Source organism: Modestobacter lacusdianchii (genome assembly GCF_054177765.1).
Map to the genome: position 1 here is coordinate 1 of NZ_JBJJTJ010000018.1, position 57,493 is coordinate 57,493.

At 73.7% G+C, this 57,493-nt stretch carries 50 protein-coding genes, 2 tRNA genes, 1 pseudogene and 1 riboswitch (1 of these 54 cut by a window edge); of the genes and pseudogenes, 26 read left to right on the forward strand and 27 right to left on the reverse strand.

Translation table 11 applies throughout. The features are described from left to right. Positions 1-203: 203 nt before the first annotated feature. The gene (locus tag ACJTNH_RS13675) at positions 204-563 is read right to left on the reverse strand and encodes a DoxX family protein (protein WP_458176537.1); all 360 of its coding nucleotides are present in this window, start codon (positions 561-563) and stop codon (positions 204-206) included. Positions 564-588: 25 nt separating this feature from the next. On the opposite strand from ACJTNH_RS13675, the gene ACJTNH_RS13680 reads away from it, so the two are divergent. Together ACJTNH_RS13680 and ACJTNH_RS13685 are read left to right on the forward strand one after the other, a co-directional pair. After that, on the forward strand, positions 589-1,344 hold the full coding sequence (locus ACJTNH_RS13680; RefSeq protein ID WP_458176539.1) for a sulfite exporter TauE/SafE family protein: 756 nt from the start codon (positions 589-591) through the stop codon (positions 1,342-1,344). Between the two features lie 12 nt (positions 1,345-1,356). After that, entirely contained in the window at positions 1,357-2,595 is a 1,239-nt protein-coding gene (locus ACJTNH_RS13685) for an SLC13 family permease (protein WP_458176541.1), read from the forward strand. Between the two features lie 63 nt (positions 2,596-2,658). On the opposite strand, the gene nadA is transcribed toward ACJTNH_RS13685, so the two are convergent. The 6 genes from nadA to ACJTNH_RS13715 form a co-directional block, all read right to left on the reverse strand. Continuing rightward, on the reverse strand, positions 2,659-3,684 hold the full coding sequence (gene nadA / locus ACJTNH_RS13690) for a quinolinate synthase NadA (RefSeq protein WP_458176543.1): 1,026 nt from the start codon (positions 3,682-3,684) through the stop codon (positions 2,659-2,661). Between the two features lie 95 nt (positions 3,685-3,779). Continuing rightward, positions 3,780-4,874 (reverse strand): bifunctional RNase H/acid phosphatase, encoded by a 1,095-nt coding sequence (locus ACJTNH_RS13695; protein ID WP_458176545.1) that lies wholly within the window; start codon positions 4,872-4,874, stop codon positions 3,780-3,782. Continuing rightward, positions 4,871-5,611 (reverse strand): zinc ribbon domain-containing protein, encoded by a 741-nt coding sequence (locus ACJTNH_RS13700; protein ID WP_458176547.1) that lies wholly within the window; start codon positions 5,609-5,611, stop codon positions 4,871-4,873. The genes ACJTNH_RS13695 and ACJTNH_RS13700 overlap by 4 nt, the downstream gene beginning before the upstream one ends. 165 nt (positions 5,612-5,776) lie before the next feature. After that, a complete protein-coding gene (locus ACJTNH_RS13705) occupies positions 5,777-7,009 on the reverse strand; it encodes a Nif3-like dinuclear metal center hexameric protein (protein ID WP_458176548.1) in 1,233 nt (410 codons plus the stop codon). Positions 7,010-7,188: 179 nt separating this feature from the next. Then, positions 7,189-8,331, reverse strand: a complete 1,143-nt coding sequence (locus tag ACJTNH_RS13710) for an L-dopachrome tautomerase-related protein (RefSeq protein ID WP_458176550.1) — start codon at positions 8,329-8,331, stop codon at positions 7,189-7,191. A gap of 30 nt (positions 8,332-8,361) precedes the next feature. Next, entirely contained in the window at positions 8,362-8,862 is a 501-nt protein-coding gene (locus ACJTNH_RS13715) for a GNAT family N-acetyltransferase (RefSeq protein WP_458176552.1), read from the reverse strand. Between the two features lie 205 nt (positions 8,863-9,067). Here ACJTNH_RS13715 and ACJTNH_RS13720 point away from each other — a divergent pair, with 205 nt between their 5' ends. Beyond that, the gene (locus ACJTNH_RS13720) at positions 9,068-9,505 is read left to right on the forward strand and encodes a hypothetical protein (RefSeq protein ID WP_458176554.1); all 438 of its coding nucleotides are present in this window, start codon (positions 9,068-9,070) and stop codon (positions 9,503-9,505) included. A gap of 149 nt (positions 9,506-9,654) precedes the next feature. Here ACJTNH_RS13720 and ACJTNH_RS13725 read toward each other — a convergent pair whose 3' ends face one another. Further along, entirely contained in the window at positions 9,655-13,410 is a 3,756-nt protein-coding gene (locus ACJTNH_RS13725) for an ABC transporter ATP-binding protein (RefSeq protein ID WP_458176556.1), read from the reverse strand. Between the two features lie 105 nt (positions 13,411-13,515). Between ACJTNH_RS13725 and ACJTNH_RS13730 the strand changes: the two genes are divergently transcribed. Further along, positions 13,516-15,474, forward strand: coding sequence for an FUSC family protein (locus ACJTNH_RS13730; protein WP_458176558.1), 1,959 nt, complete (start codon positions 13,516-13,518; stop codon positions 15,472-15,474). Positions 15,475-15,758: 284 nt separating this feature from the next. After that, on the forward strand, positions 15,759-16,442 hold the full coding sequence (locus tag ACJTNH_RS13735) for a slipin family protein (protein ID WP_458176559.1): 684 nt from the start codon (positions 15,759-15,761) through the stop codon (positions 16,440-16,442). A 57-nt stretch (positions 16,443-16,499) separates the two neighbouring features. On the opposite strand, the gene ACJTNH_RS13740 is transcribed toward ACJTNH_RS13735, so the two are convergent. From ACJTNH_RS13740 to ACJTNH_RS13755, 4 genes are all read right to left on the reverse strand, one after another. Further along, on the reverse strand, positions 16,500-19,109 hold the full coding sequence (locus tag ACJTNH_RS13740; RefSeq protein ID WP_458176561.1) for a putative bifunctional diguanylate cyclase/phosphodiesterase: 2,610 nt from the start codon (positions 19,107-19,109) through the stop codon (positions 16,500-16,502). A gap of 159 nt (positions 19,110-19,268) precedes the next feature. Further along, positions 19,269-19,340, reverse strand: a tRNA-Val gene (locus ACJTNH_RS13745). A 34-nt stretch (positions 19,341-19,374) separates the two neighbouring features. Further along, positions 19,375-19,842 carry a peroxiredoxin gene (locus ACJTNH_RS13750; protein ID WP_458176563.1) on the reverse strand — a complete coding sequence of 156 codons (468 nt, stop codon included), beginning with the start codon at positions 19,840-19,842 and terminating at the stop codon, positions 19,375-19,377. A gap of 109 nt (positions 19,843-19,951) precedes the next feature. Then, a complete protein-coding gene (locus tag ACJTNH_RS13755; protein ID WP_458176564.1) occupies positions 19,952-20,377 on the reverse strand; it encodes a DUF3052 domain-containing protein in 426 nt (141 codons plus the stop codon). Between the two features lie 370 nt (positions 20,378-20,747). Between ACJTNH_RS13755 and aceE the strand changes: the two genes are divergently transcribed. Together aceE and ACJTNH_RS13765 are read left to right on the forward strand one after the other, a co-directional pair. Continuing rightward, positions 20,748-23,552 (forward strand): pyruvate dehydrogenase (acetyl-transferring), homodimeric type, encoded by a 2,805-nt coding sequence (gene aceE, locus ACJTNH_RS13760; RefSeq protein ID WP_458176566.1) that lies wholly within the window; start codon positions 20,748-20,750, stop codon positions 23,550-23,552. A gap of 228 nt (positions 23,553-23,780) precedes the next feature. Continuing rightward, positions 23,781-24,791, forward strand: coding sequence for a type IV toxin-antitoxin system AbiEi family antitoxin domain-containing protein (locus tag ACJTNH_RS13765; RefSeq protein ID WP_458176568.1), 1,011 nt, complete (start codon positions 23,781-23,783; stop codon positions 24,789-24,791). A gap of 98 nt (positions 24,792-24,889) precedes the next feature. Here ACJTNH_RS13765 and ACJTNH_RS13770 read toward each other — a convergent pair whose 3' ends face one another. From ACJTNH_RS13770 to ACJTNH_RS13780, 3 genes are read right to left on the reverse strand one after another with little or no spacing between them, the layout of a single operon-like run. Continuing rightward, positions 24,890-26,104 carry a M20 metallopeptidase family protein gene (locus ACJTNH_RS13770; RefSeq protein ID WP_458176570.1) on the reverse strand — a complete coding sequence of 405 codons (1,215 nt, stop codon included), beginning with the start codon at positions 26,102-26,104 and terminating at the stop codon, positions 24,890-24,892. A 39-nt stretch (positions 26,105-26,143) separates the two neighbouring features. Next, positions 26,144-26,665 carry a pirin family protein gene (locus ACJTNH_RS13775; protein WP_458176572.1) on the reverse strand — a complete coding sequence of 174 codons (522 nt, stop codon included), beginning with the start codon at positions 26,663-26,665 and terminating at the stop codon, positions 26,144-26,146. Continuing rightward, on the reverse strand, positions 26,662-27,351 hold the full coding sequence (locus ACJTNH_RS13780; RefSeq protein WP_458176573.1) for a phosphatase PAP2 family protein: 690 nt from the start codon (positions 27,349-27,351) through the stop codon (positions 26,662-26,664). Before ACJTNH_RS13780 ends, ACJTNH_RS13775 begins: the two co-directional genes overlap by 4 nt. Positions 27,352-27,396: 45 nt before the next feature. On the opposite strand from ACJTNH_RS13780, the gene ACJTNH_RS13785 reads away from it, so the two are divergent. From ACJTNH_RS13785 to ACJTNH_RS13810, 6 genes are all read left to right on the forward strand, one after another. Continuing rightward, positions 27,397-28,587 carry a PucR family transcriptional regulator gene (locus tag ACJTNH_RS13785; protein WP_458176574.1) on the forward strand — a complete coding sequence of 397 codons (1,191 nt, stop codon included), beginning with the start codon at positions 27,397-27,399 and terminating at the stop codon, positions 28,585-28,587. 139 nt (positions 28,588-28,726) lie between these two features. Next, positions 28,727-29,929, forward strand: coding sequence for an acyltransferase domain-containing protein (locus tag ACJTNH_RS13790; RefSeq protein ID WP_458176575.1), 1,203 nt, complete (start codon positions 28,727-28,729; stop codon positions 29,927-29,929). Next, the gene (locus ACJTNH_RS13795) at positions 29,926-30,894 is read left to right on the forward strand and encodes a beta-ketoacyl-ACP synthase III (RefSeq protein ID WP_458176576.1); all 969 of its coding nucleotides are present in this window, start codon (positions 29,926-29,928) and stop codon (positions 30,892-30,894) included. The genes ACJTNH_RS13790 and ACJTNH_RS13795 overlap by 4 nt, the downstream gene beginning before the upstream one ends. 90 nt (positions 30,895-30,984) lie before the next feature. Then, entirely contained in the window at positions 30,985-31,230 is a 246-nt protein-coding gene (locus ACJTNH_RS13800) for an acyl carrier protein (RefSeq protein ID WP_222193333.1), read from the forward strand. A 113-nt stretch (positions 31,231-31,343) separates the two neighbouring features. Then, positions 31,344-32,585 (forward strand): beta-ketoacyl-[acyl-carrier-protein] synthase family protein, encoded by a 1,242-nt coding sequence (locus ACJTNH_RS13805; protein ID WP_458176577.1) that lies wholly within the window; start codon positions 31,344-31,346, stop codon positions 32,583-32,585. 92 nt (positions 32,586-32,677) lie between these two features. After that, a complete protein-coding gene (locus ACJTNH_RS13810) occupies positions 32,678-34,093 on the forward strand; it encodes an acyl-CoA carboxylase subunit beta (protein ID WP_458176578.1) in 1,416 nt (471 codons plus the stop codon). A 145-nt stretch (positions 34,094-34,238) separates the two neighbouring features. On the opposite strand, the gene ACJTNH_RS13815 is transcribed toward ACJTNH_RS13810, so the two are convergent. Next, positions 34,239-34,739 (reverse strand): DUF3145 domain-containing protein, encoded by a 501-nt coding sequence (locus ACJTNH_RS13815; protein ID WP_458176579.1) that lies wholly within the window; start codon positions 34,737-34,739, stop codon positions 34,239-34,241. Between the two features lie 293 nt (positions 34,740-35,032). Here ACJTNH_RS13815 and ACJTNH_RS13820 point away from each other — a divergent pair, with 293 nt between their 5' ends. Next, positions 35,033-36,493 (forward strand): arylsulfotransferase family protein, encoded by a 1,461-nt coding sequence (locus tag ACJTNH_RS13820; protein ID WP_458176580.1) that lies wholly within the window; start codon positions 35,033-35,035, stop codon positions 36,491-36,493. 25 nt (positions 36,494-36,518) lie between these two features. Beyond that, positions 36,519-36,592 (forward strand) — tRNA-Ile (locus ACJTNH_RS13825). Positions 36,593-36,672: 80 nt separating this feature from the next. On the opposite strand, the gene ACJTNH_RS13830 is transcribed toward ACJTNH_RS13825, so the two are convergent. From ACJTNH_RS13830 to ACJTNH_RS13845, 4 genes and pseudogenes are all read right to left on the reverse strand, one after another. Continuing rightward, positions 36,673-37,770 (reverse strand): tyrosine-type recombinase/integrase, encoded by a 1,098-nt coding sequence (locus ACJTNH_RS13830; RefSeq protein ID WP_116452320.1) that lies wholly within the window; start codon positions 37,768-37,770, stop codon positions 36,673-36,675. A gap of 85 nt (positions 37,771-37,855) precedes the next feature. After that, positions 37,856-38,068 carry a helix-turn-helix transcriptional regulator gene (locus ACJTNH_RS13835; RefSeq protein WP_116452319.1) on the reverse strand — a complete coding sequence of 71 codons (213 nt, stop codon included), beginning with the start codon at positions 38,066-38,068 and terminating at the stop codon, positions 37,856-37,858. Between the two features lie 216 nt (positions 38,069-38,284). Further along, positions 38,285-40,969 (reverse strand): annotated as a pseudogene (mobF, locus tag ACJTNH_RS13840) (MobF family relaxase); the annotation flags it as partial. Between the two features lie 774 nt (positions 40,970-41,743). Next, entirely contained in the window at positions 41,744-42,724 is a 981-nt protein-coding gene (locus ACJTNH_RS13845; RefSeq protein WP_116452317.1) for a LysR family transcriptional regulator, read from the reverse strand. Positions 42,725-42,838: 114 nt separating this feature from the next. Between ACJTNH_RS13845 and ACJTNH_RS13850 the strand changes: the two genes are divergently transcribed. Beyond that, a complete protein-coding gene (locus ACJTNH_RS13850; RefSeq protein ID WP_458176581.1) occupies positions 42,839-43,927 on the forward strand; it encodes a YeiH family protein in 1,089 nt (362 codons plus the stop codon). A 100-nt stretch (positions 43,928-44,027) separates the two neighbouring features. On the opposite strand, the gene ACJTNH_RS13855 is transcribed toward ACJTNH_RS13850, so the two are convergent. Next, positions 44,028-44,921, reverse strand: a complete 894-nt coding sequence (locus tag ACJTNH_RS13855; protein ID WP_458176583.1) for a hypothetical protein — start codon at positions 44,919-44,921, stop codon at positions 44,028-44,030. Between the two features lie 113 nt (positions 44,922-45,034). After that, complete coding sequence (locus tag ACJTNH_RS13860; protein WP_164704601.1) at positions 45,035-45,628, reverse strand: hypothetical protein; 594 nt, start codon at positions 45,626-45,628, stop codon at positions 45,035-45,037. A 101-nt stretch (positions 45,629-45,729) separates the two neighbouring features. Between ACJTNH_RS13860 and ACJTNH_RS13865 the strand changes: the two genes are divergently transcribed. The 5 genes from ACJTNH_RS13865 (at position 45,730) to ACJTNH_RS13885 (ending at position 49,671) form a co-directional block, all read left to right on the forward strand. After that, positions 45,730-46,149 (forward strand): hypothetical protein, encoded by a 420-nt coding sequence (locus ACJTNH_RS13865; RefSeq protein ID WP_164704600.1) that lies wholly within the window; start codon positions 45,730-45,732, stop codon positions 46,147-46,149. Between the two features lie 599 nt (positions 46,150-46,748). Then, positions 46,749-47,138, forward strand: coding sequence for a hypothetical protein (locus ACJTNH_RS13870; protein WP_164704599.1), 390 nt, complete (start codon positions 46,749-46,751; stop codon positions 47,136-47,138). A gap of 923 nt (positions 47,139-48,061) precedes the next feature. Next, entirely contained in the window at positions 48,062-48,664 is a 603-nt protein-coding gene (locus ACJTNH_RS13875) for a hypothetical protein (RefSeq protein ID WP_458176586.1), read from the forward strand. Between the two features lie 115 nt (positions 48,665-48,779). Then, positions 48,780-49,259, forward strand: a complete 480-nt coding sequence (locus ACJTNH_RS13880) for a DUF2505 domain-containing protein (RefSeq protein ID WP_458176588.1) — start codon at positions 48,780-48,782, stop codon at positions 49,257-49,259. A gap of 31 nt (positions 49,260-49,290) precedes the next feature. Then, on the forward strand, positions 49,291-49,671 hold the full coding sequence (locus tag ACJTNH_RS13885; protein ID WP_458176590.1) for a hypothetical protein: 381 nt from the start codon (positions 49,291-49,293) through the stop codon (positions 49,669-49,671). Between the two features lies 1 nt (position 49,672). On the opposite strand, the gene ACJTNH_RS13890 is transcribed toward ACJTNH_RS13885, so the two are convergent. After that, positions 49,673-50,122, reverse strand: a complete 450-nt coding sequence (locus ACJTNH_RS13890) for a DUF5313 family protein (protein ID WP_458176592.1) — start codon at positions 50,120-50,122, stop codon at positions 49,673-49,675. A 131-nt stretch (positions 50,123-50,253) separates the two neighbouring features. Here ACJTNH_RS13890 and ACJTNH_RS13895 point away from each other — a divergent pair, with 131 nt between their 5' ends. Then, on the forward strand, positions 50,254-50,715 hold the full coding sequence (locus tag ACJTNH_RS13895) for a GAF domain-containing protein (RefSeq protein WP_458176594.1): 462 nt from the start codon (positions 50,254-50,256) through the stop codon (positions 50,713-50,715). Positions 50,716-50,721: 6 nt separating this feature from the next. Here the strand turns inward: ACJTNH_RS13895 and ACJTNH_RS13900 are convergent, their stop codons facing one another. After that, positions 50,722-51,750 carry an ion channel gene (locus ACJTNH_RS13900; RefSeq protein WP_458176596.1) on the reverse strand — a complete coding sequence of 343 codons (1,029 nt, stop codon included), beginning with the start codon at positions 51,748-51,750 and terminating at the stop codon, positions 50,722-50,724. 250 nt (positions 51,751-52,000) lie between these two features. On the opposite strand from ACJTNH_RS13900, the gene ACJTNH_RS13905 reads away from it, so the two are divergent. The 3 genes from ACJTNH_RS13905 to ACJTNH_RS13915 are packed head-to-tail and all read left to right on the forward strand — an operon-like array spanning position 52,001 to position 54,781. Further along, positions 52,001-52,969, forward strand: coding sequence for a hypothetical protein (locus ACJTNH_RS13905; RefSeq protein WP_458176598.1), 969 nt, complete (start codon positions 52,001-52,003; stop codon positions 52,967-52,969). A 34-nt stretch (positions 52,970-53,003) separates the two neighbouring features. Then, complete coding sequence (locus tag ACJTNH_RS13910) at positions 53,004-53,513, forward strand: mycothiol transferase (RefSeq protein WP_458176600.1); 510 nt, start codon at positions 53,004-53,006, stop codon at positions 53,511-53,513. Positions 53,514-53,554: 41 nt separating this feature from the next. Then, positions 53,555-54,781, forward strand: coding sequence for an acyl-CoA dehydrogenase family protein (locus tag ACJTNH_RS13915; protein WP_458176602.1), 1,227 nt, complete (start codon positions 53,555-53,557; stop codon positions 54,779-54,781). On the opposite strand, the gene ACJTNH_RS13920 is transcribed toward ACJTNH_RS13915, so the two are convergent. Both ACJTNH_RS13920 and ACJTNH_RS13925 read right to left on the reverse strand, forming a co-directional pair. Next, positions 54,778-55,032: a hypothetical protein gene (locus ACJTNH_RS13920; RefSeq protein WP_458176604.1), complete on the reverse strand. Its 255-nt coding sequence runs from the start codon at positions 55,030-55,032 to the stop codon at positions 54,778-54,780. The genes ACJTNH_RS13915 and ACJTNH_RS13920 overlap by 4 nt on opposite strands. Positions 55,033-55,091: 59 nt before the next feature. Further along, entirely contained in the window at positions 55,092-55,406 is a 315-nt protein-coding gene (locus tag ACJTNH_RS13925) for a DMT family transporter (protein ID WP_458176606.1), read from the reverse strand. A gap of 10 nt (positions 55,407-55,416) precedes the next feature. Then, positions 55,417-55,479, reverse strand: a riboswitch (guanidine-III (ykkC-III) riboswitch). Between the two features lie 171 nt (positions 55,480-55,650). On the opposite strand from ACJTNH_RS13925, the gene ACJTNH_RS13930 reads away from it, so the two are divergent. Beyond that, positions 55,651-57,261: a glycoside hydrolase family 13 protein gene (locus ACJTNH_RS13930; RefSeq protein WP_458176608.1), complete on the forward strand. Its 1,611-nt coding sequence runs from the start codon at positions 55,651-55,653 to the stop codon at positions 57,259-57,261. 9 nt (positions 57,262-57,270) lie between these two features. Here ACJTNH_RS13930 and ACJTNH_RS13935 read toward each other — a convergent pair whose 3' ends face one another. Beyond that, positions 57,271-57,493, reverse strand: partial view of a VOC family protein gene (locus ACJTNH_RS13935; RefSeq protein WP_458176610.1) — the end only. 239 nt of this gene lie beyond the right edge of the window; only the last 223 of its 462 coding nucleotides appear in the window; its start codon lies beyond the right edge, outside the window — the gene reads right to left on this strand; the stop codon is at positions 57,271-57,273.

Consider the following 57,493-nt stretch of genomic DNA (forward strand, 5'->3'; position numbering starts at 1 on the left):
AGCAGCCGCCGATGTCGACGCGCCCTCCCAGACCACCGCCCGCCAGAACGCCCGCTCCTTCTCCCGCGTGACCGCCACCAGCACACCCCTCCATCAGGGTGTTGCAAGCACCGCCTGAACTCGAGTCCCCTGATCAACGACTGTCCTACTGCACCAACGCTGGTGCAGCAGGACAGTGGCTGATCAGGTCACCTGATCACTGCTCAGCGGGCGCGGGCGACGCGGAGAGCGGCCTGCAGCATCGGCACCTGGAACGGGATCCGGGCCACCGCGACCGCCAGCTTGCCCGGCTGGTGGCGGAACACCCGCAGCGTCTGCGCGTGCGCCGGGAGGACGCCGAGCAGCAGACCCACCGCCGCCCACCCCCCGGCCCGCCGGGTGGCCGGCACGGCCAGCAGCCCGGCCGTCACCAGCTCGACCACGCCGCTGCCCAGCACCCACGGCCGCGCCGGGCCCAGCTCCGGCGGGATCATCCAGTCGTATGCCTGCGGGCGGACCAGGTGGAACACCCCGGTACCGGTCATCCCGGCGGCCATGACCAGTGCGCGCGCGTCCCTCGGCATGCCCGACACCGTAGGCTCGGCGGCCGTGTCCGTTGCCGACCTCCTCATCGCCGCCGGGGTCGCCCTCCTGGCCGGCGGGATCAACTCCATCGCCGGCGGCGGGTCGCTGATCCTCTTCCCCGTCCTGGTCGGCCTCGGCCTGGGCACCGTCGCCGCGAACGTCACCAACTCGATCGCCCAGTGGCCCGGGTACGTCGGCGGCGTCCTCGGCTTCCGCAAGGAGTACGCCGGCCAGCGTGGCCGGATGACCCGTTTCGCGATCGTCGCGGTGCTCGGTGGGACGGCGGGGTCGGTGCTGCTGCTCACCACCCCGTCGGAGGCGTTCGACACCGTCGTCCCGGTGCTGGTGCTGCTGGCCAGCCTGCTGCTGGCCGCACAGCCGCTGGTGACCACCCGGCTCAAGCGCCGGGAGGAGGCCGGCCGCCCCGGCGACCCGGCCTGGCTCTACGTCGCCCTGTTCCTGGCGACCGTCTACGGCGGCTACTTCGGCGGCGCGCTGGGCGTCATCCTGGTCGGCGTCCTGGGCCTGGGGCTGGGCCGGCTGAAGCTGGCCAACGCGATGAAGAGCGCGATCTCCCTGGTCACCGCATCGGTGACGGTGGTCGTCTTCGGCATCTGGGGCCCGGTCGCCTGGGAGTACGTCGCGGTCTGCGCCCCGGCCAGCCTGCTCGGTGGGTTCCTCGGCGCCAAGGTCGCCACCCGCATCCCCAGCACCCCGCTGCGCGCGCTGATCGTCGTCTTCGGCGTCGCGGTCTCGGTCTACCTGTTCTTCCGCGGCTGACCGGACCGGTGGGTGTCCGATCCACTCGCGCTGCTGCTGGCCGCCGGTCTGCTGGGCGCCACCCTGGCGGCCGCCGCCGCTGACTCCCGCCGGCTGCCACCGGCGCTGATCGCGGTGCCCGGCGCGCTCCTGCTCACCGGGCTGGGCGCCGTGGGCTGGTCCGACGCCGGCACCGCTCTGCGGGAGGTCGCCCCGACGGTGGTGTTCCTCGCCGTGGTCCTGCTGCTCGCCGACCTCGCCGACCGGGAGGGGCTGTTCGCCTGGTCGGCCGCGGTGACCGCCCGCCGCGCCGGCCGCTCGGCCACCGGACTGCTGGGCCGGGTCTTCCTGCTGGCCAGCGCGGTGACGGCGGTGCTGAGCCTGGACGCCACGGTGGTGCTGCTGACCCCGGTCGTGGTCGGCCTGGCTCGGCACCTGCGGGTGCCGGTCGCCCCGCACGGGCTCGCCGTCGGGCACCTGGCCAACTCGGCGTCGCTGCTGCTGCCGGTGTCGAACCTGACCAACCTACTGGCCGTCGCGGTGACCGGCCTGTCGTTCCTGCACTTCGCCGGGCTGATGCTGCTCCCCCAGCTGGTCACCGTCGCCCTGGAGTACCTGGTGCTGCGCCGGCTCTTCCGCGCCGACCTGCAGCACCCGGTCAGCGCGCCGACCCCGGAGCTGCCGGGCACGCCGACCCTGGCCCTGGTGGTGGTCGGCAGCACCGTGGCCGGGTTCGCCCTCGCCTCGCTCGTGGGCCTGCCGCCCGTCTGGCCGGCCGTCGCGGGGGTCGTCGTCCTGGCCGGGCGGCAGGTGGCCGCCGGCCGGACCCGGCCGGGCGCCCTGCTGCGCGCGGCCAACCTGCCCTTCGCGCTGTTCGTGGCCGGCCTGGCGGTGCTCGTGCTGGTGCTGCAGCAGCACGGCCTGGAGGCCCTGCTCGGCGACCTGCTGCCCGCCGGCGACGGCATCCTGGCCCTGCTCGCCGTGGTCGGGATCTCCGCGGTGCTGGCCAACCTGGTGAACAACCTGCCGGCCACGCTCGCGCTGCTGCCGGCGGCCGCGGTCGGCGGGGTGCCCACCGTGCTGGCCGTGCTGATCGGGGTCAACCTGGGCCCCAACCTCACCTACGCCGGGTCACTGGCCAACCTGCTGTGGCGCCGGGCGCTGGGCGTGGAGGCCCCCGGCGCGGTGCGGTTCAGCGCCGTCGGCCTGGCCACGGTGCCGCTCACCCTCGTCGGCGCGACCGCCGCCCTCTGGCTCGCCCTCCAGCTCTGACGGCCCCGTCGCAGGGACCCATGGCGTGCGGAGCGCGTCATGGGGGGCGACGGGGTCCTTCTGCTACTCGCCGCCGCGGCCGGGCTCGCCGATGGCGATCATCGCCTCGACCGCCCGGCGGGCGCGGGCGGCCACGTCGGCGTCCACGTCGATCGCGCCCTCGCCGGTGCGCAGCGTGTGCAGCAGCTTCGCCGGGGTGATCATCTTCATGTAGCGGCAGGCCGCCCGGTCGTTCATCGGGATGAACCGGGTGCCGGTGTTCAGCGCCCGCAGCTGGTGCAGGATGCCCACCTCGGTGGCGACCAGCACCTGCGCCGCGCTGGTCGACGCCGCGGCCTCGGCCATGCCCCCGGTCGACAGCACCCGGGTGCGCTCGGCCGGCAGGTCACCGTGGCTGACCAGGTCCAGCACCGAGGTGGTGCAGCCGCACTCGGGGTGGACCAAGATGTCGGCGTCCGGGTGGGCGGCGACCTGCGACCGGACGTCGGCCGGGCTGATCCCGGCGTGCACGTGGCACTCCCCGGCCCAGATCGAGATGTTCTGCCGACCGGTGACCCGCTTCACGTGCGCGCCCAGGAACTGGTCGGGGCAGAACAGCACCTCACGGTCGGCCGGGATGGAGCGGATCACGTCGGCGGCGTTGGACGACGTGCAGCAGATGTCGGTCTCGGCCTTCACCGCCGCGGTGGTGTTCACGTAGCTGACCACGACGGCACCGGGGTGCTCGGCCTTCCACTCGCGCAGCTGCTCGGCGGTGATGCTGTCGGCCAGCGAGCAGCCGGCCGCGTGGTCGGGCAGCAGCACGGTCTTGCCCGGGGAGAGGATCTTCGCCGTCTCGGCCATGAAGTGGACGCCGCAGAACACGATCTCGCGGGCGTCGGTCTCCGCGGCCACCCGGGACAGGTACAGCGAGTCGCCGGTGTGGTGGGCGACGTCCTGGATCTCGGGGACCTGGTAGTTGTGCGCCAGGACCACGGCACCACGCTCGTCGGCCAGCCGGCGGACCTCGGCGGCCCAGACCTCGTACTCGGCGGCGCTCATCGTGCGCTCGTCCCCGACGAGGGTGGCTGGTGCGGTGGTGGCGGTCATGCGGGCGCTCCTGGCTGGCTGGTCACCTGTCGGACACAGTGTCCACGCCCTCGGGCCGGTGCCGGCGGGCGCGACCTGCGGGTGGGGCGGCTGGGTCAGCCGAGGTGGCTGGTGTCGTTGACCAGCCGCACGGTGGCGCGGCCGTCGGAGGACCAGGTCACCGTGGACAGCGAGGCCGCCTCCAGGAACACCCGGTGCACCACGTCGTCGCCCACCCCGAGACCGGCGGCCAGCAGCAGCTTGATCGGCATCATGTGGCTGACCAGCAGCACCGTCCTGCCGGCGTGCCGCTCCAGGATGCGTGCCCGGGCACGGGCCACCCGGGCGGAGACGTCGGCGATCGACTCGCCACCGGGTGGGCGGACGTCGGTGGCCCCGGACCAGCGCCGGAACGCCAGCGGGCTCTTCTGCTGGGCCTCGGCGGCGGTCAACCCCTCCCAGGCGCCGAAGTCCAGCTCGCGCAGGTCGGTGTCGACCTCCACCGGGACGCCGAGCACCGCGGCCGCGGCCTCGGCGGTCTGCCGGGTGCGCTGCAGCGGCGAGCTGACGATCACGTCGATGCCCCGGCCGGCCAGGTGCTGGGCCGCGGCCTCCGCGTCGGCCCGGCCGAGCTCGGACAGCGGCAGGTCGCTGCTGCCGCTGAACCGGCGCTCGGGGGTGTGCTCGGTGCGCCCGTGCCGCAGCAGGTGCGTCAGCGTGGTGACGACGGGGGCGGGCTCGGTGGCCGGCTGGACGTCGTCCTCGACGACGACCGGCTCGGCGGCCAGGTCGCGGCGCACCGGCTTGCCGTCCATCGCGCTGTTGGCCAGGGCGTCGGCAGCGCTGTTCTGCGCGCGGGGCACCCAGGTGTAACGCACCGAGCCGAGCTGGCGGGCGATGTCCCGGGCCTGCACGGCGAGCTTCTGCATGTCCGGGTGCTTGATCTTCCAGCGACCCGACATCTGCTCCACGACGAGCTTGGAGTCCATCCGCACCTCGACGCTCGCGGTGGGGTCGAGGTCGAGCACCGCCTGCAGCCCGGCGACCAGCCCGCCGTACTCGGCGACGTTGTTCGTGGCCCGGCCGACCGACTCGGCGCGCTCGGCGAGCACCCGGCCGGTCTCGGCGTCGCGGACGAGAGCGCCGTAGCCGGCCGGCCCCGGGTTGCCCCGCGACCCGCCGTCGGCCTCGACGATGACGCGCCGGGTCACAGCCCGGACTCGGCGGTGCGGACCAGCACCCGGCCGCAGTTCTCGCAGCGCAGCACGGTGTGCGGGTCGGCGTTGCGGTAGGAGGCCAGCTCCGTGCCGTAGAACTCGATCCGGCAGCCCTGGCAGCGGCGGGCCTTGAGCTCGGCCGCACCGGTGCTGCCGGTCTGCGCCGCGACCCGGTCGTAGACCTTGAGCAGGTCGGCGGGGATGGTGGCGGCGACCTCGTCGCGCGTGGCCTGGTGCGCCGCGGTGGCCTCGGCGATCTGCGCCAGCGCCTCGTCCCGCGCCTGCTCGGCCTGCTCCTGCTGGGCCTGCGCCCCGGCCAGCCCGCCCTGCGCGGTGGCCAGGGCGGCGTCGGCGGCCTCGCGGCGCTCCATCAGCTCGAGCACCTGGTCCTCCAGGTCGCCCTGACGCCGGTTCAGCGACTCCAGCTCGTGCTGCAGGCCGGTGATCTCCTTCGGGGTGGCCCCGCCGGAGTCGATCCGCGACTGGTCACGTGCGGCGCGCTGCCGCACGGTGTCGACGTCGGCCTCCAGCCGCTTCTGCTCGCGGTCGAGGTCGCGCACCTCGGTCTCGGCCCGGACGACGTCGTCGGCCAGGGCCCGCTGCGCCTCCACGGCGGCCTCGACGGCGGCGAGCTCGGGGAGGGTGCGCCTGCGGTGGGCGAGTTGCGCGAGGGCGACGTCCTCCGCAGCGAGGGTCAGCAGTCTCTGCTGGACGAAGTGATCAGCCTGCACGCCGACAAGGTACCGGGCCCGTCCTCGCTCGTCGGCCCCCGTGCAGGGTCCCGCCGCGAGCCTGCGAGTGGTGGGGGGCACGGGGGTCCTTCGACTACCCGCGCGCACCGGCCGCCGAGACACACCGGGCCCGGACCGCGCTGAGCGACCGGGCCCGGGACCGGCTCACTCGGCCGGGTGCAGCCGGGTGGCCTCGGTGCTGGTGCCGCCGGAGCCCCCGGCCTGCCAGGTCCACGGGTCGGTGGGCCGAGCGGAGACGGTCACCTCGACCCGCCCACCGAGGTCGCGGTGCAGCAGTTCGGCCGCGCAGGCCAGCCAGGGGTGCTCGGAGGCGAAGTGCGCCACGTCGCACAGCGCCGGGCCGGGCCCCTCCATGGCCTCGGACACCGTGTGGTGCTTCAGGTCGCTGGTCAGGAAGACGTCGGCGCCGGCCGACGTCGCCGCCGCGAGCAGGGAGCTGCCGCTGCCGCCGCAGACGGCGACGGTGCGCACGACCCGCTCGGGGTCACCGGCGATCCGCACGCCACCGGGTGTGGTGGGCAGCGTCGTGGCCACCCGCTCGGCGAACTCGCGCAGGGTCACCGGCCGGGCCAGCTCACCCACCCGGCCCAGCCCCGCCCGGCTGGGCGTGGCCGAGTTCTCGAAGAAGGCGTAGCCCGGGTCCTCGTAGGGGTGCAGGTCGCGCAGGGCACGCAGCACGCCTGCGCGGCGGGCGCGCGGGACGACCATCTCCAGGCGCACCTCGGGCACCCGCTCGACGTGCCCCTCGCGGCCGATCGTGGGGTGCGCCTCCTCCCCCGGGATGAACGTGCCGGTGCCGGTGGTCTGCCACACGCAGCGGGTGTAGTCGCCGATCACGCCCGCGCCGGCCGCGGAGAGCGCGTCGACGAGCTCGTCGGTGACCCCCACCGGGACGAAGACGACGAGGGTGTCGGTGTCCGGCGCCGGCACGGACTCCAGCGGCCGGGTGTCGACCAGGTCGAGCGCGGCCGCGAGCGCGTCGTTCACCCCGTGGTCGGCGGCCCGGTCGGCGTTGGTGTGCGCGACGAAGTGGGCCATGCCCGCGCGGACCATCCGGTGCACCAGCCGGCCCTTGGGGTCGCTGGCCGGGACGCCGTGCACCGGCGTGAGCAGGAGGGGGTGGTGGGTGACGAGGAGGTCGACCCCGGCGGCGATCGCCTCGTCGACCACCTCGGCGGTCGGGTCGACGGCGAACACCACCGACCGGACGGGCTCCTCGGGGTCACCGCAGACCAGGCCGACGGCGTCCCAGTCCTCGGCCAGCGCCGGGTCGTAACGCGACTCCAGCGCGGCGATCACCTCGCCGAGGGCGACGCCCGGGAGCGGCAGCTCCCGGACCTGCGCCGTCGTCGTCTCGTCGGACACCGGGAGAGCCACGAGATCGGACTGTAGGTCAGCCCGCCGGAACCGGCCCGTTGTGCGCGACACGATCGACGTGGGATCGGCAGGAAGTCCCTCGGAAGGGTGGTGGCTCACCGTGGTCACGTCCCGTTCTTCGTGTCCGGAGCCCGCTCCGGATGGGTCGGCCCGCGGGTCGGCGGGCGCCGTTCCCGTGGTCAACGGGCCAGCCGCACGGGGCCGGCGCCGATGGGGGTGCGCACGAGCAGGTAGGGGTACCGGCGTCCGTCGATGCCTCCGGAGTACCGGGCCTGCCTGTGCAGCTGGTTGGCGGTGACGTAGAGGTGCCCGTCGGCGGCGACGGACATGGTGTCCGGCCAGAGCAGCCGCGGGTCGTGCAGCACCGTCTCGATCGTGCCGTCGGGGCGGCGGCGCAGCACGGCGTTCTGCTCGCCGGCGGTGGCGTAGAGGTTGCCGGCGTCATCGGTCTCCAGCCCGTCGCCGGCGCTGCCCTTGTCGCCCTCGTCCACGACGGTGGCCGCGACCGCGGCGTCGTCCAGGCTGCGGTCGAGGAGGGCGTCGGTGGCCACGCTGTACCAGTGCCGGGCGGCCAGCGGGCAGTACCAGAGCCGCGCGCCGTCGGCGGAGATGGCGATGCCGTCGGCGCCCATCGCCACCGGCTGCGGCTCGGCGTCGGGCTCGGGCTGCTCGAGGAAGGGCCGGCCCTCCACCATCAGGAGCAGCTCGGGCGGGGTGGCGGCCTTGGTGCTGGGGTGGTCGCGCAGCCGCCGCCAGGACTCCCCGGTGGCCAGGTCGACCACGATGATCGCGTTCTCGCCGGAGTCGGCCGAGTCGGTGATGTAGGCGACCCCGGCCTCACCGCGCCGCAGGTCGAAGCGGACGTCGTTGAGGTAGGTCGTCTCCAGCGCGACCTCCCGCGGGAAGACGATGGTCTGCACCACGGTGTCGGTGCTCAGGTCGACGCAGACCAGCTTGGGGCCGCCGACCTGCGTGGGCTGGAACAGCGGGGACCCGGTGTCGAGCACCCAGAGCCGGTCGGCGGGGTCGACCACGATGCTCTGCACGCTGACGAACGCCTCGCGGTCGTCGTCCGAGCTCGGGTCGTTCCACGCCTGGTCGGGGAAGGCGACGACCTGGCCGTCGCGGATCTCGGCGACGGTGAACTGGACGTCGTCGCCCCACTTGGGGAAGTTCACGAAGACCCGGCCGGTGTGCGACACCGAGACGCCGGTGGGCATCGGGCCCTCGGTGAAGGCGTGCACCACCTCCAGCTCGCCGAGCGGGCGGTCGGCCTGGAGCTCGCCGGCGACGTTCGGGGTCACGGTGCGCATCTCGGTCATGCACCACCGGTGCCCACTGCGGGCGTGGCGCTAACCGGTGGTGAGCGACCGCACCATCGCCACCCGGCGTCCGTGCCGGTCCAGGCCCAGCTCCTCCTCCCGCCGGCGCAGCGCCCGCAGGCCCGGCGTGAGCTCGCCGGTCTCCCGCCACCCGTGCCGGGCGTAGAACGGCGCGTTCCACGGCACGTCGGCGTAGGTGAGCAGGGTGACCCGGTCGGCGCTGTGCTCCGCCGCGGCCTGCACGGTGGCCGCGAGCAGCGCGGCACCCAGACCACGCCGGCCGTGCGCCGGGTCGACGGACAGCTGCTCCAGGTGCACCGCGCCGTCGAGCAGCTCCAGGACGGCGAAGCCGCGCACCGGCCGGCCGGTCACCAGCACCCGCCAGGCGTGCGCACGGTCAGCTGCCGGCGCGGGCGCCGGCAGGTCGGTGATCCCCAGCGGCACGAACAGCTGATCAGCGGCCGCCTCGACAGCCGGCAGCTCCGCCAGGTCGTCGCCGTCCGCCTGCCGTACCCGCTCGGGCTCGCCCACGTCGTGACGGTGGCACGCTGCCCCGCCGGCGCGCGAGCGACATGTCGACACGTCGACCGGGCCGGCCGGCGGCCGACCCGGTGGTGGCGTCCACCGGCCTCCACCGACCGGCGACCGGTCCCGTGCTCGACCGGCAGCCCTCCATCAGGTGAACGGTCGCGCGGCCCCCTGGCCAGGTGGCGTCCCGGCTGTCACCGTCCAGCCCATGAGCGCCCCGGCACTCGACCCCACCCGGACCGCACCCCGCCCGGCCGGCGGCCGGACGGTCGCCCTGCTCGCCGCCCTGGCCGCACTGGCGATGGCGCCCTACCTGGCCGGGGTGCTGGTGCCCTACCACGTCAACGACCTCTACGACCTGCCGTTGGCCGAGCTGACCAGCGGGGCGCACGACCCGAAGGACCTCTGGCCGCACGGCACCCTCGGCGGCCTCGTCCAGCTCGGGGGCCTCTTCTCCCTGGTCCTGACGCCGACCGGCCTGGTGGCCGTGCTGGTCGGCGCGCTGCGCGGTCTCGCCTTCAGAGCTCACCGCGGCACTCCCGCGGTGACGGCCGGGCTGGCGCTGGTGGCCCTGGCCTGCCTCGCCGGGGTGGCGCTGGCCTTCTCCCCGCTGGGCAGCGCACTGACCGCCTGGCGGCTGGACTGATGACCGGGCCGCGCTGCCCACCGACCCGCGTCGGCTCGGCCCCGGCGCCGCGGTGGGGCTGGTCCTGGTCGCCGCCGGCAGCGCGGCGACCCTGAGGTGGTTCCTGTCGCCGCTGGGCAGCGCGCTCACCCGCTGGCTGCTGGACTGACTCAGTCCATCAGCGGGTCGGCGTCCTCGTGGGCGGTGTAGGCCGCCCACAACGTGGCGTAGGCGCCGCCGGCGGCCAGCAGCTCGGTGTGCGTGCCGACCTCGACCACCCGCCCGCCGTCGAGCACGGCGACCCGGTCGGCGCGGGCGGCGGTGGTGAGCCGGTGGGCGACGACCAGCGTGGTCCGCCGCCGGGCGACGGCGTCGGCCGCGCGGGTCACCGCCGCCTCGGTGGCCAGGTCGAGGGAGGCGGTGGCCTCGTCCAGGAGCAGGACGTCGGGGTCGACCAGCTCGGCGCGGGCCAGCGCCAGCAGCTGCCGCTGCCCGGCCGACAGCGACCGGCCGCGCTCCCCCACCCTGGTCCGGTAGCCCTGCGGGAGGCCGGCGACCATCTCGTGCGCGCCCACGGCCCGGGCCGCGGCCTCGACCTCGGCGTCCGAGGCGTCGGGCCGGCCGTAGGCGATCGCGTCGCGCACCGTGCCGGCGAACAGGAACGCCTCCTGCGGGACGACGCCCAGCCGGGCCCGGTACTGCAGCAGGTCCAGCGAGCGCAGGTCCGCGCCGTCGACGCACACCGCACCGGACGTCGGGTCGTAGAACCGGGCCACCAGCTTGATCACCGTGGACTTCCCGGCGCCGGTCTCCCCGACCAGCGCGAGGGTCTCCCCCGGCGCGACGGTCAGCGAGACGCCGCGCAGCGCCGGCGCCGGTGCGCCCCGGTAGGTGAACGTGACGTCGGCCAGCCGCACCTCGCCGCGCAGCCGGCCCACCGGCGCCGGATCGGCCGCGGCCGGGGTGGACGTCGGGGTGCGCAGCAGGTCGCGCAGCCGGCGCAGCCCCACCGCGGCCTGCTGGTAGCTGTCGAACACCTGCGACAACTGCTGGACGGGTGCGAAGAACGTGGAGACGTACAGCACGAAGGCCAGCAGCACGCCGGCGGTGATGTCCCCGTCGGCCAGCCGGGCGGCGCCCACCGCGAGCACCGCGGCCGCGGCCACCTCGGAGAGGAACTCCACGAACGGGAAGTAGGTGGCGATGTAGCGCTGCGCCCGCAGCCGGACGTCCCGGTAGGCGCGCGCGTACTCGCGGAACACCTCGGTGGAGCGCTCGCTGCGGTCGAACACCTGGGTGGTGCGCAGCCCGGCGACGTCCTCCTGCAGCCGGGCGTTGACCGCGCTCACCCGCTCGCGGGCCTCGGTGTAGGCCGGCACCGAGCGGGCGCGGAACCACACGGTGGCCACCGCCAGCACCGGCAGCGAGGCGACCAGCACCAGCGCCAGCTCGACGTCGTAGACGACGACCACCACCAGCACCCCGGCCAGGGTCAGCACGCTGATCACCGCCGTGGTCAGCCCGGTCTGCAGGAACGCCGACAGCGCATCGACGTCGGTGGTCATCCGGGTCATGATCCGGCCGCCGAGCTCGCGCTCGTAGTGGTCCAGGCCCAGGCGCTGGAGCTGGGCGAAGGTCTTCACCCGCAGCGTGTAGAGCAGCCGCTCGCCGGTGCGGCCGGTCAGCCAGGCCGCGCCGCGGGCGACGACCAGGTCGGCCAGCACGACGGCGAGGGCGATCCCGGCGACGCCGAGCAGCAGCGACGTCGAGCCGACCGCGATCCCGTCGTCGACGCCCTCGCGCACCAGGACCGGGATGGCCAGCTGCGCGCCGGTGTCCAGCGCGACCAGCACCAGCGCGCCCGCCAGCGCCCAGCGGAAGGGCCGGACCAGCCCCCACAGCGAGAACTGCCGGTCGGCGGCGCGCGCCCGCTCGGCCGGCACGTCGGGTTCGTCCACCGTCGGGGGCAGCCGGTCGACCAGCGCCCGCAGTGCCGGGGTGGGTGCGGCGGCGGCCAGCGCGGAGCCACGCCCGCCGATCGAGGCGGCCGCCGGCCGTGCCGGGCCGCCGGGGTCGTCGGCCGGCTCGGCGTCCGGCCAGGCCGCCTGGGTCGTGCCTCCGGCCGGCGGCGCGTCGTCGGCGGCGGGCGCCGCACCCTCGCCGGACAGCAGCAGCCGGAACAGCGGGGAGCGGGCCTCCAGCTCGGCGGCGGTGCCGACGTCGACCACCCGGCCGCCGTCGAGCACGGCGACCCGGTCGGCCAGGGCCAGCGTCGACCGGCGGTGCGCCACCAGCAGCGTCGTCCGGCCCCGGACGGCGGTGCGCAGCGCGGCGTGGATGCGCGCCTCGACCGCGGCGTCGACGGCGGAGGTGGCGTCGTCGAGCACCAGCACCCGGGGGTCGGTGAGCAGCGCCCGGGCCAGCGCGACGCGCTGCCGCTGCCCGCCGGAGAGGGTGAGCCCCTGCTCGCCGACGACGGTGTCGTAGCCCTCGGGCAGCTCGGCGATGAAGCCGTCGGCCTGCGCGGCGCGAGCCGCCGCGCGCACCTCGGCGTCGCTCGCGTCCGGGCGGCCGAAGGCGATGTTGGCGCGCACCGTGTCGGAGAACAGGAAGCTGTCCTCGAAGACCACGCCGAGCGCCGAGCGCAGCGAGCCCAGGTCCAGGTCGCGGACGTCGACGCCCCCGACCCGCACCGCGCCGGCGGAGACGTCGTAGAACCGCGGCAGCAGGCTGACCACGCTGGACTTGCCCGACCCGGAGGTGCCCACCAGCGCCAGGGTCTCCCCCGGCTGGACCCGCAGCGACACCCCGGACAGCACCGGCCGGTCGGCGGAGTGGCCGAAGGTGACCTCGTCCAGCTCGACGGTCAGCGGACCGTCGGGCAGCGGCTCGGTGCCCGAGACCAGCGTCGGGCGGGCGTCGACGATCTCCAGCACCCGCTCCACCCCGGCCCGGGCCTGCTGGCCGATGGTCAGGACGGCGGCCAGCTGGCGCACCGGTGACACCAGCGCGGCCAGGTAGGTGGCGAAGGCCAGGAACGTGCCCAGGGTGATCGACCCGCGCAGCGCCAGCCAGCCGCCCAGCGCGAGCACCCCGACCTGGCCCAGCGCCGGCACGGCCTGCAGCAGCGGGTTGTAGCGGGCGGTGAACCGGACGACGCGCATCCGGGCGCCGAAGAGCCGCCGGGCGTCGTCGTCGATGCGCTGCAGCTCGCGGTCCTCCTGGCCGAAGCCCTTGACCACCCGCACGCCGGTGACCGCGGCCTCCACGTCGCCGGCGACCACCCCGGCCTGCTGCTGGGCCGCCCAGTTCGCCGGGAAGAGGTCCCGGCGGGAGCGCAGCGCCAGCCACCACAGCGCCGGGCCCACGGCCAGCGCCACCACGGTGAGCAGCGGGGACAGCCAGGCCATCACGCCCAGGGAGACGACGAACAGCAGCGCGTTGCCGGTCAGGTTGGGCAGGAAGGCCAGCAGTCCCTGGACCAGGGTGATGTCGCTGATCGACCGGCTCACGGTCTGACCGGTCGACAGCCGGTCCTGTGCCGGGCCGTCCAGCCGGGACAGCGCCGTGGCCACGTCGTTGCGCAGGTCGACCTGCACGTCCAGGGACAGCCGCCCGGCCAGGTAGCGCCGGACGAAGCCGGCGGCGAACCGCAGCACCCCGGCCAGCACCAGCGCGACCACGAACGGGGTGACGTCGACCGGCGTGCCGGCCTCGGCGCCGGCGACGACCCGGTCGACCACCTCGCGGGTGAGCAGCGGCACCCCGGCGGCGATCACCGAGCCGACCAGCGCAGCGGCGAACGCGCCGACCAGGTCGCGGCGGTGCCGCAGGCAGTAGCCGACCAGCCGGCGGAACCAGCCGCCCTCGGGCACCGGCTCGACCGGCACCGACCGCCGGTCCGGCGCCTGGACGGTGACGGTCACCGCCGTCCCGCCGGCCCGGGCGGGACGACGAGGGGGCGCGGCACGCCGTCCAGTGTGCGACGCCCGGCCCGGCCGCGCCCTGCCCGGGGTGGGAGGCTCCGGTCCGTGGCGGAGCGGGGGTTGCGGGCACCGGCCTGGCTGGAGGAGCTGGTGCGCACCAGCCCGGCCGGGGTGCCCTGGCGCGACGTCCTTCGGTTCGCCCTGGTGATCCCCGCGCCGCTTGCCCTCGCCCTGGCGGTCGGCGGCACGGCGGGCTCGGCGCTGGGCGCCGGCGTGTTCGCCACCATGGGGTCGCTGGCGGCCACCCTCGCCCCGCAGTCGGGGCCGTTGCGCGTGCGGCTGCGCCGGGTCGCCGCCGCCTCCCTGCTGGGCGGCACCGGCCTGCTCGTCGGGCACGCGCTCACCGGCGGCGGCTGGCAGCCGGTGCTGCTGCTGGCGGCGGTGTCGGCGGTCGCGGCGCTGCTCAGCTCGATCAGCGGGGCGTTCTCCCTCGGCGCGCTGCAGCTGCTGGTCTACACCGCCATCTCCTCCGGGCTGGTCACCCCGCTGTCGCCGGTGGTCGAGCTGGGCTTCTTCCTGGCCGGCGCCGCTTGGGGCACCCTCGCCGTGCTGGTGCAGGCCCGCACCGAGCCGGTCGACCCGGACCGGGCCGCGGTCGGCGCGGTGTTCCGCCGGGTCGCCGAGCTGCTCGAGGCGATCGGCGGCGACCGCACCGAGGAGGCCCGCCGGGAGCTCACCCTGGCGCTGAACGCCGGGTACGACCGGGTCATCCACGCTCGCAGCCGCTCGGCCGGCCGCAGCCGCGAGCTCGCCGAGCTCGCGGGGGTGCTCAACGCCGCCGCCCCGCTGATCGAGGCGGCGGTGGCCAGTGCCCGCGGCGGCGTGACGCCGGACTCCCGGGACATCGGCGCCGCGCACGCGCTGGCCACCGCCGTCACCGAGCGACGTCCCCTGCTCGGCGAGCGGCCACCGCCGGTGGAGGACGGGCCGGCCCCCCGCCGCGCGGTGCGGCACGGCCTGCGACTGGTGTGGAACGTGGTCGGCGACCCGGAGGAACGGGCCTCGGCGGCGGTGGTGCGCGCCGAGCTGGACTGGCGGCTGCGCTGGCACGACCTGCTGGACCGCACGGTGGGCAACGCCGACTCCCGCGCCTTCGTCGTCCGGCTGACGCTGTGCACGACGGTGGCCGAGGTGGCCCGGCAGCTGCTGCCCATCGAGCGGCCCTACTGGGTGCTGCTGACCGTGGCGATCATCCTCAAGCCCGACTACGGGTCGGTGTTCACCCGGGCCGTGCAGCGCGGGGCGGGCACGCTGCTCGGCGTCCTGATCGGGTCGCTGCTGCTGACCTTCCTGCACCGGGACGCCTGGGTGCTGCTGCCGATGGCGCTGGCTGCCGGAGCGCTGCCGTGGGCCCGCAGCGGCAACTTCGGCCTCTTCTCGGTCTTCCAGACGCCGTTCATCATCCTGCTGCTGGACCTGGCCACCCCCAGCGGCGCGGAGCTGGTCGGCGCCCGGCTGGTCGACACCCTGATCGGCTGCGCCATCGTGCTGGTGTTCGGCTACCTGCTGTGGCCGCAGACCTGGCGGGCCCCGCTGGACGACGCCCTGCGCGCCGCCACCCTGGCCCTGGACCGGTTCGTCGACGCCGCGTTCACCGCCGGCCCGGAGGCCACCCGCCGGGCCCGGCGGGGCAGCTACCGGGCGCTGACCGAGGTGCAGACCCAGCTGCAGCGCCGGCTCGCCGAGCCACCCCCGATCAGCACCCGCGCCGCCGCCTGGTGGCCGGTGATCGTGCAGCTGGAGCGGACGTCGGACGCGGTCACCGAGGCGGTCATCGCCATCCGCGCGGGCGAGCCGGTGCCCGACCCCGCGCAGGTCGCGGTGCTGCGCAAGGCGGTCCGAGAGCTGGAGCAGGACCTGCGCGAGCACCGGCAGCCCGACGACGCGGAGATCCACGCCGAGGGGGTGCTCGCCCCGGTCGCCCGGGAGGTCGACGCCGCGCGCCGCCTGGTCCGGGAGACCACCCCGGGGCGGCGCTCCGGCGTCCGCGGCGCCGACGACTGAAACTCGCTGGTCAGACCCCCGGGGCGGCGCCTACGGTCCTCCCTGCCCGGGGTCAGCAGCCGGACGGCATCGCCGTCGCAGGTCCTGCGGATCGGCCCCGGGCGTGCCATGTCAGGGCAGACGTCTGCGGAACGTCCGGGGTTCGACTCCCCAGGCCGTCCGGCGCGCGGTCATCCCGGCGCGGTCGGCCTGCGGCGCCTCGGCGTCCCCCGTCCGTGCCCGACCGCGCGCCGGCCGGTCGCCCGGGGCAGGCAGCCGAGCGAGCAGTGGAGGGAGGCGGGGACGTGCGCATCGTCGTCGAGGAGTGGGAGCGAGTCCTGGCCTACCGGGACGGCCGTCTCGTGGCGGTCCTGACCCCGGGGCGGCACCGCCGGCCGCGGCGGCGGCACCGGTTCGTCCGGGTCGCCGTGCGCCCGCGGCTGCTGGTCGTGCCGGGCCAGGAGGTGCTGACCGCCGACGGGCTCACCGTCCGGGTGAGCCTGTTCGCGACCTGCGCCACGACCGACCCGCGCCGCTGGCACGAGGCGGTGCAGAACGCCGACGCGTTCGTCTACGCCGCCCTGCAGGTGGCGCTGCGCGAGGCGGTCGCCGGGCGGACCCTCGACGAGCTGATGACCGACCGCGGCTCGCTGCCCTCGGCCGTGCGCGAACCGGTCGCGGCCCGGGCGGCGGCGGTCGGCGTCACCGTCACCGACGTCGCGCTGCGCGACGTGATGGTGCCGGCCGAGCTGCGGCGGGCCGCAGCCGAGGTCGCCACCGCCCGCGCGCAGGGGCAGGCGTCGCTGGAGCGGGCCCGGTCGGAGGTGGCGGCGACCCGGGCGCTGGTCAACGCGGCCCGGATGGTCGCCGACCAGCCGGCCCTGCTGCAGCTGCGGACGCTGCAGGCGGTCGAGGCCGGTGGCGCGACCGTCGTCCTCACCACCGCACCCGGCGGGAGCACCGCCGGACCGGGCACCCCGACCACCTGAACCGGTGTGCCCGGCGGCCTCCCGGGCCGCCGGCACACCGGCCGCGTGACCGCCAGGTCACGCCGGACCGGGCACCCCGGCCACCGGGGCCGGCGGCTTCAGCAGCGCGCCGGCCGCGGCCGCCGGCAGGGGCCGGTGCAGCAGGTAGCCCTGCGCCTGGTCGCAGGACTCGGCCCGCAGCCGGGCCAGCTGTGCCGGCTCCTCCACGCCCTCGGCGACCACGGTCATGCCGAAGGTGTGCGCCGCGCGGATCATCAGCGCCACCAGCTCGCCGTGCCCCGGCTCGACCGAGGCGATGAAGCTGCGGTCGATCTTCAGCGTGTCCACCGGCATGTGCCGGAGCTGGCCGATCGAGGTGTACCCGGTGCCGAAGTCGTCGATGGCGATGGCCGCGCCCAGCGCCCGCAGGGCCGCCAGGTTGTCGAACGCCGAGGGGTCGTCGACCAGCACGGTCTCGGTCACCTCGAGCACCAGCAGCTGGGCCGGCAGGCCGGAGGCGGCCAGCGCGTCGGCGACGTCCTGCACGACCCGCCGGTCGGCCAGGTGCCGGCCGGAGATGTTGACCGCGATCGTCGGCTCCGGCTCCCCGTCGGCCAGCCGGGCGTCGGCGCGCCACTCGGCGAGCTGCCGGGTGGCCTCGTGCAGCACCCAGCGGTCCAGCTCGCAGATCAGCTGGGACTCCTCGGCCGCCGGGATGAACACGTCCGGCGGGACCATCCCGTGGCCGGGGCGCTCCCAGCGGACGAGCGCCTCGTAGCCGGTCAGCCGGTCGCCGGCCACGTCGATCACCGGCTGGTAGTGCAGCACCATCTCCCCGCCGGCCAGCCCGGCGGCGATCGCCGCCTCGAGGACGGCGCGCTCGGCGAGCTGCCCGCGCAGCGCCTCGTCGAACAGCTCGGCCCGGCCGCGACCGTGCCGCTTGGCCCGGTAGGCCGCAGTGTCGGCCTCGACGAACAGGACGTCGGGGTCGGTGACGCCGTCCCGGCTGACCGCCACCCCCACGCTGGCGCCGACCGACGCCGCCTGCCCACCGAGCAGCAGCGGCGCGCTCACCGCGGCGATCAGCCGCTCGGCCAGCTCGACCAGGACCCGCTCGTCGTCCACGCCCTCCACCAGCACGACGAACTCGTCGCCGCCCAGCCGGCAGACGACGTCCCCGGCCCGCACGGTGTCCCGCAACCGGACGGCGACCTCGCGCAGCACGTCGTCGCCGGCGGCGTGCCCCAGGCTGTCGTTGACCGCCTTGAAGCCGTCCAGGTCGACGAACAGCAGCCCGGTCATCGACCCCGACCGCTGCCCCCGGGACAGCGCCGCGGCGGTCAGCTGGAGCGCCTGCGCCCGGTTGGGCAGCTCGGTGAGCGGGTCGTGCGACGCCTGGTGGGCGAGGGCGGTCTGCAGCTCCTCGCGCTGGCGCACGGAGGCCACGATCTGCCGCACCGAGGCGTGCACCACCTCGCCGAGGGGGCCGGGCAACGGCTCGTCGAGCAGGGCGTTGGACAGGTCGCCCCGGGCGACGGCCCGGGCCTGGTCCTGGATGCGGCGGAGGCTGGCGACCGCCGAGCCCAGCGCGGTGGAGACGGTGCGCACCTCCCGGGGGCCGCCGCCCTCCACCGCGACGAGCTCGCCCCGGCTGACCTGGACGGCCTGCCCGGCCAGCACCCCCAGCGAACGGGTGACGCTGCGGCCGAGGACGGCGGCGGCGACCGCGGCCGCGAGCAGCACGCCCAGCGCGGCCAGCAACGTGGCCGTCCGGCGTCCGATGGCCGCCTCGCGGTCGGTGGCCGCGGCAGCCTGGGCACCGGCCACCGCGGTGTCCAGGAGCTCGGTGAAGGCGGCGTCCCGGACGGCGTTCTGGCTGACCAGCGAGGCCACCTGCAGGATCGAGAGCCGGGAGGCGGTGCCGTCGAACTGGGCGGTGAGCACGTCGTCGACCGCGGTCACCGCAGCGGAGGCGCGGAGGTCGGCCCAGGCCGCGGCCAGCCCGGGCTGGTCCAGCTCGTCGAGCTGCCGCTGCGCGTCGGTGTAGGCCACCCAGGCGGCCCGCCAGTCCAGGTCGGCACCGCCGATGCCGGCGTCGGAGAGGGTGAACTGGCTGCCGAGGAACAGCGGGATGGCCCGGCTGGCGGTGCGGGCCACCCGGGCGACGAGCTCGACGTCCCGGGCGGTGCGGTAGGTGCGGGCCGTCACCTCCTCCGCGCTGGCCGCCGCCGCGGCGTCCCGCTGGGCGGACGCCAGCAGGTCGGACACGGCCAGGTACCCCCGGTAGGTGTCCTCCGGCGGCGCCTGCTGGGTCTCCGAGCCGGCGCGCAGGTCGCCGAGCCGCTCGGCTGCCTGCTCGACGGCGGCTGCGCCCACGGCGCCGGCGGGCACCGACGCCAGCGCCCGGTCGGTGGCCGCCCGGGCCTGCGCCAGGGCCGTCTCGGCCTGGGCGAGCTGGACCTGGACCAGCAGCGGGGTCAGGCCCACCGCGGCGGAGGCGACCGGGTCGCGGAGCACCGCCAGCGAGAGCACCGGGACGATCTCCTGCTCGACCCCGCTGCGGGCGGCGTCAAGCTGCGCCACGGCGCGCACGGTCGACTCGGCGCGCTCGGCGGTCGCCGCCTCGGACACCGCGGCGCGGACGACCGCCGTCGTCAGCGCGACGACGCCCACGAGCGGGACGAGCACGAGCGCGGCCAGGTGGACCCACAACGGGATGCCCCGGCGTGGTCGTCTGGTCGGTGGAGAGGGGCGGGACCGCATGAGGTCGTCATCGGACCGGCGGGGCCGGCGGCTGAGGCTCGGCCACCCGTCCGGGTGAGCCGGGCACGAGCCCGGAGGGCGGGGTGGGCGCGGAGGGGTTCGAACCCCCGACCACTCGCTTGTAAGGCGAGCGCTCTACCGCTGAGCTACGCGCCCGTCGGCCCCGTCCCGTGCAGGACGGGGGACGTGCTCAGGCCGCCGTGGCCAGCCGCGCGACGGCGTCCTTCCAGCCCGACTGCGGCCGCGGGTCGCCGACCTCGTTGACCTCGGTGAAGACGACCGTGCCCGCGGCGTCGACCAGGAAGGTGCCCCGCACCGCCATGCCGGCCCGCTCGTTGAACACCCCGTAGGCCTGCGCGGCGGCTCCGTGCGGCCAGAAGTCCGACAGCAGCGGGAAGGTGAGCCCCTCCGCCTCGCGGAAGGCCTTGAGGCTGAACGTCGGGTCGGTGGAGACGGCGACCACCTGGACGCCCGCGTCGGTGTAGGTGGCCAGCTCGTCGCGCAGCTGGCACAGCTCACCGGTGCAGGTGCCGGAGAAGGCGAACGGGAAGAACACCACGAGCACCGGCGCACCCCGCAGCCCGGACAGCGAGACGACCTGCTTGTCCTGGTCCCGGAGGCTGAACTCGGGCGCGGTGTCACCGACGGAGACGGTCATCCCCCGATGGTGCCCCATGCGCCCGGCCCCCTCGCAGGGCCCCACGCCGTCGGCCCCGTCCAGAGGCTCGTCCCGAGCCTGCGGGGGATGAGGAGGACGGGGTCCTTCCTCAGCGACGGGAGCGGGCGGCCTTCGGGGTGACCAGCCGGATGCCGGACCAGTCCTTGGCCGCGGAGATGCTGGAGGTCTGCTGCAGCCCGGCGGTGGGGGCGGCCTCGGTGACGTCACCGGGCTCCACGTGGCCGGGTCGCCCGGACTTGGGCACCAGCAGCCAGACCACGCCGTCCTCGGCGAGGGAGGCGATGGCGTCCACGAGGGCGTCGATCAGGTCGCCGTCGTCCTCGCGCCACCACAGCAGGACGACGTCGGCCACCTCGTCGGAGTCCTCGTCGACCATCTCCCCGCCGGACAGCTCGACGACCGAGTCACGCAGGTCCTCGTCGGCGTCCTCGTCCCAGCCGAGCTCCTGCACGACCATGCCCGGCTTGATCCCCAGCCGGGCAGCCATGCTGGTGCTGCCCGAGTCGACGCTCATCCCTGCTGTTCCTCCGTGTGCTCGTCTGCCCGGTCTGCTCCGGGCGGTGCGGTGTGCGGTGCCGCGTCGCGGTGTGCGGCGCGGCAGTGGCTCTGGGGGGATGGTGCCTTGTCCCGGGCCGTCCTGCCCGCTCGGGACCCCCATCCACCCGCTCCGTCGGGTGGCGGAGGCCCTGGGGAGCCCGCCCCCCGGCTCGGCCGGCGTTCCGGGTCGACCACCACCGGGGCCACCGTTGGAGCGGAGCGTAGGGCATCGGGGACCACGCGCAAGGCCCGCGACCGGGTCGGTGACCGGGGCCGTCGTCCCGTCTGGCAGGACGCGACACGGGGCAGACGTGACGTACGCCGCCCCGGCAGGAGACGATGGGGGCATGAGCGCACCGCAGCAGTCGGACGGAGACCCCGCCCGCACCACCGGCACCCCCCGCGCGGTCATCACCGATGGGCGGGCCAGCCAACTCCCCGACACCGACCCGGACGAGACCCAGGAGTGGCTGGAGTCCCTCGACGCGGTCGTCGACCACGCCGGTCGCAACCGGGCCCGCTACCTCATGCTCCGGATGCTCGAGCGCAGCCGTGAGCAGCAGGTCGGCGTCCCCGCGCTCCGCAGCACCGACTACATCAACACGATCCCGCCGGAGCAGGAGCCGTGGTTCCCCGGTGACCTGGAGGCCGAGCGGAAGATCCGCCACGCCATCCGCTGGAACGCCGCGATCATGGTGCACCGCGCGCAGCGGCCGGGGATCGGCGTCGGCGGCCACATCTCCTCCTACGCGTCGTCCGCGATGCTCTACGAGGTCGGCTTCAACCACTTCTTCCGCGGCAAGGACCACCCGTCCGGCGGCGACCAGATCTACTTCCAGGGCCACGCCTCCCCCGGCATCTACGCCCGCGCCTTCCTCGAGGGCCGGCTGACCGAGCACCAGCTCGACGGGTTCCGCCAGGAGGTCAGCCACCCCGGCGGCGGGCTGTCGTCCTACCCGCACCCCCGGCTGATGCCGGACTTCTGGGAGTTCCCCACCGTCTCGATGGGCCTCGGCCCGATGAACGCGATCTACCAGGCGCGGTTCAACCGCTACCTGCACAACCGCGGCATCGTCGACACCGCCGACCAGCACGTGTGGGCCTTCCTCGGCGACGGCGAGACCGACGAGCCCGAGTCGCTCGGCCCGATCGGCCTGGCCGCCCGCGAGGAGCTGGACAACCTCACCTTCGTCATCAACTGCAACCTGCAGCGTCTCGACGGCCCGGTCCGCGGCAACGGCAAGGTCATCCAGGAGCTGGAGTCGTTCTTCCGCGGCGCCGGCTGGAACGTCATCAAGGTGATCTGGGGCCACGGCTGGGACAAGCTGCTGGCCGCCGACCGCGAGGGCGCGCTGGTCAACCTGATGAACAGCACCCCGGACGGCGACTACCAGACCTACAAGGCCGAGGACGGCGCCTTCGTCCGCGAGCACTTCTTCGGCCGCGACCCGCGCACCCGCAAGCTGGTCGAGGGCATGACCGACGACGAGGTCTGGCAGCTGGCCCGCGGTGGGCACGACTACCGCAAGGTCTACTCCGCCTACAAGGCCGCGGTCGACCACAAGGGGCAGCCCACGGTCATCCTCGCCAAGACCATCAAGGGCTGGACGCTGGGCAGCCACTTCGAGGGCCGCAACTCCACGCACCAGATGAAGAAGCTGACCGCCGAGGACATCGTGGGCTTCCGCGACCGGCTGGAGATCCCGATCCCGGACGAGCAGCTGGACAAGACGCTGCCGCCCTACTACAAGCCCGACCCGGACTCCCCCGAGATGCAGTACATGCTCGAGCGGCGTCGCCAGTTGGGTGGGTCGGTGCCCCGCCGCCGGTCGGAGCACAAGCCGCTCAAGACCCCCGAGGACAAGGCCTTCGACGTCCTCAAGCGCGGCTCGGGCAAGCAGGAGGTGGCCACCACGATGGCCTTCGTCCGGCTGCTCAAGGAGCTCATGAAGGACAAGGAGCTGGCCCCGCGGTTCGTGCCGATCATCCCCGACGAGGCCCGCACCTTCGGGATGGACTCGCTCTTCCCGAGCATCAAGATCTACAACCCGCACGGGCAGAACTACACGTCGGTCGACCGCGAGCTGATGCTGGCCTACAAGGAGTCCGAGCAGGGGCAGATCCTGCACGAGGGGATCAACGAGGCCGGCTCCACGGCGTCGTTCATCGCCGCGGGCAGCTCCTACGCCACGCACGGCGAGGCGATGATCCCGATCTACATCTTCTACTCGATGTTCGGGTTCCAGCGCACCGCCGACTCCATCTGGGCGGCCGCCGACCAGATGACCCGCGGCTTCCTGCTCGGCGCCACCGCCGGCCGGACGACGCTGAACGGTGAGGGCCTGCAGCACGAGGACGGGCACTCGCTGCTGCTGGCCGCGACCAACCCCGCCGTCGTCACCTACGACCCGGCGTTCTCCTACGAGGTCGGGCACATCACCAGGGACGCCCTGGCGCGGATGTACGGCAACGACCCGGGCGCTCCGCTCGGTGGGCACCGCGACCCGAACGTCATGTACTACCTGACGATCTACAACGAGCCCTACCAGCAGCCGGCCGAGCCCGAGGGCCTGGACGTGCCCGGCCTGCTGGCCGGCATGTACCGCTACGCCGAGGGCCCGCAGGCGGACGGGCCCAAGGCGCAGGTGCTGGCCTCGGGTGTGGCGGTGCCGTGGGCGCTGCGCGCCCAGGAGCTGCTGGCGAACGACTGGGGCGTGTCGGCCGACGTGTGGTCGGTGACCTCGTGGACCGAGCTGCGCCGGGAGGCGCTGGAGGCCGACGAGTGGAACCTGCTGCACCCGGCCGAGGAGCCGCGGGTCCCCTTCGTCACCAAGCAGCTCACCGACGTCGAGGGCCCGATCGTGGCGGTGTCGGACTGGATGAAGGCCGTCCCGGACCTCATCGCGCCGTTCGTCCCCGGTGGGCTGGCCAGCCTGGGCACCGACGGGTTCGGGCTCTCCGACACCCGCCCGGCGCTGCGGCGGCACTTCCTCGTGGACGCCGAGGCGGTCGTCGTCCGGACGCTGGCCTCGCTCGCCCAGCGCGGGCAGATCGACCGGGACGTCGTCCGGCAGGCGCTGGAGAAGTACCAGGAGCGCGACGAGCAGGCCGCCCCGGAGGAGCGTCGCACCGACGACCACCCGGCCACCTGACCCCGGCGTCCAGCAGTGATCAGGTGACCTGATCACCGACTGTCCCCCTGCACCAGCGTTGGTGCAGGGGGACAGTCGTTGGTGCAGGGGGATGCGGCCGGCACGGTGCCGACGGCGCTGCTGCACGCCCCCGCGGTCGGGCGCTGACGGCCGTCCACAGTCGCGGGTGCTGCGCACAGGCCCCGCCGCCACCTTCCCCGCGACGGCAGGCCGACTGAGGGTGACGCCGTGCACCCGACACTCATCAGCGCGATGGACCGCCAGGCCGGTGTCTTCTCCACCGCGGACGCACTCGCCTCCGGCATCGACCGCAACGCCATCGGTCCCCTGCTGCGCTCCAGGGCCTGGCGCCGGATCCGGTACGGCGTCTACACGACCGGCGAGCAGTGGCGTCGGCACGCGGCCGAGGGGCGCACCCACCGACTGGAGTGCGCTGCGGCGCTCCGCCGGCTCGAGCGGACGTCCGTCGTGGTGAGCCACGACTCGGCTGCGCGGCTGCACGGACTGGTGGTGCCCCGCTCCGCCGACGCCGACGTCCGGCTCACCGACCCGGACCAGTTCCGCACGGGCCGCGGGTACCGGATCAGCCAGGCAGCCCTGCCCCCACCCGACGTCCTCGTGCACGAGGGGCTCCCGGTGACCGCGCTCCCCCGCACCCTGGCGGACGTGGGGCGGGAATGGCCGGTCGTCGACTCCGTCATCGCCGTGGACGACGCGCTGGCCGACGGGCGGACGACGCTGGACGAGCTGCGGACCGCGGCGCTCGCGCAGACGCACTGGGTCGGCTGCGGCCAGGCGGCGAGGGCGATCTCGCTGGCGCGGGTGGGCGCGCACTCTCCGCACGAGACGCGGACCCGGCTGGCGCTGCTGGCGGCTGGGCTGCCCGAGCCACTGCTGCAGCAGGCCGTGTTCCTGGGTTCCCGTCTGGTCGCCGTCCTGGACGGCTACTGGCCCGAGTTCGGCGTCTTCCTGGAGTGCGACGGGATGGTCAAGTACACCGACCCCTGGCACGGCCGGACGCCCGGCGAGGTGGCCTGGCAGGAGAAGCGTCGGCACGACGTGCTGCTGGACGTCGACCTGCAGGGCGTCCGCGTCGCCCCGGAGGACCTGACCGAGCGCTGGCCCGAGAAGGTCGCCCGCCTGCACGCCCTCATGGGACGCCCCCGGACGGCGCCGCGCTGCCGCATCGTCCCGTGGAACGGCGGTCTCCGGACGACGCCCCGGTCCGCCGCCGGCTGATCACGACGTCCCCCTGCACCAACGGCTGTCCCCCTGCACCAACGCTGGTGCAGGGGGACAGCCGGTGATCAGGTCACCTGATCACTGCTGGGCAGGGCTCAGCCGGCGAGGGCGGTGAGGGCCATCTGGGCGTACATGGCGACGCCGGCGGGGAACGAGGCCTCGTCGAAGACGACCAGGTTGGAGTGGTTGCCCGGCGCGGTGGCCGGGTCGAGCTCGGGCAGCCGCGCGCCGAGGAACGCCATCGCACCCGGCACCCGCTCCAGCACGTAGGAGAAGTCCTCGGCGCCCATCAGCGGCCACTCCATGACGCTGCTGGCCTCCTCGCCCAGCAGCGCGGCGGCGGTGGCGGTGACCTGCGCGGCGACCTGCGCGTCGTTGACGGTGACCGGGTAGCCCTCGACCCGCTCGAACTCGCCGCGCAGCTCGTGGGCGGCGGCGACGTGCTCGCCCACCCGCTGCACCGAGGCCACCATGTCGGCCCGGCGCTCGGCCGACAGGGTGCGGATCGTGCCGTGCACCAGCGCGGTCTCCGGGATGATGTTGTCGGTCCGGCCGGCCTCCAGGTGGCCGACGGTGACGACGGCGGGGTCGAAGACGTCGACGCGGCGGGTGACCATCGACTGCAGCGCCAGGATGACCTCCGCGGCCACCGGCACCGGGTCGGCGGCCATGTGCGGGGTCGAGGCGTGCCCACCGCGGCCGTGCACGGTGATCCTGAACTGGTCGGCCGAGGCCATCATCGGGCCGGGCCGCACGTTGATCGTGCCGGTCGGGAACATCGTGGTGATGTGCAGCGCGAACGCGCCGCTGACCGGGGCCTCCGGGACGACGTCGAGCAGCCCCTCCTCGAGCATGAACCGGGCGCCGTGGAAGCCCTCCTCGCCGGGCTGGAACATGAACACGACCTGCCCGGCGAGGGAGTCGCGGCGCTCGGCCAGCAGCCGGGCGGCGCCGGCGAGCATCGCCACGTGGGTGTCGTGGCCGCAGGCGTGCATCACGCCGGGCACCTCGGAGGCGAAGTCCAGGCCGGTGTCCTCCTGCACGGGCAGGGCGTCCATGTCCCCGCGCAGCAGGTAGGTGGGGCCGGGCCGGGCGCCGCGCAGCACGCCGACCACCGAGCTGGTGGTCGTGCCGGTGCTGACCTCGATCGGCAGGTCGGCCAGCGCCTCCAGGACCATCGCCTGGGTGGTGGGCAGCTGCAGCCCGATCTCGGGGTGCCGGTGCAGCCGGCGGCGCAGGTCGACGGTGAAGGCCGCGTCGGCGGTGGCGGCGGCGAGCAGGTCAGCGGCAACGGATGCGTCGGCAGGCATGCGGCTCAGTCTGTAGCAGTGCTCACGATCGGGGAAGGGTCACTCGGCCCAGGCAGGGCGGGCGGCGTCCAGCTGCCAGACGAGCACGACGTCCGAGCCGGCGACCGGGGCGTCCAGCTCGACCGAGTCGCCGCGGACGACCACCCGCAGGCCGGGCGGGACGTCGTCGTCCGAGGACCCGACCCACAGCCGGGCGTCGGCTCGGCCCAGGTCGACCCAGCCGCGGGGCCGCAGCAGCGCGTCGTGCGCCGGTTGCGCGGCCGGGTCCGCCGACCGCAGGTAGGTCTGCAGCACGTGCGCGCCGTCGGCACCGGCGACCTCGTCGTGCTCCAGGCCCCGCCCGGCGCGCAGCACCGCGACGTCCCGCGGGCCGAGCACCGCCTCCCGGCCCCAGGCGTGCCGCAGCGAGCCGGCCAGCACGACCGCGACCACGTCGACGGCGGCGTGCGCGTGCCGGCCGTAGCCCACGCCGCCGTCCAGCCGGTCGTCGGCCAGCCGCAGCAGCGGGCCGAGCGAACCGTCGTCGGGGCCGAGCAGCACCCGGGAGTCCAGTCCGGTCATGCGGCCATCGTCCCCGATCGGGGGTGCAGCGCCGCCCGGCCGCCGGGCAGCGCGCCGAGGGCCAGCGCCACCAGCAGGGTCCAGCCCGTGCCCAGCGCCCAGCCGGCGACCACGTCGGAGGGGAAGTGCACGCCCAGCCACAGCCGGGTCAGGCCGACCAGCACGACGAGGATGACGCCGGCGGCGACCCCCGCGCGACGGCCCGCGGAGCCCAACCGCGGCCAGGCCAGCACCAGGGCGACCGCGACCAGGGCGGCGATGCCCGAGGAGTGGCCACTGGGGAAGCTGAGCGACTCCCAGCCCGCGCCGCCCTCGGCGAACTGCGGGCGCGGCCGGTCGGTGGCCTCCTTGAGCAGCGTGGTGAGCGGGGCGACCAGCGCGGCCGAGCCGAGCACGAAGCCCGCGGTCCACCAGGCCCGGCGCAGCACCAGCCAGGCCAGCACCGGCAGGAACACCACCGCCCGGACGGCGGACAGCCCGGGGGCGGTGAGCAGCTGCAGCGCCGTCTCGACCAGCCGGGGCCGGTCGTCGCCGGCATACAGGGCGTCGCTGACCGCGCGGTCGACCCGCAGCAGCGGCTCGAGACCGCCGGTGACCGCCCAGGCGAGCCCGGCGACGACGGCCGCGCAGGCCCCGACGGCCGCCCACACCGGGACGGCGGAGGTACCCGGACGGGCGGTCTGCACGGCTCCACGATCCACGACGCGCGGGCGTCGTGACACGCTGGAGCGGTGGAGGACGCAGCGGCAGCCCGGGGGGCCACGCACCCCTCGGAGGCGACGCTGCGCCGGCTCGAGCGGGCCTCCGGTGCGCTGGCAACGCAGGCCGTCGCCCGGATGGACGAGGAGCTGGGCTGGTTCCGCTCGATGCCGGCGGCCCAGCGCTCGTGGGTCACCCTGGTCGCGCAGGCCGGCATCGCCTCCCTGGTCGAGTGGTGCCGCAACCCCGGCCGGCCCCCGCGGCTGACCGGCGAGGTGTTCGGTGCCGCCCCCCGCGAGCTGATGCACGCCGTGCCGCTCAAGCGGTCGGTCGACCTGATCAAGGTGACCGTCGAGGTGGTCGAGGACAGGGTGGAGCAGGTCGCCGAGCCCGGTGACGCCGAGCGGCTGCGGATCACCGTGCTGCAGTTCAGCCGGGAGATCGCCTTCGCCGCGGCACACGTCTACGCCAGCTTCGCCGAGAACCGGGGCGCCTGGGACGCGCGGCTGGAGGCCCTGGTGGTCGACGCCCTGGTGCGCGGCGACCGCTCCGACGAGCTGCCCGGCCGGGCGGCCGCGCTGGGCTGGACGGAGACCGCGCCGGTCGTCGTCCTGGTCGGCTCGGCGCCGCCGGGGGCGGAGGACTCCCGGGCCGCGGTCCGCCGGGCGGCCCGGTCGCTGGGCTGCGAGGTGCTGGTCGGGGTGCACGCCGACGAGCTGGTCGTCGTCCTGGGTGGCGCGGCCGACCTCGCCGCGGTGACCAGCCGGGTGTGCCGCGAGTTCGGCCCGGGGCCGGTCGTCCTCGGCCCGCGGGTCGACTCCCTGGCGCGCGCCGGGGAGTCGGCGGCCACCGCGCTGGCCGGGCTGCGCGCCGCGGCCGCCTGGCCCGAGGCGCCCCGTCCGGTGGAGTCCGAGGACCTGCTGCCCGAACGGGCCCTGGACGGCGACCCGCTGGCCCGCACGGCACTGGCCGAACGGGTCGCGCTGCCGCTGCAGGGCGCGGGCGGCGAGGTGCTGGAGACGGTGCGCGCGGTGCTCGGCAACGGCGGCAACCTGGAGGCGACCGCCCGCGCGCTGTTCGTGCACACCAACACCGTGCGCTACCGGCTCAAGCGGGCCAGCGAGCTCACCGGCTACTCCGCCACCGACCCCCGCGGGGCCTGGACGCTGCAGGTCGCGCTGGCCCTGGCCCAGCTGGAGGGCGACCGCTCGCTCTGGCACTGAGTTGTGCCCTCCCCCACCGACACGCAGGCCCGCCCCCGCTTGCGCCCCTCCCTCTTGTAGGGATCCTCCAAGACACCGGTGTGATTCTTCGTCGGGCATCCCACCGCTGCCGAGGCCTCGCTGCTGGCACGGTGGACGGGTGCTGGCCGTACTCGCCCCCGGACAGGGTGCTCAGAAGCCCGGGATGCTCACCGACTGGCTCGACCTGCCCGGCGCGGAGGCGTTCTTCCGCTGGGCCGGTGCGATCGCCGACGCCGACCTGCTGACCCTGGGCACCACCGGCGACGCCGAGGCCATCAAGGACACCGCGGTGACGCAGCCGCTGGTCGTCGCGATGAGCCTGTTCATCGCCCGCGAGCTGGGCGGCATGCCCGGCCCGGTGGTGCACTCCCCGCACGCCGGCCGGGACGTCGTCATCACCGGGCACAGCGTGGGCGAGCTGACCGCCGCCGCGCTGGCCGGCGTCCTCTCCGTCGAGGCGGCGATCGCGCTGACCGCGGTCCGCGGCCGGGCGATGGCCCGGTCCTGCGCCCAGACGCCGACCGGCATGTCCGCCGTCCTGGGCGGCGACGAGGCCGAGGTGCTCGCCGCGATCGAGCGGCACGGGCTGGTGCCGGCCAACCGCAACGGCGGCGGCCAGATCGTCGCCGCCGGCTCGCTGGACGGCCTGGCCGCGCTCAAGGCCGACCCGCCGGCGAAGGCCCGGATCATGCCGCTGTCGGTGGCCGGTGCCTTCCACACCCACCACATGGCCAGCGCCCGCGAGGAGCTCGAGGCGCTGGTCGGCGGCCTGCGCCCGGCCGACCCCAGCCGCCTGCTGCTCTCCAACGCCGACGGCGCGGCGGTCGACAGCGGCGCAGAGGTGGTCTCCCGGCTGGTCAGCCAGGTGACCAGCCCGGTCCGCTTCGACGCCTGCCTGGCCACGCTGCGCGACCTGGGCGTCACCGCCGTCCTGGAGCTGCCGCCGGCCGGTGCGCTGGCGGGGCTGGCCAAGCGGGAGTGGAAGGGCGCCGGCATCGAGGTGCTGGCCCTGACCGGCCCGGCCGAGCTCGACCGTGCCCGTGAGCTCATCGCCGCCGAGCGTGGCCGCGCCGAGGCCGAGCACGCCCCCGACTGGCGGGTGGTGGTCTCCCCGGTGCGCGGCACCGTGAGCCCCGCCGAGGTCGCCGAGGGCACCCGCCTGCCGGCCGGGAGCCCGCTGGGCTCCATCCGCAGCCGGCGCGAGGAGGTCAACGTCTCGGCCGGCTACGACGGCGTGCTCGCCGAGTGGCTGGTGCACGAGGGTGACCTGGTCGACGCCGGTGACCCGATCGCCCGTCTCTACCCGGAGGTGTCCCAGTGAGCACGATCAAGCTGCGGGAAGGCGCGCCCGGCGCGCAGATCCTCGGCCTGGGCGCCTACCGCCCGCGCCGTCGGGTCACCAACGACGAGCTCGCCCAGGTGATGGACACCAACGACGAGTGGATCCAGAGCCGGGTCGGCATCGCCGAGCGCCGCTGGGCCTCCGAGGACGAGACCCTGGTCGAGATGGCCGTCGCCGCCGGAGGCAAGGCGCTGGCGGCCAGCGGCCTGGCCCCCGACGAGGTCGACCTGGTCATCCTGGCCAGCGCCAGCCTGCGCGCGCCGATCCCGGGCATCGGCCCGCAGGTGGCGCACCGGCTGGGCATCCCGCGGCCGGGCGCCTTCGACCTGAACGCCGGCTGCGCCGGGTTCTGCTACGCCCTCGGCGTGGCCAACGACGCCATCCGCAGCGGTGAGTCCCGCAACGCGCTGGTGGTCGGGGTCGAGCGGCTGACCGACGTCACCGACCAGACCGACCGCAGCACCGCGGTGATCTTCGCCGACGGGGCGGGCGCCGCGGTCGTCGGCGCCGCCGACGAGCCCGGCATCGGCCCGGTCGCGTGGGGCTCGGACGGCGACCAGTACAGCGCCATCGAGATCGCCGCCGGCCGCTCCACGATGACCATGGCCGGCCAGGCCGTGTACCGCTGGGCGACCACCAAGCTGACCGCCACGCTGGAGGAGGCGATGGCCAAGGCCGGCGTCACCGCCGCCGACATCGACGTCTTCGCCCCGCACCAGGCCAACCTGCGCATCGTCGAGTCGATGACCAAGAAGCTCGGCTTCGGTCCCGACACGGCGATCGCCCGCGACATCGTGCAGTCGGGCAACACCTCGGCGGCCTCCGTCCCGCTGGCGCTGACCGCGCTGATGGAGTCCGGCGAGGCGAAGTCCGGCGACCTGGCCCTGGTGCTCGGCTACGGCGCCGGGCTCACCTTCGCCGGCCAGGTGATCCGCCTGCCCTGAGGGGCACACCGACTGCCGGGACACCCGTCCCGGACGACGACGGCGGACCCGCACCCGGGCCGCCGCCACCAGCCAGAGAGAGGACCCCGCGTGCCCAGCACCGCAGACATCCAGGCCGGTCTCGCCGAGATCCTGGAGGAGGTCGCCGGCGTCACCCCCGCCGACGCCACCCCGGAGAAGTCCTTCACCGAGGACCTCGACGTCGACTCGCTGTCGATGGTCGAGATCGCCACCGCCGTCGAGGACAAGTTCGGCGTCGCGATCCCGGACGACGAGCTCGCCAACATCAAGACCGTCGGCGACGCCATGTCCTACATCGAGAAGAACCAGGGCTGAGGAAGGACCCCTCTTCCCCCACGCCTCGCACGCTCGGCGCGGGCCCCTGAAGAGGGGCCGAACAGCACCTCACCTCGGCCGTCCGGCCAGACAGTCCCAGGAAGGAACGTCCCATGAGCACGCCCACAGCCGACGTCGTCGTCACCGGGCTCGGCGCCACCACGCCCCTCGGTGGTGACGTGGCCTCCACCTGGGAGGCACTGCTGGCCGGCCGGTCCGGGGTGAGCCGCATCACCGACGACTGGGTCAAGGAGTTCCCCGCCCAGCTCGTCGCCCGGCTCACCAGCGAGCCGGCCGACACCCTCGACCGGGTGCGCACCCGCCGGCTGGACCGCAGCCAGCAGGTCGCCGTGGTCGCCGCCGAGGAGGCCTGGCGCGACGCCGCCGGCGCCGACTCCGGGGTCGCCCCGGAGCGGATCGCCGTCGTCTTCGGCACCGGCATCGGCGGCGCGCTGACCCTGCTCGGCCAGGACGACGTCCTGGAGGAGAAGGGCCCCAAGCGGGTCTCCCCCTTCACCATCCCGATGCTCATGCCCAACGGCCCGGCCGCCGCGGTCGGGCTGGCCGTCGGCGCCCGCGCCGGCGTGCACGCCCCGGTCAGCGCCTGCGCCTCCGGCGCCGAGGCGATCCGCTGGGGCCTGGACCTGCTCCGCCTGGGCCGCGCCGACATGGTCGTGGTCGGTGGCACCGAGGCCTGCGTGCACCCGCTGCCGATGGCCGGGTTCGCTGCGATGCGCGCGATGAGCACCCGCAACGACGAGCCCGAGCGCGCCTCCCGCCCCTTCGACAAGGGCCGCGACGGCTTCGTGCTCGGCGAGGGCGCCGCGGCGCTGGTGCTGGAGCGCGCCGACGCCGCCCAGGCCCGCGGCGCGAAGGTCTACGCCCGCCTGGCCGGAGCCGGCGGCACCGCCGACGGCCACGACCTGGTCGCCCCGCACCCCGAGGGCGAGGGCGCGGCCCGCGCGATCGGTGCCGCCATCCGCGACGCCGGGCTCACCGCCGCCGACATCGGCCACGTGAACGCGCACGCCACCTCGACGCCGCTGGGCGACACCGCCGAGGCCACCGCCATCCGCGACGCGATCGGCGACCACACGCTGGTCACCGCCACCAAGAGCCAGACCGGTCACCTGCTGGGTGCCGCCGGCGCGCTGGAGTCGGTGTTCACCATCCTGGCGCTGCGCGACCAGCTGGTCCCGGCGACCGCCAACCTCGAGGACGTCGACGACAACCCCGCCGTCCAGGCCCTGGACATCGTCCGCCACGAGCCGCGGAAGGCGACCTTCTCGGCCGCGCTGAACGACTCGTTCGGCTTCGGCGGTCACAACATGGCGCTGGTCTTCACCACGGTCTGAACAAGGACCCCCTTGCCCCCCACCACTCGCCAGCTCGCGGCGGGCCCCTGCAAGGGGGCCACGCACGCCTCTCACGCTCTGAGGAGCTGCTCATGACCACGGTGCACGCCGCCCCGCCGACTGCCCCGACCGTCGACCCGCGGGACCCCGCGGACCGGCTGGCCCGCTTCTTCGACCCGGGCTCGATGCAGACGCTGGCGGCCCGGGACACCTCCGGGGTGCTGGCCGCCCGCGGCACGGTGGCCGGCTCCCCCACGATCGCCTACTGCACCGACGCCACGATCATGGGCGGCGCGATGGGCGTCGACGGCTGCCGGCACATCGTCGACGCCATCGACACGGCGCTGCGCGAGCGGGTGCCGGTCGTCGGCATCTGGCACTCCGGTGGCGCGCGGCTGGCCGAGGGCGTCACCGCCCTGCACGCGGTCGGTGAGGTGTTCGCCGCCATGGTGCGGGCCTCGGGGCGGGTGCCGCAGGTCTCGGTGGTGCTCGGTGCGGCCGCCGGTGGCGCCGCCTACGGGCCCGCGCTCACCGACCTGGTGATCATGGGCCCGGCCGGCCGGGTCTTCGTCACCGGCCCGGACGTCGTCCGGTCGGTGACCGGTGAGGTCGTCGACCAGGAGCAGCTCGGTGGCCCGGACACCCACGGCCGGCGCTCCGGCGTCGTGCACGTGGTCACCGACACCGAGGACGAGGCCCTGACGACGGCGCGCCAGGCGGTCGACCTGCTGGCCGCCCAGGGCACCTTCGCCCCGGCAGCCGACGAGCCGGCCGTCGACCTGATGGCGCTGCTGCCCGAGCAGCGCAACCGGGCCTACGACGTGAAGCCGGTGGTCGCCTCGCTGCTGGACGGGCCGGGGCTGGAGCTGCACCCCCGCTTCGCCCCCAACGTGGTGACCACCCTCGGCCGGCTCGCCGGGCGCACCGTCGGGGTGATCGCCAACAACCCGCTGCGGCTGGGTGGCTGCCTGGACTCCGCGTCGGCGGAGAAGGCGGCCCGGTTCGTGCGGATGTGCGACGCCTTCGGGGTGCCGCTGGTCGTGCTGGTCGACGTCCCCGGCTACCTGCCCGGCGTCGGCCAGGAGTGGGACGGCGTGGTGCGGCGGGGGGCGAAGCTGCTGCACGCCTTCGCCGAGGCGGTGGTGCCGCGCGTGACGCTGGTGACCCGCAAGTCCTACGGCGGTGCCTACATCGCGATGAACGCCCGCTCACTGGGCGCCACCGCCGTGTTCGCCTGGCCGGGTGCCGAGGTCGCGGTCATGGGTGCGAAGGCCGCGGTCGGCATCCTGCACCGCAAGAAGCTCGCCGCCGCCCCGCCCGGGGAGCGCGAGGCGCTGCACGCCCAGCTGGCCGCCGAGCACGAGCTGATCGCCGGCGGGGTCAACCGGGCCCGGGAGATCGGCGTGGTCGACGAGGTCGTCGACCCGGCGCAGACCAAGCGCCGGCTGGTGGCCGCCCTGGCCGAGGCGCCGTCCGGCCGCGGGGCGCACGGCAACATCCCGCTGTAGGCGGACGACGGCAACGGCCCGGCCCCCTCCGCGGAGGGGGCCGGGCCGTTGCCGTGTGCAGAGTCCCCGGCAGCGCGGGGGTCCGGCGGCCCCGTCCAGAGGCTCGCCACGAGCGTGCGAGTGGCGAGGAGGACGGGGTCCTTCCTCAGACGACCTGGTGCAGCCAGGTGACGGGGGTGGCGTCGCCGGCGTGGCGGTAGGCCTCGAGGTCGGCGTCCCAGGCGGCGCCGAGCAGCTGGTCGACCCCGTGCCGGAAGGCCTCGACCGAGCTGGCGGTGGCCGCGAGGTGGCGCAGCTGCTGCTCGGTGATGATCAGGTCGCCGTTGGCGCTGACCGGAGAGCGGTGCACGCCGTGGCCGGGCACGTAGGACATGCGCTCGCCGTCGTTGCCGTGGCTGGCCTCTTCGGTGACCTCGAAGCGCAGCATCGGCCACTGCTTCAGGGCAGCCACCAGCTTGGCCCCGGTGCCGGGCGCGCCCGTCCAGGCGACCTCGGCACGGTAGGACCCGTGCGTCACGGGCTGCTCGGCCCACGACAATGACACCGGCGCGCCGACGACGCGCTCGAGCGCCCACTCGACATGCTGGCAGAGCGCCTTCGGGCACGCATGCACGAAGACGACACCCTGGGTTGACCGTCGCTGCACGGCGCACCTCCATCGACTCGACTGGTTCGTCTTCCCCAACGGACCTGTCGCGCGATGCTGCGGTCGTACCTCGGCGGCTCTCAGAGCAACCGAGCAAGAGTTTGCCGGATCGTGACCCGATCGCGCCAGCCCGAGCCGGTGCAGATGAGACGGATGTGACGGGATGCGTCCAGTGGGACGGATGATCTAGCAGGTCAGGGCCTCGATCACCGCGACACGTGGACGAACCTGACGAGAACTGTCCACCTGTCGCCCGGATGCCCGCTCCGCCGCGCGGTGAGAGGCTCCCGCCCATGCGACGTCCTCGTGGCCGGCTGGTCGGCGTGCTGACCCTAGCGTGCCTGACCACCCTGTCGACCGGTTGCGGCACCGCGGACGACACGGCCGCACCCGCCCCGGTCGAGGGGCTGAACCACCTGAGCCGGCCCGACCTCACACCCCCGGACCTGGACGTCACCTGGTCGGGGCCGCCCCGCACGCCGGACGGCACGGTGGTCGCCCTCGGGCCCAAGGGCGAGGACGCACCGCTCACCGGCGCGCTCCTCGTCGACGACGCCGGCGAGCCGGTCTGGGTGCACCCGACAGCCGACCGCGTCTACGACGTCCGGGTGCAGGAGCTCGACGGCGAGCCGGTGCTGACCTGGTGGGAGGGCACCAGCCCGGCGGTCGGCCTGGGCGCCGGGGAGTTCGTCGTCGTCGACAGCTCCTACCGGGAGGTCGCCACGGTGACCACCGGCGGGGACGTCGACCCGGGGCAGGCCGACTTCCACGAGGGCCGGCTCACCGCGCGCAGCACCGCGCTGATCACCGCCTACGTCAAGGAGCCGGCCGACCTGACGCCGGTCGGCGGGCCCGAGGACGGGTGGGTCTGGGACGGCGTCGTCCAGGAGGTGGACGTCGAGACCGGTGCGGTGCTGTTCTCCTGGCGCTCGCTGGACCACGTGCCACTGGAGGAGACCAAGAGCGAGCTCCCGGAAGGCGGCGGCACCGAGGAGGAGCCTTTCGACTGGTTCCACGTCAACTCGATCGCCGAGGACGCCGACGGCTCGCTGCTGGTCTCGGCGCGCAACACCTGGGCGGTCTACGACGTCGACCGCACGACCGGCGAGGTCCTGTGGACCCTCGGCGGCGAGGCGAGCGACTACGCGCTGGGCGAGGGCGTGGAGTTCGCCTGGCAGCACGACGCGCAGCGGCAGGCCGACGGCACGCTGACGCTGTTCGACAACCAGTCCGAGCCCGACGTCGGTCCGACGTCCCGCGGGCTGCGTATCGCGCTGGACGAGGCCACCCGGACGGCCACGGTGGTGACCGAGTACCTGCCCCCGGACCCCGACCGGCTGGCCGGCAGCCAGGGCAACCTCGAGCAGCTGCCGGACGGCAACGTGCTGATCGGCTGGGGGTCGCGGCCGTTCTACTCGGAGTTCACCGCCGACGGCACGCTGCTCTACGACGTGGCCCTGGGCAGCGGCGACAACTACCGCGCCTTCCGGGCACCGTGGACCGGCACCCCGGCCGACCCGCCGGACGCCGTCCTCGCCGACGGTGCGGTGCACGCCAGCTGGAACGGGGCGACCGAGGTGGCGTCCTGGCGGCTGGTCAGCGGGGACGACGAAGCGACCGCGACGGCCGGGCAGCCCGTCGCCCGGGGCGGCTTCGAGACGCAGCTGCCGGTGGACGGCGACCCGGCGTACCTGGCCGTGGAGGCCCTGGACGCCGACGGCGCCGTGCTGGGCAGCACCGTGCTGACCGGCTGAGGGCGACCGCTAGCGTGATCACCCTGGGGCGGTAGCTCAGCCGGTCAGAGCATGGGACTCATAATCCCTGGGTCGTGGGTTCGAGCCCCACCCGCCCCACCGATATAAGTGCAGGTCAGGGGGTCGATTCTTGATCGTCGATCTTGACGACCGGGTCCCGTGCCCACACGGTGCCCACACTACGCACCGTGACGTCTCGTGACTGACGCCTGGTGGGCCGCGTCCATGCGATCGGCAAGCGCGCCGAGGTCGTCATCAAAGAGCCCGGAGTAGACGTCGAGCGTCATCGCTGCGGAGGCGTGACCGAGCATCCGCTGGACCGCCTTGACGTTCGCGCCGCTGGCCACCAGCAGGCTGGCGGCGGTGTGCCGGAGGTCGTGCGGGCTGAGGTCCTCGAGCCCGGCGGCCGTGGCCGCCGGGTCGAAGAACCGCCGCCGAAAGTTGCCCGAGCGCAGCACCGCGCCGCCCGGCGAGGTCAGGACGAGGTCGTCCGGGCCCTTGCCCTGACAGCGGCGGGAGAGGGGCTCGACGAGGATGCTCGGGATCGGCACGGTGCGCTGCTGGTGCGTCTTGGACGCTCCGTACTCGACGGTGCCGCCGACCTCCGTGGCGCTTTCGGCGACGGTGAGCCGCTTGCGGAGGAAATCGATCCGGCGGACCCGTAGGGCGGCCATCTCGCCGAACCGTAGGCCGGTGTACGCCAGCAAGCGGACGACGTCGCCGTACTCCCCCGCTGCGTCCGCCAGTCGCTCCACCTCCATGCGGGTGAGGAACCGGGGATCGGCGCGTCGGGCCCTGGGCAGCGGCACGCCGGATGCCGGGTTGCGCGGGATGCGCCCGTCGCGGACGGCGAGGGTCAGGACGAGTGCGAGGACCCGGTGCGCCTGCCGCACCGTCGCCGGCGCGAGGCCGCCGGCGACGAGTTGGGCCACCCACGCGGCGACCTCGGCATGGGTGACGTCGGCCAGCCGGTGCCGACCCCAGCGCGGCAGGATCTGGACGCGCAGCAGCGATCGGTAGCGGTAGAGCGTGCTGGGCTTCAGCCCGGTCTGGGCGGCGAGCCACTGCTCTGCCCAGACATCGACGGTGACCCGCCCACGCTCCGGCGCCGTCCAGGTCTGCGTGACGATCGCCGACGTCTGCTCGTCGAGCCATCGTTGGGCGTCGACCTTGCGCACGAATCGCTTCTCGTGCTGCCGCCCGCGAGCATCGCGGTACCGCGACCGGTACCGCTTGCTGCCGTCGCTGAGCACGTCCACGGTGATGCTGCCGGCCATCAGATGACCGTGCCCACGACGGCTCCCCGGGTCAACGCCGTCTCGAGTCTCTGGGGAGGCCGGCACGCCTGTGGACGACGCTCGCTCATCGACGGTCGAGGGCCTGGGCGTGCTGTTGCGCGATCCAGGCGTGGAGGTCGTCGGTGCGGTACAGGACGCGGCGGCCAAGGCGGAAGCTGCGTGGGCCGGTGCCGAGGTGGCGCCAGTACCGCAGGGTGGCGACCGGCGCGCGAAGGAGGTCGGCCGCTTCGGTGATGGTGAGCAGCTCGGGTTCGCGGCCGGCGGGATGGTCGGTCATGGTCGGCTCCGGTCGTGGTCGGATGGGCTGGGCCCCGTCACCTGTAGAAGGCGCCAAACGAAGCCCATTAGTGACAGCCGACCGCAAGATCCTGCCGGGATTCTCCAGTTGGCCTGCAGTTCTCTGAGGCGCGGCTCACCGCCCGATGCCGGGTGCTGCGCCGCCCCGGGTGAGAGAGGGGCCGCGGCGCTCGGACTCCGGCCGCGGTACGCCGGGGTCGAGCGGGCGGGGCTGGGCGTAGCGGGCGGCTTCGGTGGCGGCGAGCTGCGCGGCGTGGCCGGGGCCCAGGTCGGCGCGGTCGCGACCGAACACCGCTATCCACTGCTGCCACGCCTCGCCCAGGTCGGCGGCCACCAGATGCGCGGTGTTCGCGGTGCGGCCGCGCGTCATGCCGACGTAGGCCGACGCGGCGCCGGTGTGCTCGCCGATCACCACGTGCGCCGAAGTGACGGTGTCGCCCTGCACTCCGTGCGCGGTGCTGGCGTAGGCCAACTCGACGTGGGCGGTGACGTAGCCGGCGGGCAGTACCCGCTCCCCCACTCCCGCCGGGGTGACACCCGGGGTGACATCGGCCGGGATCGCGCGGGTCGGGGTGACGTCGGCCGGTACGACGGCCAGCGCCCCGGAGGAGCCGACGGCGGTGACGGTCCAGATGTCCCGGTTGGCCACGCCCAGTGCTCGGTCGTTGCGGCGGGTGGCGATCCGGTCCCCGGCGCCGATCCGCTGCCCCGCCCCGGTGACCGCGACCCGGACGTCATCGACGAGCCCGTCGGCGACTCGCCTCTCCCGGATCGCGGCACCCAGCTCGGCGGCCTGCTCGCGGGTGTCCACCACGATCGCTGTCTGCTCGCCCCGGCGGTGAAGCTGTGCGGCCAGGGTGGCCAGTGCTTCCCGCAGCGCAGCGGCGTCGGCGTGCAGGCGGACCTGGCCGCGGGCGGCCAGCGCGTCGAACACCCCGCCAAGATCCGCGCCGTCGCGCATGGCCAGGGTGAGGTCGGCGTACTCAGTGTCGGGCACCGTCTGCCCGGCCTGGTCGGTGCGGGTGAAGCGGTGCACCCTCTCGAGGGTCGTGTGCGCGGCCGGGTCGACCCGGCGCACGGCGAGGTCCAGTACCCCGCCGCGGCCGACGGCGGCGAGCTGGTGACGATCACCGAGCAGCGCTACCCCGACGTCGTGCTCGTCGGCGACGACCAGCAGGGCGCGGGCGGTGTCCTGGTCGAGCATCCCGGCCTCGTCGATGACAAGCAGGTCCCCCAGAGCGAGGCGGGCTGCGAACCCCGGACCGGCGTAGGGGACGCCGCTGACCGGGTCGGCTTGGCCAAGGGTGAGCCGGGTCCAGGCGCCGTCGTCGGTCCAGCGCCAGCCGTGCTGGAAGGCCAGCCAGGCCGCCGACCCGGCGGTGGCGCCGATCTCCGCGGCGGCGACCCCGGCCGCCTTCAAGGTCGGGGTGACCACCACCAGCCGCCGCCCCTGCTCCTCCAGCAGTCGACCGGCCGCAGTCAGGGTGGTGGTCTTGCCCACGCCGGCCGCGCCCTCCACCACCACCAGCGGCCGGTTCCCGGCGAGCGCGGCCGCGGCCGCGGCCTGCCCGGGGTCCAGCAGTTCCAGGCCGGCCACCCGGTCCGTTCGGAGGTCGGCATGTGCACCGTGGTGGGTGCCGCGGGCGGCGAGGCGGGCGGCCAGGTCGGCCTCGACCTCGAGCACCGCCGGAGACGTCCAGGCCCGGACGTGCTCGGGCACCCCATCGCGCGCCAGCAGCGGACGGCAGCGGGCCAGGGCGCGGGCGGTGAGATCCTCGGCCAACTCCCCACGCACCGCGGTGTCAGCGACAATCCCCGCAGCGGCGATGAGCTGTTCGGCCTCGCCGCGCAGATCGGCGGCGTTCCACGCCGAGCGGCCGGCGGCCAGCCGGGTGAGCATCTGGTCGGCGGCGCGGTCGCGGTCCAGGACGCCGATCGGGGTGGGGCTCAGCTGGACCGGTCGGTCGGGGTCGCGGTAGCCGAGGGCGGCCAGTTCGTCCCGCCACCGCGCGGTGAGGTCGGCCCCCGAACGCGGGGTGACCTTGTCGGGGCGGCCGTCGGCCCATGCGCGGGCGTCCCACGCTCGCCGCAGCGCCGGGCCCGGGGATTCGCCGGGGTGCGCGGCGGTCCAGTCGCGTTCGTAGCGATCGAGATTGCGCCCGATCTGCGCCGCCCGGGCGCTGAACGGACCGATGTGCTCGGCGAGCTCCAGTATTTCTCCAGTCGCAGCCAGGGTGTAGCCGTGGGCGGCCAGTGCGGCGCGGAACTGCGGGTCGCAAGCGACCGCGGCGTGCCCGATGCCGTTGATGGCGGCGAGGAAGTCGCGGACGCCGACGGTGTGCAGCCCGCGCCATTGGTCGGCGGCGAACACCCGGGCGTTGAGTTGCAGGTGCAGATGCCGGTGCGGGTCTCCGGCGCGGGAGGTGTAGTGCCGCACCGTCACCGCCTCCAGCACCTCGAGCGGCACCTGCACCTGCCCGCCGCGCGGGCCAATCCGGGTGGTCGCGTGGGCGGGGATCCAGCGGATGATCTCGGCCGCGGCGCGGTCCTGGGCGGCGTCGTAGGCGGCGGCGACGTCCTCATGCAGAGCCGCGGCCAGTGACCAGGACTTCGGGCCGTTGACCACCACCTCGACGAACCGCACCGCCCGCTCGTCGGTCCGTAGCCGCCCCCGTGGGTCGCCGGTGTCCGGGTCCCGGCCGGCCACCCAGCTCTCGTAGGTCTCCCCCGTCAACGGCGCACGCTCCTCCACCCGCCCGGCGGTGGCCGTGAAGCGGCGGGCCAGGCCGGTGCCCTCGGCCAGGTAGTAGTCATCAGCGCGGCCGCGGTCGGCCTCGAGGTACTGCCGGGCGGCCGCTGGCGGACCGGCGTAGATCTTCATTCCACCATGCATTTCCAACGCCATTCGACAATGACCAACATGTCACCCCAAGAAGCGACGATGGGCCCCGCGAAGCGGGGCCCGGACTACCTCATTGGTAGCATGCGTGCCGTTCTGCAGTAAAGGCCTGACTGTTGGCTATAAACGTTGATAGCTAATGGTTACGCGCAATCGCAGACATCTGTTCAAACGCCTTTAACAGCCGTCGATGATCATAAACAGGATGACGACTCGCCGGTTCCTCGCGACGATGACGTCCCGCTGTGCCGGTGGCACTCACGGGCCCTCCGTTCTTCCGCACAGGCGGTGGGGTGTTGGGTGCCGCAGCGGACGGGCGACGCAGCTCTCTCGGCCATGAGGAGTCTGATGAGGCTGTCCCGGTTGTCCCACAGCTGCGGGACAGGTCACCGGGCGGGTCTTACGGGATGCCGCCCCGGGGACTCATTCCAAGCTGTGCGACGTTCCCGGTCGACGTTCCCGCTGCGAGACCGCGTTCGGGGCGGCGGTTGCTGACTCGAGGGGCCCTGCAGGCCGGTCGGGTTTCGGGATGCCTGCTTGGACGGGCCGGGTCTCGAGGGTGTGAGCCAGGCCGGCCACATGCGGTCGGTAAGGGATGACGCTTGTTGCGACTCGGGCGGCAGGAGCAGACGGGCGGCGTCCAGCATCTCCGAGGCGGGGGCCGGTGCCATCCGGTTGAGCCGCGCTACCTCTCGTGCGGCTTCAAGGTTGAGCGTCGAGGCGGTGCATGCTTCCGCGGCGCGTGTTTCCACTGCCTCAGCGTTGATGATTACCTGCTCCAGTGCCGCCCGGTCCATCCCGGGGCGCTGCTCGGGGTGGGATCGACGCGTTCGGGCGGCCCGGCGGTGCGATCAGGGCGAGGAGGTCGATGCTGGCTGTGGCCAAGCGCTGGCCGTATGGCCAGATGGCCCGGAGCTGGCGGGTGAGGTCGACGCCACGGACAGGGACCTGGACGAGCCGGCCGGCGGCGACGTCATCGCGGACAGCCAGATCGCTGAGCACGGCCGGGCCGGCGCCGGCGGCGACCGCGGACCGCACGCTGCTGCTGGTCGACAGCTCTAGCAGCGGTACGGCTAGGGGTGCGAACGCGGCGAGGGCGAGCTCGAGTGAGGTGCGGGTGCCGGAGGCGGCTTCGCGCTGGACCAGGCGGGTGGCGGCGAGCTCGGCAGCCTCGACAGGCTTGCGACGCCGGGCCCACGGGTGGGCGCGGGAGACCACGACGACCAGCCGGTCCCGGGCGACGACCCGTCCGGTCAGGCCGGCGGGCAGGTCGGGGCCCTCGACGAAGCCCAGGTCGGCCCGCTGAGCCAGAACGGCGGCGGCGACCTGCGCGCTGTTGCCGGCGTCCAGGCTCACCGCGGTGTCGGGGTGGTCGGCGGCCAGGCGGACCAGCCAGCCGGGGAGCAGATGCTCGGCGACTGTCTGGCTGGCCGCGACGCGAAGCCGCCCTGTCCGGTCGGCGCGCAGGGTGTCGATGCCGGTATCGAGGACCTGCGCGGCCTGCAGCACCGTGCGAGCCCAGTCGGCCAGAAGCGCGCCGGCCGGGGTCAGGCTCGACCCGCGGGCGCTTCGGGTCAGCAGCGGAAAGCCGACCAGGCGCTCCATCGCCTTCACCCGGGCGCTCACCGCAGGCTGGCTGATTCCGTGTCGTGCGGCGCCCTGTCCGAGGCTGCCGCCGTCGGCGACCTCGAGCAGCAACTGCAGCGAGTCGAGATCCGGAACATGGCGCAGCCGCATCGGCTAATGCTATGGCAACCCATCGGCATCGTTGATGGGTGCATCAGGGCGTCGGGGCTACCGGCCGTCTCGCTCCCGCGTGATCGTGGAGTCCGACCACCTGTAGGAGGTGCCATGAACACGCTGCTCCACGCCGTCCGCCACGGCTCGCGCTCGCCGAGCCGCTGCCGGCCCAGCTGCCCGCCGGTGCCGCCGCCCGGCGCCTCGTCCCCGCTGCCGGGGCTGCTGATGGTTGCGGCGGCGACCGGGGTCGCGTTCGGCGTGTCCCAGCTGCTGCCCGCAGTGAACCCCTCCACGGTGGCCGTCGCGCTCGGCGCCCTCGTGGCGAACCTGGGCCTGCACCGTCCGGTACTGCACGTCGGCACGCACGTCGCCTCGCACCGCCTGCTCCGGATCGCGGTCGTACTGCTTGGGCTGCAGCTGGGTCTGACGCAGCTGCTGCACCTGGGGGTCGGGGGCGCGGTCGTCGTCGTGGTCACCGTCACCGTGACGTTCGCCGGCACCCGGCTGCTGGGCCATCTGCTCGGCGTCCCCCCGGCCCGCTCGCTGCTGATCGCCACCGGCTTCTCGATCTGCGGGGCCTCGGCGGTCGCCGCGATGGAGGAGACCGCGGGCGGCGACGACGACGACACCGCCGTTGCGGTCGCCCTGGTCACGCTGTGCGGGAGCCTGGCGATCCTGCTGCTGCCGCTGCTGCGCGACCCGCTGGGCCTGGACCCGGTGGCGTTCGGCAGCTGGGTCGGCGCCAGCGTGCACGACGTCGGGCAGACCGTCGCCACCGCCAACCGGGTCCCCGGCGCGCTCACCACCGCCGTGGTGGTCAAGCTCAGCCGTGTCGTGCTGCTCGCTCCGCTGGTCGCCGGGATGAGCCTGGCTCGCCGTCGCGCCGCTGTCAGGGCCTCGACCAGCGGGACGGCCCGCGCCACGGCCGACCGGCGGCGCCCGCCGCTGCTTCCGCTGTTCGTCGCCGGCTTCCTCGGCGCGATCGCGCTGGCCAGCACCGGCCTGCTGCCCGCACCTGTGCTGGACGCAGCCAAGACCGTCCAGGGCGTGCTGCTCGCCGCCGCCCTCGTCGGCCTCGGCACCGGCATTCACCTGCCGACCCTCCGCCGCACCGGCGGACGGGCCCTGCTCCTCGGGCTGCTGTCCTGGCTCCTCGTCGGCACTGTCGCCTACGTCGGCGTCCGTCTGCTAGGCCGCTGAACCCTGTGTCCTCACCCCCCAGCTGCGGGAGGCGGCTTCACCCGTGTCTGCCGGGGCGGGGACACGCAATCGACCCTGACCGTTCCCGCTGAGGGATGGTCTAGCGGTAGTCGTCCGGTGACATGAACGTGGAGATGTCCGAACTGGGCACGCAAGGCTTCGCCAGTCGTACGGCAAGCTCCATCTCAGTCAGCTGCCGGGAATCCGGCGCTACGTAGTTCAGATCCTGCCAGCCGCAGCGCATGCAGGAACCGGTCACCATCCGGTAGGAGCCGCAGCTCTCGCACCTGTTCCTCGCGCCGGTCCCAGCGCGCAGACATACCGCGGTCATCATCGACAGGAAGTGGCTCACGGCCGCGACACCGATGTGCGCGTCGTAGGCGATCGCGTTCTTCGCGTGCGTCAGCCAGTTGACGTAGTCCCACGTCTCGCGCGTCAGCTTGATGGCATAGGACCGCAGTTGCTTGCTGGAAGGTCCCTCGGCCAGGTGCGCGACCAGCAGGTTGGTCCAGCCCACCACGTCAGCTGCCTTGGGGCCGACGTCGCCTTCTGGCACCAGTGCGTCATCGGCAACCTCGTCGGCGTAGGTGACCATCGCCTCGCGTAGTCGCACCCCGAGGGCTTGAAAGTCCTCGGCTTCGCGGCCGCTGTCGAGGGACTCGATTGCCTGTTCCCACAGGCGCCAGGCTCGCGGAAGCAGTCCCGCGGCCTCCTCGGTGATTGGGACCTCCTCGCGGCTGGCGATGCGCACCATGAGCCCGACGTGGAAGGTCAGCGCGACGTCCCGGCTTTTGAAGTCGTCCTGCGAGTAGTAGTTCAGCGAGTTGCTGATTGCCCACCAGTGGCTGCCCTTGCAGTGCACGTCCCAGATGTCGTGCAGCACCGAGCCAACCCGCTCGACCGCGACCTTCTCCAGGTGCACCACCGGGTCGTCGGCCATCTGAGCCGCGAAGTAGTCGAGGACCTGTTCCCGCTCGAGGTCCGAAGCCTTCACAGTCGGCTTCCCTGCTCCCCCTTGATCACCTCCCTAGTCTGACTCGACAGGGAGTGATCTTGGTAGTGAGACGCCGTCGCGTGACGCGTCGCCGGCCAAGGCCGCCTCCTCGACTACCGGGAAGCGGCGGGTCCGGCATCACCACCGGGTCTCTTGCGGCCCTCTTGCGTCAAGGCGTAGATCACGGCGTCGGTCAACGCGAGGTAGTCCAGGGCCCGGGGCTCGTCCAGTTCGGCCTCGTGCCCGTGTGCCGCGAGGTTGCGCAGCACCGCGATGCCCTCGATAGCCCTGACCGTCTCCGGCTGTACCAGGCCTGCCTCCTGCGCGCGGCGGGCAAGCTGCATCGCGCTACCTCGGCCGGGGTCAAGATCGGCGTCGAGGAGCAGCTGCCGCAACTGCGCCTCCACGCGGGCGAATGCCTGCACTACGGCCGCGGCCGGCGCGATACGGGCAACCTCGGCCAGCTGCTCGCTCGGCCGAGCACCGTCGAGTCGTGGAATTTCCGGCAGGCCAGGCTCGCCGAGTTCCGCTTCGACCTCGGCGATCTCGCGGTCCCACACCAGCTCCACCGGTCCGGCTTTGAGGCTCGTGAAGGGCCGGGTAAGCAGAGCGGCGAGCTGGCGTCGAAAGAGCACCGCCACAACGAGAACAACGACAGGCCACGCTAAAGAGCCGACGAGGGCCGCGAGCAACTCGAAGCCGGACACGGTCACACGCTAGTGGTCGGCTCCCGCTGGCCGATCCGCGCACGGGCATCATGGCCAGGCAGCGTCAGGCGGCCGCGGAGGTCAACGACAGAAGGACGACCATGAGCATTGCGGACCGACTTGAGGACGCGGATGTGCTTTGGACGCGCGGTCGCCGCGAGGGTGCACTGCTTAACCTCCTAATCGCCGTGACCGCCGCAGCTCGCAACGAGCGTCCCGACATGAAGGACGGCGACGCCTTCCGCACCTTCATCGCCGACCGGCACAGTTGGTCCATCGCGATCGAGCACCGAGGCCAGCTGGTCAGCCTTGAACAGCTGATGTGGAAGTGGCTGCGATGCGAGCTGGCACACCGGGCCTCGCTTCCAGAAGACGTTCAGCTCTACGTCATGGACGACGATCCTGATGGCCTACGCATCCAGGCCGGCGGTGCACCGGACTACTGCGTGCGGCTGTCTGACGGGTGGTATTGGTGGCTCCGGCGCCACCTTGAGGCACTACCGGCAGCGGCGCTAACCTGATCGGCCAGCTGGCCGTACGCGACAGCTCATCAGTCTGGGGCCCTTCTGTCCAGGACGACGATCACCCGTCGGGACGACGGTCCCCTTGGAGTGAGCTTCCGGCCCACGGGACCACCCACTGACCGACGCCCGCCGTCCACACTCCCCTGCGCTTCCCACAACCCGCCCGGTCCGGCTGCCGCGGGTCGAGGGAAGGGTCGGCCGCAGGCCGATCCCGAAGGGACGCGAAGCGCCCTTCCCGCGACCGAGGCAGCTGGCACGCTGATCGGGTGGGACGCGCGTCGCCGATACCGCGGGCGTGCTGCCGACGTGGGAGCCGGATTCCTCGCGCATGCCCGGGCCCCGGTCTTTCGCCGGTCGTCCAGAATGCTGCTCGTGCAGCAGCTGAGGGAGCCGATCCAGCCTGGCGCCTGGCATCACAGAGGTGAAGTCGAGCGGGCCCGCCTGGCAGCCGGTTGACCGCCCAGGCATTCGTCGATGAGTCGGCCCGTGGGTCCAACTACCACGTGTGCGTCGCGGTCGTCGCGGACGGAGACGTAGACGCGCTACGCCGGCTCGTTCGGTCGTTCTGCATGCCCGGGCAGCGGCGGTGGCACTTTGTGACCGAGCGCGACAGCCGCCGCCGGCAGATTCTCGACGCAGTTGTAGGCAGCAGCCAACTGTCGGCGCTGGCCTTCTACGGCAAGGGCCGCGATACCGACGTCCGCGCCGAAAGCTTCCGTCGCATGGTCGACCCGCTTCTCGACCGCGGGGTGCAGCGACTGATCATCGAGTCGCGCCAAGGGCGCGATCAGCGCGACCGTCAGGTGCTCGTCGAGGAACTCCGCCGCCTCGCCCGACCCCAACCGTTTCGCTACGTGCACCTGCCGCCGCACGGCGACCCGCTTCTGTGGGTCGCCGACGCCTTGGCCTGGAGCCATTCCGCCGGAGGTGCCTGGCGAGCGCGCATCGCGGACATCACCGCCGCCGAGGACGTGTCGGCGCTGTAGACAGCGCGAAGCCCGGCCGCTCACCGTCCGGAGAGGAGCCGGGCTCACTTCCTGAAGCTCAGCGCGACAGGCAAGGCTCAGTGTAGGCGTATCCCCGACGGGCGCCAAGCCCCGCAGGCAGCACACCGCCGGAGCGACCCGACCGCTCCAGCCGGGATGCGTGAGCCGGGTACCTCTGCCTGGTATGCGTACCCGCCGTGCCCACACCGTGCCCACACGGTGCCCACAAAAGGGCCGTTTCGGACCATCGACGGCCATCGGCCGCCAACCATGAAACCGCAGCTCAGAACGCAAATCACCGATGATCATGCAGGTCGGCGAAGGGCCCTGAGATACCTCATAATCCCTGGGTCGTGGGTTCGAGCCCCACCCGCCCCACCACTGAAACCTAGAAGGTGGCGAGTGTGCACCGACACTGCACCTCACAGGAAGCAATTGCCCCAGTGCCGATGAACGATGCGGTCGACTTTCGGACTTGCGATTGCTTGATTACCCCGTTCCGGAAGACCTTGACCTAAGTGGCTAAGAAGATGCGTACAGCAGGTGCATAGTGGAGAGTCATCGCACGGGCGCGAAGAGATTGATCGGCGCGGCACCAATGGGGCCATTGGGTCGGAAGACGACACAAGAGGTGCGTGACGCCACGGGGGCCCGCGCGACGGAGGAAGACGACACGCAGAAGTGGGGTTGCACACCTGTGGGGGGCTAGCCCTAGCCTTCGCCTCATGGACATTTCCGAGCTTGCTACCGCGCTTGCGCCGGTCGTCATGCAGATCCTCTTTGAGCTGTGGAGGATGCGTCAGGAGAGCAACAAGCCTGGTCCGCAGAAGTGAGCCGGGCAGTCGCGTCTTGGGCGCCGGCAGCCAACATCAGTCAGGCATGATGGGCCTGTGACTCCTGAGAATCAGCGCCGATGGTCCTATGTGCTGTACGCCGCCTGCGGGTTGCTGTTTCTCACAGCACTGCTTGTTTATACGGACACTATCTGGTCTGACTTTGCTCAGCGTGTCTATGTAGCGGTGCTGGGAAGTTCCGGCAGTGCTGCCGTTGTGATCAGCTTGTACTTCTTGAAGCGCTGGCATGATAGGCGAGACGAAGCTTACAAGACCAAGGCTGCCGAACAGGTTCGCTACAAGAGTGAACTCTTGGAGTACGTGCGTGGTTTGCGAGAGGACATACTAACCAGTCCTAATAGCTATCTGGAGGGCGACCTCACCGCTCGCACTTTGATCATAGGTGCGCGGTTCAACGAATACGGCACTTTCATCGAAGACGACGGCGTGCGCGAATTCTGCGTACGATCTGCCATGTTCGTACAACATATCGGCCAGCCCGGGAATGAGGAAAGCTACAACCTCGAACACCGCAGAAGGCTCATGGCTTACATAGGCATTGCTGGGGTGCGCTTGCACGACTACATGACGGTAGGTGTGCCAATCGACTATGGGTACATCTTCGAGATGGTCACACCGAACATGGATGACGACAGCGAAAAGCCCATTTCCTCCGAAGAAGAACCGGGCTAAGTGCTCGGTGTGTCAGCTCTTGTCGCGCGCCTAGTAGGTCTCGCGGATCGAACCCTCCGAGCCTGGCACGCGACGACCCCGGGCGGCCCGTCCCGCGACCCCCGAGGATGGGGTCGTGGCCATCGACATCTCGCAGACCTACCCCGCGACCCCGGACGCCGTCCTCGCCCTGCTGACCGACGAGCAGTTCCTCCGCGACCGGGCCGCGGCGCTCGGCGCGCAGGTGCAGGAGGCGACCGCGACGGGCGCCACCACGACCACCCGGCTGTCGGCGCCCACGGCCGGCATCCCCCCGGTGTTCGCCCGCTTCGTCGGCTCCTCGGTCGCCGTCACCGAGCGCAGCGCCTGGGCCCCGGACGGCGCCGGCGGTCACCGCAGCGACCTGGACGTGCACTCGGAGGTCTTCGGCCGGCCGGTGCGGGTCACCGGGGAGCGGCGCCTCGTCCCGGCGGACGGCGGCACCCGGTCGACCGTCACCGGCGACGTCACGGTCGACGCCCCGCTGATCGGCCGGCAGGCGGAGGGCGCCGTCCGTGAGCTGATGGCGGTCGTGCTCCGCAAGGAGGACGAGCTGCTCCGGCGCCGGCTGCGCTGAACCGTCGGCACCACCGGTGAGGATGGCGGGCATGGTGGCCTTCTTCCTCCCGCGCGCCAGTGACGACGAGCAGGCCGAGCGGCTCTACGACGCGCTCGCCGAGTTCGCCGGCTGCGAGCCGGCGCCCCCGGGGCAGCGCGTCCGGTCGATCGCCTTCACCGAGGACGGCGCCCAGTGGGTCGCCGCCGTCGGCGAGCAGCTGTCCGGCCGCCGGACGACGCAGCAGCTGCGCCGCGGTGAGCTGATCGAGCGCACCGAGGAGCTCTCCTCCCCCACCCGGGTGCTCGCGGTCTACCCGGGCACGCCGTACGTGGTGGTCACCGACGCCCAGCCGATCACCGGCACGCCGTCGGAGTGGGCCAACCCGTTCACCGCCCGGCCCGACCAGGTCACCCTGTTCGACCGGCGGTGACTCAGCGGCCCTGGCGTTCGCGGTACCGGGCGGCCCGCTTCTCCGCGGCCGCCCGTCGCCTCGCCGTCTCGGCGGCCTGCCGGCCCAGCTGGGCCTCGTCCCGCACCGCCTGCGCCGTGCCGGCCGGGTAACCGGCCTTGCGCACCCGGTTCTCGGTGGTCTCGGTCATGTAGGCGGTGGAGAAGATCAGCCCGAGCAGCACCCCGCCGAGGGCGGTCATGCCGCGGATCCAGAACGGGCCGGGCACCAGCAGCAGCACCAGCGCGATCGGGATGCTCATCTGGACCGCGGCGCGGGCGACGTGCCGGTGGGCCCAGGTGGTCGTGGTCGTGTCGTGCAGCACCCAGCTGCGGTGCCGGGCCGGCAGCCCTCCGCCCAGCGCGTACCAGAGCCAGCGCAACGGCCCGGGGCGGTGGAGCTGGTCGGCCGTCGTCGGTTGCTCGGGAGGCACCCGTCCTGTGTACCGCACGCCGCGATGACGGTGAGCTGCCCGATGATCACGCTCGGGGAGGACCCCGCCGTACCGGATCCGGAGCGGCCGGGCGCATTGACCCGCGTCCGACAGCGAGGATCATCGCGGGCATGGTCCCGCTCGTCGTGGACGACGACGTCGTCCCCTTCGAGGACTGGACGGCGGCCGCCCGTGCCTCGGTCGCGTTCCTGCACCGCACCGTGGGGCTGGACGTGTGGATGGTGACGCACGTCCAGGAGCCGATGCAGGTGGTGCTGCACTCACACCCGCAGGCGCTCATGCCCCGCGGCACGGAGGTGCCCTGGGAGCGCAGCTTCTGCCGCCCGATGGTCAGCGGCCTGGGCCCGCGGGTGGCCACCGTCGCCGCCGCCACACCGGCCTACGCCGACCTGCAGACCGGGCTCCCGGTGCGGGTCGCCGCCTACATCGGCGTCCCGCTGATCACCCGCGGCGGCGAGGTGTTCGGCACCCTCTGCGGGGTCTCCTCCCGCGCGCAGCCCCGCACGCTGGCCCGTCACCTGCCGCTGGTGGAGATGACCGCCCGGATGCTGAGCACCCTCCTGCCGGAGTGAGCCGCCTCAGCGGGCGGCGAGCAGCGCCTGGGCGTCGATCCGGGCCCGGCCCACGTAGTACAGCGTCGCCCCCTCCGGCACCGGGGCGTCCCAGGCCGGGCTCACCGTCAGGCCGCCCGCGTCCCGGACCGCCAGCGCGGTCGCGCCGAACCGTTGCCCCAGCCGCACCTGCCACTCGCCGAAGGTGACCCCCGGCCCGGCCGGCAGGCGCACCGAGTAGGTGTTGCCGTGCCCCTGGCTGCTCATCAGGTCGCTGTAGACCTCGGTGATCCCCGGGTCCAGCGCCTCCTCGGTGACCAGGTTGGGCATGTGCCACTGCACGCAGGCGATCCGCGGGTTGACGTAGCGCAGGTTGTCCCGGCGTCCGAGGTCGCGCAGCGCGGCGACCATGTGCACCCCCGGGTTGGCGTGGTCGACGGCCACGGCCATCGCCAGGGTCTCGTTGTCGTCGCGCCCGTCGATGAGCACCGTGCGGGCCCGGTCGACCCCGGCCCGGGCCATCACGTCGGCGTGCGTCAGATCGCCGCGCACGAACGAGACCGAGGGGTCCTCCGGCACCGGGTTCTCCGGGACGTCGTCCCACGCGCACAGCGCGATCCGGGAGGACCCCTCGGCGCAGAGCTCGGCGAGCATCTTCTCGGTGCGCCCGGCGAACCACCCCAGGACGACGACGTGGTCGGTGAGCTCCAGTGCCATGACACCCCTCCGGCGTTTCCCGCGCACCGACTGCAGGTAGTCGGCCAGGCGGGTGAACAGCAGTGTCAGCGTGACGATGCCGCCGACGATCACGTAGACGCCCACCACGCGCCCGGCCGCGGACTCCGGGAAGAAGTCCCCGTAGCCCACCGTCGCGGCGGTGACCACGAAGTACCACCAGTACGTGGCCGGCGAGACCAGCTCGCTGCCCGCCGGTTCGGCCAGTGCCATCGCCGCCCAGCTGGTCAGGAAGACCAGCACCAGGACGACGAGCGGCAGCCGCCAGCCGTGCAGCCGGCTGCCCACGAGGCGGGTCAGCCGGGCGATCAGGACGAACACGGGCCTCCTCCGGACGGGCGCTCCGGGCAACCTAGCGTGCGCGGCGGACCCGGGTCAGGGTGTCGACATGACGACCCCGATGGACGACGACCTGCCCGAGCCCCGCGACATCGCCCTGGAGCAGGCCACCCCCGAGCAGGTCGAGGAGCTGGAGGCCGCGAGCGACGAGGACGACTGACGACTTCAGTTCCCGCCCGGTCCGGCCGATCTCCCGGTCGACACCGCGTCGATCGAGAGGCTGGACGAGGTCATGTGGATCCGGGCACGAGCCCGCCTGTGGTCGTGGCAGAAGGCACTGGCGGTCGCCGGTGCCGCCGTCGCCGTCCTCTGGGGTGGCTGGCCGCAGTTCGTGGTCGTCAGCGGCGTCCTGCTGCTGCTCGCGGTGAAGGCGTACGCGATCCTCCGGGCCATCGGCTGGGCGGCCGCCAACGCCAAGGAGTACAGCGCCGCCTACCAGGCCGACGTGCCGCAGACGGTCGAGGAGGGCATCGCCCTCCTCCGCGGGCGCGGGCGGTTCTTCCTGCCCTTCGGCATCAAGGACCACGTCCTGCGGGGCTGGACCCACGAACGCGACACCGACACCCGCCAGCAGGCCCGCACGCGGGAGGTCGCCCGCCGCACGGCGTCCTGCCTCTTCGGCGCCCGGCCGCTGGTCAAGGCCGCCGCGGCCGTCTGCCTGCTGGCCGACCTCGCCCTCGCCCGGCGGGCGGAGGCGCTGCACGTCCCCGGCACGGACGTGCCGCTCGTCGTCGTCCTCGCGGTGACCACCGCGGTGGTCAGCACGGTGCTCGTCGTGGAGGCGGTCACCTGGTACGTCACCGCGGGGTCCTACGCGCGACCGTTCCACATGCTGGGCTTCACCGGGCGGACCGCCGCTGCGCAGCCGCCCGCCTCCGCCGAGATCCGGGTGTTCGCCCGGCTCACCGCCTACGCCGTCCTCGCCGACATCGTCGCCTGCACCGCCGTCCAGCGGTTCACCGGCGGCTTCAGCGCGGCCCGGGAAGGAGCCGGCCTGGCGGCCGAGTTCGACCGGCTCACCCACTTCGCCTACTTCGCGCTCAGCAGCCTGACCACCACCGGCGGGTCACCGGTGGAGCCGGAGAGCTCGGTGGCCAACCTGCTCAGTGCGCTGGTCATGACGCAGACCCTGCTCATCGTGGTGTTCGCGCTGACCCTGGCCAGCAGCCTGCTGCGCGAGGACGCCGACCAACCGCGTTGATTGACCCGCGGGGGAACGCGGGTAGGCCGGTCGCATGGAGACCAGAGACCTGCTGCTGACCGCGTTCGACAACGTCGAGGAGGCCGTGCGCGGCGCCCTCGACGGCATCGACCCCGAGCTGCTCACCGCGCGGGTCGACCCGGAGGCGAACACCATCGCCTGGCTGGTCTGGCACCTCACCCGGGTGCAGGACGACCACGTGTCCGAGGTCGCCGGCGTCGAGCAGGCCTACACGGCCAACGGCTGGGCGGAGCGGTTCGCACTCCCCTTCGACGTCGGCGCCATCGGGTACGGGTTCAGCAGCTCCGACGTCGCCCGCACGCAGATCACCGATCCGCAGCTGCTCGTGGACCACCACGCCGACGTGCACGCCCGCACCGCCGACTTCGTCCGCGGCCTCTCCCCCGCCGACCTCGACCGCGTCGTGGACGAGCGCTGGGACCCGCCGGTCACCCTCGGCGTCCGGCTGGTCAGCGTGATCACCGACGACCTGCAGCACGCTGGGCAGGCTGCCCTGCTGCGGGGGTCGCTGGAGCGGCGCTGAGCACACGGCACCGAGTGCCACCCGCGCGTACCGTCCGAACGGTGAGCAACGACGCCACCACACCCGACTTCTACGCCCTCGAGGACCTGCTGGAGCCCGCGGAGATCGAGGTCCGCGACCGGGTCCGGGAGTTTTGCGCCCGCGAGGTCACCCCGGTCATCAACGACTACTGGGAGCGGGCGGAGTTCCCGTTCGAACTGGTCCCGAAGATCGCCGAGCTGGGCATCGCCGGCGGCACCGTGGCCGGCTACGGCTCGGCCGGGATGAGCGCGGTCGCCGCCGGCCTGGTCGCGGCCGAGTGGGCCCGCGCCGACGGCAGCCTGGGCACCTTCTACGGCGTGCACAGCTTCCTGGCGATGCAGTCGATCGCGCTGCTGGGCGACGAGGAGCAGCGGGAGCGCTGGCTGCCGGCGATGGCCCGGATGGAGCTGATCGGGGCGTTCGGCCTCACCGAGCCGCAGCACGGCTCGGACGCCGTGGCGTTGGAGACCCGGGCCCGCCGCGACGGCGACGAGTGGGTGCTGACGGGTGCGAAGAAGTGGATCGGCAACGGCACCATCGCCGACCTCGTGCTGATCTGGGCCCGCGACGAGGACGGCGCCGTCGGCGGCTACGTCGTCCCGAAGGGGTCGATCGGCTGGACCGCGACCCGGATGACCGGCAAGACGGCGCTGCGAGCGGTGTGGCAGGCCGAGATCACCCTCGAGGAGGTGCGGGTGCCGGCGGAGAACAAGCTGGCCAACTGCCGGTCGTTCAAGGACGTGTCGGTGGTGCTCGACCGCACCCGGTACACCGTGGCCTGGCGGGCGCTGGGCATCGCCGAGGCCGCCTACGAGCTGGCGCTGCGGCACACGATGCAGCGGGAGCAGTTCGGCCAGCCGATCGCCGGCTACCAGCTGGTGCAGGACAAGCTGGCCCGGATGCTCGCCGAGATCACCAGCATGCAGCTGCTGAGCTGGCGGTTGAGCAAGCTGGCCGACGAGGGCCGGATGACCGCGGCGATGGCCTCGATGGCGAAGATGAACAACTGCAAGAAGGCCCGGCAGATCGTCGCCGACGCCCGCGACCTGTTCGGCGGTGACGGCATCCTGCTGGAGCACCACATCGCCCGCCACCACGCCGACATCGAGGCGATCTACACCTTCGAGGGCACCGACCACGTGCAGGCGCTGATCGTGGGCCGGGAGATCACCGGCATCTCGGCGATCACCGGACGGCGGTCGGCCCGCGCCGAGCAGAAGCCGGCCGAGCCGCCGCAGTCGATCTAACCGACGCGCCGCAGCTCCGGGGCGGTCCGCTGCCGGCACTCCGCGCAGGTGGAGCGACCGGCGCTCATCCGGTCCCAGCGCTGGGCGCCCCAGACCTGCACGATCGCCCCGCAGACGGCGAGCTCGACCTCCCCGTCGAGCTCGTCGGCGGGGCGGTGCGCCTCCACGGCGTGCCAGGACATCGGCTGGTCGACCGGCTGCGCCCACGACCTGCGGTCGGGACGGGCGAATCCGACGGCGTACGTGCTCACACTCCAGGTGTGCCCCAGGCCACACCCGCCCAACCATCAGGTGAACGGCCGGCGTGCCGTCAGTGCAGCAGCTTGAGCCCGATCACGCAGCCGACGATGCCGAGCAGCAGGAGCACCTTGGCCACCGACGCCGCCTCCTCGCCGGTGGCCATCGCGTAGGCCACGGTGAGCGCGGCGCCGATGCCCACCCAGACGGCGTACGACGTCCCCACCGGCAGGGTGCGCATCGCGTAGGCGAGGCCGACCATGCTGGCGACCACGGAGACCGCGAAGACGACGGTGGGACCGAGCCGGGTGAAGCCCTCCGACCGGCCGAGCGCGGTGGCCCAGACCGCTTCCAGGACGCCGGACAGCACGAGCACGAGCCAGGACATGGGGGTCTCCTCCGTGCCGTCTTGTCGCAGTCCGGGTACGGCACCCTCGTCCGGGGGCCGCGTCGGGCCCTGATCCCAGGGTGGCACATCCGGTCGCACACCACCGGACACCCAGGCCCACCAGCGCAGACGCCCGGCCGTTGGCAAGACCCGACAGACATCTCATTCGTCATTGGTGACCCAGACCACACGGCTCGACGACGAGCGTGCCGATGATGGCGACATGTCACGTCGGCTCGCCTCTGTGGGGACCGCGACCGAGCAGCAGGTCGCCCCCGAGCGTTCGGCCTCGCCCTGGTGGCGGACGGCCGTGGTCTACCAGGTCTACCTGCGCTCGTTCGCCGACAGCAACGGCGACGGGATCGGCGACCTGGCCGGGCTGCGCGCCCGGCTGCCCTACCTGTCCTGGCTGGGCGTCGACGCACTGTGGATCAACCCGCACTACCCCTCCGGCGGGGCCGACGGCGGCTACGACATCTGCGACTACCGCGCGGTCGACCCCGACTACGGCGACGTCGCCGACCTGGAGGCCCTCGTTGCCGACGCCCGCCGGCTCGGCCTGCGGGTGGTGCTCGACGTCGTCCCGAACCACACCTCCGACCGGCACCCCTGGTTCCAGGCCGCACTGGCCGACCCCGACTCCCCCGAGGCGTCCCGCTACCACTTCGCGCCCGCCTCGGAGGAGCCGCCGAACAACTGGCAGTCGCTGTTCGGCGGGCCGGCCTGGTCGCGCACCCCGGACGGCCGCTGGTACCTGCACCTGTTCGCCCCCGAGCAGCCCGACCTGAACTGGCGCGACCCGGCGGTGGCCGCCGACTTCGAGAAGACCCTGCGGTTCTGGCTGGACCGCGGCGTCAGCGGCTTCCGGGTCGACGTCGCCTACGGCCTGTTCAAGGACGCGCAGCTGCGGGACAACCCCGGCGCCTACTCCCCCACCCTGTTCGGCCACGGCCCGGAGCAGGCGATGACCTGGAACCAGCCCGAGGTGCACGACGTGTGGCGCCAGTGGCGGTCGGTCTGCGACGAGTACGAGGACGCCATGCTGGTCGGCGAGGTCTGCCTGGCCGACCTGAGCCAGGTGGCGCTGTACTCCCGCCCCGACGAGATGCACCAGTCGTTCTCCTTCCGGCTGCTGAAGTCGAAGTGGGACACCGCCGCCTTCGCCGACGGGGTGCAGACCGCGCTCGACGCGTTCAGCGAGGTCGGCGCCCCGGTGTCGTGGGTGCTGGGCAACCACGACAAGGACCGCCAGGTCACCCGCTTCGGTGGCGGCGACCTCGGCACCGCCCGGGCCCGGGCGGCCGCGCTCATGGTGCTGGCGCTGCCCGGCTCGCCGTACCTCTACGCCGGCGACGAGCTGGGCCTGCCGCAGGCCGTGGTGCCGGACGAGGCGAAGACCGACCCGATCTTCTTCCGCAGCGGCGGCGCCCGCGCCGGCCGCGACGGCTGCCGGGTGCCGATGCCGTGGAACGCCTCGGCCGGAGTCGGCTTCTCCCCCGACGGTTCCGCGGAACCGTGGCTGCCCATCCCGGCCGACTGGGACCGCTACGCGGTCTCCTCCCAGGTGCGGGACGGCGGCTCGATGCTCACCCTGTACCGCCGGGCGCTCGCGCTGCGGGCGGCGCACCCGGCGCTCGGCTCGGGAGAGGCGGTCGTCAGCACCCAGGGCGACGTGCTGACCGTGCGCTGCACCGGGGACGGCGAGGTCGTGCGCTGCGTGGTCAACATGGGCAGCGAGACCGTGCTGGAGCGGACGTCGGGCTCGGTGCTGCTGGCCTCGGCCGCGCGGGTGCACGACCGGGCCGGCACGATCGCCCTCCCGCCGAACACCGCCGTCTGGCTGCTGGAGGACTGACCACCCGGCTCAGTCGAGGCAGAACTCGTTGCCCTCGGGGTCGGTCATCACGATGAACCCGAGGCTCAACGGCGGGTCGGGCTCGGCGCGGCGCACCCGCGTCGCGCCCAGCCCGAGGAGCCGGTCGCACTCGGCCTCCAGCGCCGCCATCCGCTCCTCACCCTCGAGCCCGGGAGCCGCCCGGACGTCGAGGTGCAGTCGGTTCTTGGCGACCTTGCCCTCCGGGACCTGC

Coding starts and splice junctions, on each gene's coding strand:
- ACJTNH_RS13775 (WP_458176572.1), bottom strand. CDS start 26,665: ATGACCGGACTGGACTCCCGGGTGCTGCTCGGCCCCGACGACGGTTCG.
- ACJTNH_RS13895 (WP_458176594.1), top strand. CDS start 50,254: ATGGTCCCGCTCGTCGTGGACGACGACGTCGTCCCCTTCGAGGACTGG.
- ACJTNH_RS13675 (WP_458176537.1), bottom strand. CDS start 563: ATGCCGAGGGACGCGCGCGCACTGGTCATGGCCGCCGGGATGACCGGT.
- ACJTNH_RS13805 (WP_458176577.1), top strand. CDS start 31,344: ATGAGCACGCCCACAGCCGACGTCGTCGTCACCGGGCTCGGCGCCACC.
- ACJTNH_RS13770 (WP_458176570.1), bottom strand. CDS start 26,104: ATGCCTGCCGACGCATCCGTTGCCGCTGACCTGCTCGCCGCCGCCACC.
- ACJTNH_RS13845 (WP_116452317.1), bottom strand. CDS start 42,724: ATGCGGCTGCGCCATGTTCCGGATCTCGACTCGCTGCAGTTGCTGCTC.
- ACJTNH_RS13925 (WP_458176606.1), bottom strand. CDS start 55,406: ATGTCCTGGCTCGTGCTCGTGCTGTCCGGCGTCCTGGAAGCGGTCTGG.
- ACJTNH_RS13710 (WP_458176550.1), bottom strand. CDS start 8,331: ATGACCGAGATGCGCACCGTGACCCCGAACGTCGCCGGCGAGCTCCAG.
- ACJTNH_RS13850 (WP_458176581.1), top strand. CDS start 42,839: ATGAACACGCTGCTCCACGCCGTCCGCCACGGCTCGCGCTCGCCGAGC.
- ACJTNH_RS13810 (WP_458176578.1), top strand. CDS start 32,678: ATGACCACGGTGCACGCCGCCCCGCCGACTGCCCCGACCGTCGACCCG.
- ACJTNH_RS13885 (WP_458176590.1), top strand. CDS start 49,291: ATGGTGGCCTTCTTCCTCCCGCGCGCCAGTGACGACGAGCAGGCCGAG.
- ACJTNH_RS13905 (WP_458176598.1), top strand. CDS start 52,001: ATGTGGATCCGGGCACGAGCCCGCCTGTGGTCGTGGCAGAAGGCACTG.
- ACJTNH_RS13830 (WP_116452320.1), bottom strand. CDS start 37,770: ATGGCCGGCAGCATCACCGTGGACGTGCTCAGCGACGGCAGCAAGCGG.
- ACJTNH_RS13750 (WP_458176563.1), bottom strand. CDS start 19,842: ATGACCGTCTCCGTCGGTGACACCGCGCCCGAGTTCAGCCTCCGGGAC.
- ACJTNH_RS13865 (WP_164704600.1), top strand. CDS start 45,730: ATGAGCATTGCGGACCGACTTGAGGACGCGGATGTGCTTTGGACGCGC.
- aceE (WP_458176566.1), top strand. CDS start 20,748: ATGAGCGCACCGCAGCAGTCGGACGGAGACCCCGCCCGCACCACCGGC.
- ACJTNH_RS13910 (WP_458176600.1), top strand. CDS start 53,004: ATGGAGACCAGAGACCTGCTGCTGACCGCGTTCGACAACGTCGAGGAG.
- ACJTNH_RS13835 (WP_116452319.1), bottom strand. CDS start 38,068: ATGACCGACCATCCCGCCGGCCGCGAACCCGAGCTGCTCACCATCACC.
- ACJTNH_RS13720 (WP_458176554.1), top strand. CDS start 9,068: ATGAGCGCCCCGGCACTCGACCCCACCCGGACCGCACCCCGCCCGGCC.
- ACJTNH_RS13820 (WP_458176580.1), top strand. CDS start 35,033: ATGCGACGTCCTCGTGGCCGGCTGGTCGGCGTGCTGACCCTAGCGTGC.
- ACJTNH_RS13755 (WP_458176564.1), bottom strand. CDS start 20,377: ATGAGCGTCGACTCGGGCAGCACCAGCATGGCTGCCCGGCTGGGGATC.
- nadA (WP_458176543.1), bottom strand. CDS start 3,684: ATGACCGCCACCACCGCACCAGCCACCCTCGTCGGGGACGAGCGCACG.